The sequence below is a fragment of the Sphingomonas eleionomae genome (assembly GCF_049889035.1).
Classification (GTDB): domain Bacteria; phylum Pseudomonadota; class Alphaproteobacteria; order Sphingomonadales; family Sphingomonadaceae; genus Sphingomonas.
Genome location: NZ_JBLTWP010000002.1, coordinates 1 through 54,498 on the forward strand (window position 1 = coordinate 1; position 54,498 = coordinate 54,498).

Below are 54,498 nucleotides of genomic sequence, written 5' to 3' on the forward strand. Positions count from 1 at the left end.
AACACGCGGCTTCACATTGTAATCAAGCACTCGCTTGACCGGTACCAGCAACTTCATCCGGCGTCCTTTCCTGCGCACCTGTTTTCATTGGCATTCTCTGCCCTCGAAATGGCGCTTGACCGTGTTCTTCGCAAGTCCGGTACGGAATCCTTGGCCCTTGCGAACGATTGCGCCGACCATATCCGCGACTCATCCGGCGCACAATGCACGAAGGGGCCGGGACATCGCTGTCCCGGCCCCCGAATGCCGATCTGCAATGGCTGGATCAGGCGGCGTTCTTGACCTCTGCCACGATCTTCTTGGCGGCATCGCCCAGATCGTTGGCGGGGACGATCGCCAGGCCGGAATTGGCCAGGATGTCCTTGCCCTGCTGCACGTTCGTGCCCTCAAGCCGCACGACCAGCGGGACCGACAGGTTCACTTCCTTGGCGGCCGCCACAATGCCCTCGGCAATGATGTCGCAGCGCATGATGCCGCCAAAGATGTTGACCAGGATGCCCTTCACCGCCGGATCGGACAGGATGATCTTGAACGCGGCGGTCACCTTTTCCTTCGATGCGCCGCCGCCGACGTCCAGGAAGTTGGCGGGGAACATGCCGTTCAGCTTGATGATGTCCATCGTCGCCATGGCCAGGCCAGCGCCATTGACCATGCAGCCGATATCGCCGTCGAGCTTGATATAGGCGAGGTCGTACTTCGACGCCTCCAGCTCCATCGGATCTTCTTCGGTTTCGTCGCGCAGTTCAATCAGATCCGGGTGGCGGAACATCGCGTTGGAATCGAACCCGACCTTGGCGTCCAGCACCAAGAGCTTGTTGTCGTCGGTGACGGCTAGCGGGTTGATTTCGATCTGGCTGGCATCGGTGCCCAGGAATGCGTCATATACCTTCGACGCCAGGCTCTGCGCCTGCTTGGCCAGGTCGCCGGAAAGGCCCAGCGCCTTGGCAACGGCGCGCCCGTGATGCGGCTGGAACCCGGTCGCCGGATCGACGGCAAAGGTGTGGATTTTTTCCGGCGTGTCATGGGCGACGGTTTCGATGTCCATGCCGCCTTCGGTCGACACGACGAACGCCACCCGGCCGGTCGCGCGGTCGACCAGCAGCGCAAGGTAGAATTCCTTAGCAATGTCGACGCCGTCGGTCACGTACAGGCGGTTGACCTGCTTGCCGGCATCGCCGGTCTGGATCGTCACCAGCGTGTTGCCCAGCATTTCGGTGGCGGCGTGGCGCACCTCTTCCTCGGTCTTGGCCAGGCGGACACCGCCCTTTGCCTCGGCCGGCAGTTCCTTGAACTTGCCCTTGCCGCGGCCACCGGCATGGATCTGCGCCTTCACCACATAGAGCGGCCCGGGCAGATTCTTGGACGCCGCGACTGCTTCTTCGACGGTCAGTGCGGCAAAGCCGGCGGGGACGGGCACGCCGAACTTGGCGAGCAATTCCTTGGCCTGATATTCGTGAATGTTCATGCGCTGGCCCTTTCTGCGTTCAAGGGGTCGGATCGGTCGGCGCTCGCTAAAGCACAGGCGTGGCCGCGAATCCACCCCCGGCGTTTGCAGTTGCGATGCAGTTGCAAAGATTATCCCGAAACGGCGCAAATGGCGGCGGATGTACTGGTCACCGTCCAGATTTCCGGATCGCCCAGTGCACGCACGCGGCGCAGGAACCGGTCCAACGTCACGGCATCGCGTGCACGCGGCAGGTCGCCCATGCGGCGCAGCTGCGCCAGGTTCAGCCGGTCCACCATCCGCTCCGCCATGCACGCCGACAGCGGCCGGGACAGGCCGGCATCAATCAGTCCGGCCCGCAACCGCGCCTCCGGCACGGCGCAACCGGTCAGCAGCATGGCCCAAAGACCTAGTGCGGCAAGGCTCGCAAAACGCATGGCGTGCGGCTATATCCGGCTGCATGAACGTCGCAATCGGATTTCTCGCCTTTCTGGCCACGGTCGCCGCGATGGAGGGCTTTGCCTATGTCATGCACCGCTGGGTGATGCATGGGCCGGGCTGGTTCCTGCACAAAAGCCATCACGAACCGCGTGAGGGCAACTGGGAACTGAACGACCTGTATTTCGTGATCTTTGCGACGCCATCCATCCTGCTGATGGTCGGTGGCCTGTATTGGGGCTGGGACAGCATCACGGTGTGGATCGGTGCCGGCATTGCTGCCTATGGCATGATCTATCTCGGCTTTCACGACTTCATCGTCCATCGGCGCATTCCGATCCGGTATATTCCCAAGTCGCGCTACATGAAGAAGATCATCTCTGCCCATCGCCTGCATCATGCGGTGGAAACCAAGCAGGGCACGGTCAGCTTCGGCTTTCTGATCGCGCCTGAGCCAGAGGTGCTGAAAGCGCAGTTGCGCGCGGGCGGCAATGCCGGGGTGCGGCAGGCCACTGCCAAGCGCCGGGCCAAGCTGGACGAAATGAGCGCGTGAGGGGCGCCGCCGACTGGATCGGCCGCACGCTGTTTCTGATCCTGTCGGGACTAGCTACCTATTCGATGCTGCTGTCGATCCTGTCGATCAGCGCCGATATCCGCCAGTCGGCGACGCCTGGCATTCCTGACGGGACGGTGACCAGTGAGCGCCCCGTGCGCCCGGTCACGCCGGAACGGCCGATCGATCCGACGCGGGTTTCCCCCACCCCCGGCGAGCCGCGCGATGCGAGCAATCCCGATCCGGCAGGACGAGCGGTGAGCGATGGCGCCGCTTCCGGAATGGCGGATGACGAGATGCGCCGCTGGGCAGAGGCGCTGACCTGGGCCGTGCTGGCGCTGGCGGGGTTTGCCGCTGCGATCATCGTCGTCCTTCTCAAGATAACGGCACAGCTGGCCCGGATCGCGAACGGTCGCGGGCTTTGATTCAGGATCCGTGGTTCTGGGCGATCGCCATTCCGGCGGTGGTGCTGCTTGGCCTTAGCAAGGGCGGCTTTGCTGGTGCCGGTTCGCTCAGCCTGCCGATGATGGCAACGGCGATCGACCCGGTGCTGGCGGCCGCAATCCTGCTGCCCATCCTGATCGTTCAGGACGCGGTCGGCGTCTGGGCCTTTCGACGGACGGTGGATTGGCGCGTCATCGGCTGGGCGCTGCCCGGTGCGATCATCGGCATCGGCGCGGGCTGGGCGTTTTCGGCCCGCGTGTCGGCGGACGCCGTGCTGGCAATGGTCGGCGGCATATCGATCCTGTTCGGCGGCTGGCGGCTGTGGCTGAACCGGCGCGGCACAGTCCCTGCGCGCCGAACGCCGGGCTGGGTCGGTACGATGCTGGGCATCGCGTCAGGTTTTACCAGCCATGTCGCCCATGCCGGGGCACCGCCCTTTCAGCTGTGGGTGATGCCGATGAAGCTGCCGCGCGACATTTTGGTCGGCACGACGGCAATCTTCTTTGCGCTGGTCAACCTGCTGAAACTGCCCGGCTATTGGGCACTGGGGCAGTTCGACGGGTCGGCGCTGCCAACCGCCGCAATCCTGATTCCGATCGCGGTCACATCGACACTGGCAGGCGTATGGCTCGTGCGACGGGTGCCGCACGAGCCATTTGAAAAGCTGATCTACATCCTGATGATCGTGGTCGGCATCAAGCTGGTCTGGGACGGGCTTGGCTGACCGGACCGGTCAGCGGCAGCGCACGTCGCCCCGGTCGACCTGCTGGCCCAGCACGGCACCCGCCGCCCCGCCCAGGATCGTGCCGATCGTTTTCGACCCGCCCGGCGCGATGATGTTGCCCAGCACGCCGCCAGCGACGCCGCCGATGATCAGGCCGCTGGTGCCATCGTCACGGCGGCAATAATAGCGCCCGTCCCGTCCGCGATAAATCGCGTCGTTGCGGCCCAGCCGCCGTTCGGAATAGCGCGGATCGTCCCGATAATAGCGGGCCGCATCCCAGTCGCCCCGGTCACCGGCATATCCGGGACCATAGCCATAGCCGTCGCCATATTGATTGCAGGCGCCAAGCGACGCCGCCGATACCGCGATTGCCGCGGCCAGCACCTTGTTCATGTCGATGTCTCCTTGGTGGTGGATGCAAAACGGGCAGGAAGCCATTTGGCTCCCCGCCCGTGCATCAGGCCGTTATCGGCCCATTAGCGGCAACGTGAACCGGAACGTTCGATCTCGCGGCCAGCAACCGCACCTGCGGCGGCGCCGAGCAGCGTACCGACCGTGCGGTCGCCGCGGGTGTCGATCGTGCGACCGACCAGCGCGCCTGCCACACCGCCGACGACCAGACCGGTCGTGCCGTCGGGCTTGCGGCAATAGCGGCGACCATCACGACCGCGCCATTCGCGATACTTGTACCGACCATCGCGTGCCTCTGCATGGGCATCGGGGGTCGGGATCACAGCAGCGGTCGGCAGGGCGACGGCAGCGGCGACAGCGGCAAGAATAAGGTTACGCATGGGTCTACTCCCTTCTAAATCTCGTTACGGGCAACAAACGCCCGATCCGGACGAGGGTTGCATGAACGGAATGAAAGAAATGGCGGAATTCAGCCGTTTTTCTTTCCGAACCGTTGAAAAGGACAATGGCGGGGTGCGCTTTTATGGTCGATGAATGGGTTCGTCAGCATTCGTTACAGCCGCATCCAGAGGGCGGATGGTACCGTGAGACGTGGCGAAAGAGCGGCGAACCGAACGAACGGGCCGCTGCAACCGCGATTCTCTATGCCCTGGATGGCGGCGGATCATCGCATTGGCACCGCGTTGACGCCGATGAGCTATGGCTGTGGCACGGCGGATCGCCGCTGCGGCTGGCCATAGCGCCGGACGAAAACGGTCCGGTGCAGCGCATCGTCCTTGGCAACGATCCCGCGCTTGGCTACCAGCCGCAATACATCGTGCCCGCCGGTTGGTGGCAATCGGCAGAGGCAGGACCGCACGGCGCGCTGGTCAGCTGCATCGTCGTACCGGGGTTCGACTTTGCCGGTTTCGACCTGGCCCCGCCCGGATGGCAACCGGCGGGATAGTTATCCCCGTTATCCACAGAACTCACAGCGATACGGGCACGAATCACCCTTGGTGCGACTCGCCTTGAGTGAGACCATCACCAGGTCAGAGCGGCGATGAAGCGGCGAGAAATCGAAGCGAAATCAACGATTTGACGGCTTGATACCGAGTGCTGGTGGCGCAAGCAAACCGCATTGTGGTGGCAAGTCGAACCGGACAGACGGTTCCACAAGGGCAATAGTCGGGTGCAAGCCAGGCTGGCGCCTATGGAACCGAAAGGAAGGTTCAGCCTCAGGCAGCCGAGAGGGTGCATGGGGCGGGTTGATGAAGAGCAGGTGGTTCGCTCGACCGACGATGCGGCAACGCAGGGACGGACGAGGGCACTGGCGGCTCCACTCTCAGCCAGAAGCGGACGGAAAGGCGAAAGCCGGAAGGTCCGCTGGCCATCGGTAAAACCGACACGGGCTCGTCCGATCCCGCGCCGGAACAGCGATGACCGAAACGCCGGTCAGATGCGGACCCCCTTGGGGGTCAGGCGGGACAGGCGATGCCGCCCGGCATCCGACAGGTCCGCCCGGAAGGGTGGGACGGTAGGATCAGGCGACATGGGGGGCTGGCAGCGATGCCGGCCCCCTTTTGATTCGGGGCTGATTCGACCCCTCTGTCGGCCCGTTCAGTCGCGGAACCAGTGACGCCGGGCAAAATAGACCGCGATCGCCACCGCAAGGATGACGCAGATGCCGACGACGCCCCAGAATGCCCAGGGTTCGCGGGCATAGGGTATCCCTTCGACATTCATGCCAAGCAGGCCGGTCAGAAAGGTGAGCGGCAGAAACACCATGGCGACAATCGAAATGACCAGAGCCCGCTGGTCGATCTGTTCGGCGCGAAGGTCGGTCAGCGTTTCATGCAGCAGCGCGGCACGTTCACGGATCGCCTCAAGCTCCTCCGCCATCCGCGCTGCACGGTCGGCCGCCGCTGCCAGATGCAGCCGGTCATCCTCGGCAAGCCAGTCCGCAGGCAACGCCGCCAGCCGCTCAAGCGCATCGCGCTGCGGCGCCAGGAACCGGCGATAGCCAATGGCACGGGCGCGCGCCCGGCCCACCGCGCGGCGCAACGCGAACAGCCGGTGCTGGTCGATCCCCTCCTCGCAATCGTCCAGCTCGTCGCCCAGATCGACAACCACGGGATCCAGCTCCGCGGTGATCGCATCGGCAAAGGCGGCGATCAGGTCGCCCGCATCCTTGATCTCGCCCGCCTGAACCTCGGCGCATACCGCGTCGATCGAGTTCATCGGCAGCCGGGCGACGGAAATCACGCGGCACCCGCGAGCATAGATCCGCACCGAGGCAAAGGGATCGGACATCGATGCCGTATCCGGCGACAGCCCGCGCAGGTTGACCAGCGCGCCGTCCCCCACGGCCTCGCAGCGCGGTCGGGTTTCGGTCGCGGTCAGGGCATCGATCGCGGCGTCGGGCAGGTGCGCCCTGCCCTTCAGCCAGGCCAGGGTATCGGCATGATCGCGGTCCAGATGCACCCAGATCAGCGGCCCCGCTGCCGCCAGCGCGGCATCGCGGTCCATCGCGTGCACAGCACCGTCCGCATCGACGACCATCGCGTGAGTCATGCCCGCATTTCCACATCAATCCATAACCCGTCGGGACGGTCGACGGGCGGCGCGTCAGTCGCCACCCGCACCGCATCGGCCCGCGCCCGGTCAAGGATGGCGGCCGGCACGTCCGGGCGATGCGTCACGCGGTCGGCACTGGCCAGCAGCCGTGCCTGGCGCAGCGTCAGCGCATCGGGATCGGGCGATGCAAGGGACAGCCGCACCAGCTCAGCCGCCGGTCGCGCCGCGCCGCCCGCAGCCCAGTCCGGTGCGCGATCGGCGCTGCCCGTTGCCAGCGGATCGATCGTCCCGCCCGCCGCCAGTGCCGCGGCCAGCGCGCGGCGCCGCTCGCCGCCATCGGGCAGCCGCGCCTTCAGCACCGCGCGCGCTGCATTCAGCGCCTCGGCCAGCCGGCCCAGATCGGCGGGGATCATCGCCTCCAGCCGCTGACGCAGGGCCGCGGCAAGACCCGCCGAAGCGCCGCCCGTCGAAATCGCGATCAGCACGGGCGAGCGGTCGACAATCGCTGGCAGCGTGAAATCGCACTGGTCCGGCCGGTCGACTGCGTTGATCAGCACGCCGCGCGCCCGTAGCGTCGAAATGGCCGCCATCGCCGCTGCCTCATCCTCCATCGCCACGATGGCCAGGCGCGCACAGGGGTGGTCGATGGGCGCAACAATCGCCCCGGCCCGTTCCAGCAGGCGGCGCTTGGCGTCCGCCGCCTCGCCATCGCCAGCCAGAATGACCGGGCGACCTGCCAGCTTCATCAGCATTGGCAGGCCGTTCAGCGTCATGCCTTCAGCCACTCCGGAACGCGTTCGGCGGCCATCACCGTGCCGGCGGGGATGCGATCGGCGACCACGGCATACCGGTCGCCATTGACCAGAACCTCGGGCACCAGGTCGCGGCTGTTATAGGTGCTGGCCATGGTCGCGCCATAGGCACCGGCAGTACGCAGCACGGCCAGATCGCCGCGCGCCACCCGGTCGATGTCCCGGCCCATGGCAAAGGTGTCGCCGCTTTCGCAGACCGGCCCGGCGATGTTCGCCGTCATCCGCTCGCCATCCGGGCGCACGGCCACGAAATCGTGATAGGCATCGTACAGCGCCGGCCGCATCAGGTCATTCATCGCCGCATCGATGATGACATAGGGGTTGGCGACCCCCGGCTTCACCCACAGCACTTCGGTCAGCAGCACGCCGGCATTGCCAGCGATCACGCGCCCCGGTTCGAACATCAGCGTGACGTTCCAGCCGCGGGTCACCTCTGCGACCATCGCGCCATAGTCGGCGGGGCTGGGAAAGCTGTCCGCCGGGCGATAGGGCACGCCCAGCCCGCCGCCCAGATCGACATGGGTGACGACGTGCCCTGCGGCGCGCAGTTCCTGAACCAGCTCGCCAATCTTGACATAGGCGGCGCGCAGCGGCTCCAGCGTGCCCAGCTGGCTGCCGATATGGCACGCCACCCCGCGCAGGGTTAGGCCAGGCAGCGGGGCCAGCCGGTCGAAAATCGCGCGGGCATCGCTGATCGGCAGGCCAAACTTGTTCTCCGCCTTGCCGGTCGAAATCTTGGCATGGGTGCGGGCATCGACATCGGGATTGACGCGGATGACGCAGGGCGCGCGGATGCCACGCTCTGCGGCCAGGCGGGACAGGACGACGCCCTCTTCTTCCAGCTCAAGGTTGAACTGGCCGATGCCGGCATCCAGTGCGGCGATCAGCTCACGCTCGGATTTGCCGACGCCGGAAAACACGATTTCCGACGGGGCGATGCCCGCCGCGATGGCGCGGTGCATTTCGCCCGCCGACACCACGTCAGCGCCGAACCCCTGATTGGCCAGGACGCGCAGCACGCCCAGATTGGGATTGGACTTGATCGCAAAGGCGATGTGGACCGGCGCTTCCACGGCGTTCAGCCCGTCGCGGAACACCTGTGCATGGCGTTCGAACGTCGCCTGCGAATAGACGTAACAGGGCGTACCGACCTCTGCCGCGATACGGGACAGGGGGATATCTTCGGCAAACAGCTCGCCGTCGCGATAGGTGAAATGGTCCATGGTTCTCGGTTCAGCGGGTGGGGGGCAGGTCAAATGGATCGGCGGGGCGATCCTCTGACTGGGTCAGCGTCTGATCCCCGCGTTTGGGCCGGGCATCGATCGGCGGCGTGGTCAGATCCGCCGGCCCCGGCGTTTCCACCGCGCCATAGGGCGCAACGGGCAGCGACCGCCCATCGGCGGGGCGCAGGTCCCGCTTGGCACCGCAGGCGGCCAGCGAAAGCGCCAGCGCACCGGTCAGGATCAGGGCAACACGGCGCATCGTTATTTCTCCTCGACCCTTGCCCGCGCAGCCGCGATCGCCTCACGCACGCGCACCGGAGCGGTGCCGCCATGGCTGGTCCGGCTGGCCACCGATGCGTCAACGCTCAGCACATCGTAAACGCGCGCGTCGATGCGCGGGTCCACGTCGGTCAGCGCGTCCAGCGGCAGCTGGTCCAGCCGGCAACCAGCCGCCTCCGCTGCCGCGACGGCGCGGCCGGTGATGTGATGCGCCTCACGGAACGGCACGCCCGCCTCGCGCACCAGCCAGTCGGCAAGGTCGGTCGCGGTGGCAAAACCGCTTTCGGCCAGTGCGCGCATCCGGTCGGTGCGGAACGTCGCGCTTTCCACCATGCCGGTCATCGCCGCGATCGATAGCGCGAGCAGGTCATGCGCCTCGAACACCGGCGGCTTGTCGTCCTGCATGTCCTTTGAATAGGCGAGCGGCAGGCCCTTCATGGTGATCATCAGGCTGGTCAGGCATCCGATGATCCGGCCGGAATGGCCGCGCACCAGCTCGGCCGCATCGGGGTTGCGCTTTTGCGGCATGATCGAGCTGCCGGTCGACCATTGGTCGGACAGGCGGACAAAGCCGAAGGGCTGGCTGGCCCAGATGATGAACTCTTCCGCCAGCCGCGACAGGTGCAGCGACGCCTGCGCCGCGCTCATCAGGTAATCCAGCGCGAAATCCCGGTCGGAAACCGCATCCAGCGAATTGTCGGTCGGCCCGTCAAAGCCAAGCGCGGCGGCAGTCCGGTGTCGATCGATGGGAAATCCGGTTCCGGCCAGCGCCGCGCTGCCCAGCGGACAGCGGTTCATCCGCACCCGCGCATCGGCAAACCGGCTGCGGTCGCGCGCCACCATCTCGACATACGCCATCAGGTGATGGCCCAGCGTCACCGGCTGCGCGCTCTGCAGATGGGTAAAGCCGGGCATCACGCTGTCGGCATGATCCTCTGCCCGCGCCAGCAGTGCCAGTTGCAGCGCCTTCAGCCCGGCATCCACCGCATCGATGGCATCGCGCACCCACAGGCGGAAATCGGTCGCCACCTGATCATTGCGGCTGCGCGCGGTGTGCAGGCGGCCAGCGACCGGCCCGATCTTCTCGGCCAGCCGCGCCTCGGTCTGCATATGAATGTCTTCCAGCGCCAGGTCCTCTGCCACGCCATTGGCGGCATAGTCGGCGGCAACGGCATCCAGGCCGGCGGCGATCGTCGCGGCATCGTCTGCCGACAGGATACCCGTCGCGCCCAGCATTTCGACATGGGCTTTTGATCCGGCGACATCCTGTTGCCACAGCCGCTTGTCGAACGGGATGGAGGCATTTATCTCCCGCATCACGGCCGAGGGTCCCTCGGCAAACCGCCCGCCCCACATGGTGTTGGCGCCACCGGAAACAGGAGTATGAGCGTTGGTCATTCGGTTGGGCGTCCTGCCTGTTCTGATTGTGGCGGCGGCAATCGGCGGTTGCGATAGGCAATCCGGCGACGCTGGGCAAGGCGCAGACAACAGCACCCCGGCGATCAGCAACGCGGTGGCAGAGGCAAAGGGGACGCAGGACCGTACCCAGGTGGGTACGCCTGCTCCGGATTATGCCTTTACCGATGCCGATGGCAAATCGCTGACGCTGGCAACGTTCAAGGGCAAGCCGGTGCTGGTCAACCTGTGGGCCACGTGGTGCGCGCCCTGTGTCGCGGAAATGCCGACGCTGGACGCACTGGCCAAGCGGGAGACGGGCAAACTGGCCGTACTGGCCATCAGTCAGGACATGGACGGGGCGAAAAAGGTGCTGCCGTACCTGGAAAAGGCAAAGCTGCCGAACCTGGTTCCCTATCTCGATCCGGACCTGCGCTTTTCCGTCGGCCTGAACGCCAGCCTGCCGACCACCATCCTGTATGATTCCGAAGGACGCGAAGTCTGGCGCTATGTCGGCCCGATGGACTGGTCGAGCGAGGCCGCGGCCCAGATGATCAGCGAGGCGAAGTAACCTGCCCTCCGCCCCCTGCCCGTCCCGCATACTGGCGGAGACGGGCAGGGGGATGATCACGCCGTCGTCTTTTTCGCCGCCGCTTTCTTGGCCGGGGCCTTTTTCGCAGGCGCCTTTTTGGCCGCCGCTTTTTTCGCGGGCTTTTTCTTGACCGGTGCCGCCGCTGCCTTGGCATCGATCAGCTGAGCGGCCTCCTCCAGGGTGAGCTGGTCCTTGTCGACCGACTTGGGCAGCGTCGCATTGGTCTCGCCATCGGTCAGATAGGGGCCATAGCGGCCCTCCATCAGCTTGATTTCCGCGTCCGTGCGCGGGTGCTTGCCCAGTATCTTCAACGGCTCGCGCGCCGCACCGCGTGCGGGACGGCCACCCGCCGCTGCCTCGGCCAGCTTGACGACGGCCGCGTTCATGCCCGTTTCGAACACTTCAGCGGTATTGGCCAGCCGCGCATATTTGCCGGCGTGCTTCAGATACGGGCCATAACGCCCGATCGCTGCCTCGATGGGCTCGCCCGTCTCCGGATGGTTGCCGATGACGCGGGGCAGGGACAACAGCTTTACCGCCCAGTCGAGATCAAGCTCGCCCGGCAGGTCTTTGGGGATCGACGCCCGCTTGGCATCCGCCCCTTCGCCCAGCTGGATATAGGGGCCGAACCGGCCCGCCTTTCGTTCGATCGCCAGGCCGGTTTCCGGATCGGTCCCGATGGTTTCCGGCCCGGTATCGGTGCCCGCCTCTGCCCCGCCCGGCTGGGCGAAACGGCGGGTATATTTGCAGTCGGGATAATTGGAGCAGGCAACGAACGCCCCGAACCGGCCGCCACGCAGGGCCAGCCGCCCGACGCCGCAATTCGGGCACAGGCGCGGATCGGTGCCATCGCCCTTGTCGGGAAACAGATAGGGTTCGAGGAACTGGTCCAGTTCCGCCGTGACCTCGGACGGCTTGAACTCCATGACCTGTGTGGTGCGCGGCTTGAAATCGCGCCAGAAGGCATCGAGCACTGCCTGCCATTCGGCGCGCCCGCCGGACACGTCGTCCAGCTCCTCCTCCAGCCCCGCCGTGAAATCATAGCTGACATATTTCTCGAAGAACCGTTCGAGGAACGCCGTCAGCAACCGGCCGCTTTCTTCGGCAAAGAACCGGTTCTTCTCCACGCGGACATAGGCCCGGTCCTTCAGCACCTGAATGATCGAGGCATAGGTGGACGGGCGGCCGATCCCCAGTTCCTCCAGCCGCTTGACCAGCGATGCTTCGGAAAAGCGCGGCGGCGGCTGAGTGAAATGCTGTTCGGCATTCACGCCCAGCTTTGCCGGGGTATCCCCCTGGCGCAGCACGGGCAGGCGACGGGATTCCTCGTCGTCAGCGGCGTCGGCATTTTTGCCGGAGCCGCTGACAACGACGTCGTCCTTGCCCTCTTCATACAGCGCCAGATAGCCGGGAAAGAGCACCACCTGTCCGGTGGCGCGCAGCGCATGGCGGCCGGTGCCTTCTTCCAGCTCGACCGTGGTGCGCTCCATCCGTGCCGACGCCATCTGGCTGGCCATCGCGCGCTTCCAAATGAGGTCATACAGGCGCGCATGATCGCCCGACCCCAGCCGGTCGCGGGCAAAATCGGTTGGGCGGATCGCCTCGTGCGCTTCCTGGGCGTTCTTGGCCTTGGTCTGATACTGGCGCGGCTTGTCGGGGACATAGCCCGCATCGTACCGCTCGACGATCGCCTTGCGCGCGGCATCGATGGCGCTGCCGTCCATCTGCACGCCGTCGGTGCGCATGTACGTGATCGCGCCATCCTCATACAGGCCCTGCGCCACGCGCATCGTGTGGCTGGCGGAAAAGCCCAGCTTGCGCGCAGCCTCCTGTTGCAGGGTCGATGTGGTGAAGGGCGGCGGCGGATTGCGCGTCGCGGGCTTGGTCTCGACGCTCGCAACGCTGAACCGGCCCGCCTCGACCGCCGCCTTGGCCCGCTCGGCTGTCGCGCCGTCCCTAATGGTCAGCCGGTCGATCTTCTGCCCGTCGAACCGGGTCAGCCGCGCCTGGAACCGGGTCGCATCCTGTTCCAGATCGGCAATGACCGACCAATATTCCTGGGGCACGAACCCCTCGATTTCCCGCTCCCGCTCGACGATCAGGCGGAGGGCAACCGACTGGACGCGGCCCGCCGACTTGGCGCCGGGCAGCTTGCGCCACAGCACCGGCGACAGGGTAAAGCCGACCAGGTAATCCAGCGCCCGGCGCGCGCGATAGGCATCGATCAGGTCGGTATCCAGCTCGCGCGGATGCGCCATGGCATGCAGCACGGCGGGTTTGGTGATCGCGTTGAACGTCACGCGCTCCACCGCCTTGGGCAGCGCCTTTTTCTTGGCCAGCACCTCCTGCACGTGCCAGCTGATCGCCTCGCCCTCCCGGTCCGGGTCGGTCGCCAGGATCAGCCGGTCGGCCCCCTTTGCAGCGTCGGTAATCGCCTTCAGCTGCTTGGCCTTGTCGCCATAGGCTTCCCATTCCATCGCAAAGCCCTGATCCGGGTCGACGGAGCCATCGCGGGCAGGAAGGTCGCGGACATGGCCGTAACTGGCCAGCACGCGGTACTCCTTGCCCAGATATTTCTCGATCGTCTTTGCCTTTGCGGGCGATTCGACAATGACCAGCTGCATGATGGTTTGACGGCCTCTTACGTGTGTACGCGCGAGGGTGGGGATCGCATCCCCGCCCCGTCAAGCGTCGCCATCGTGTTTTCCGCAGGCAATTTCTGGAGCGATGTTAACCCTTGCGGTGCATTTTCCGGAGATTGGAGATCGACGATGCTGTCATTTGAACGGCTGATTCGCGAACATCGCTTGATTTCGCAGCTTGGCGGACAGCTTCGCCATGCCCTTTCGATCGGCGCGGATACGGCTGCCGCTCATGGCGCGATGACGACCCTGTCCGATACCCTGATCGCGCATCTTCATGCCGAGGATTCGGAAATCTATCCCCAGCTGATGATCAGCCGCGACGCCGGGGCGGCCCATGCCGCAAGGGTGGCGGTCGAACGGTTCAAGACGCTGGCGTCGGACTGGGTCGCCCATGTCGCATTCTGGACGCCGTCGGCGATCAGTCAGAACCGGCCCGGGTTCGATGCTGCGACGCTGGCCATTCTCGCCCGGCTGGATGCCCGCATCGCCCAGGAAAACGAACTGCTCTACCCGATGGCGCTCAGTACCGCGAACCTGCCGCTGCGGGACCAAGCGGCCTGACGATCCACCGGTTCAGCCCGGCTGGCCCACCATCAGCCGGCGCCTGACCGCCAGCAGATCGTCCCGCGACCGAAGCAGCGTGGACAAATCCCCGCCGCACGCCGCCAGCATGGCCGACGCGATCCGCTGCGCCTCGGCCAGCAGGATGCGGCCGGCATCGGTCAGCGTCACGCGCACCACGCGCTCGTCCCGATCGTCCCGCCGCCGCGCGACCAGGCCGTTCGCTTCCATCCGCTTGATCATCGGCGTCAGCGTGTTGGATTCAAGGAACAGCTGATCGCCCAGCTCCCCCACGCTCTGTCCGTCTTGCGCGCCCAGCAGCAGCAGCGCCAGATATTGGGGATACGTCACCCCCAGGGATTCCAGCAGCGGCTTGTACGCGCGCGTCACGGCCATCGCCGTCGAATGGACGGAAAAGCAGAACAGCTGGTCGAGCGGGTTGGCGGGCGGCGTCTCGGTCATGCAACAGATTTAATCGCAGATGATTTAATCGCAAGCCTTGACGGTTAGGAGCGGGACACACATATATCGTACACGATTTAACCGCAAACGATGGAGATTGATGATGGCGACCAAGATTCTGTATCGCACCACGGCAACCGCAACCGGCGGCCGCGACGGGCGCGCGGTCACGACCGACGGCGCGCTTGACGTCGCGCTGGCCATGCCGGTCGAACTTGGCGGCAATGGCAAAGGAAACAATCCGGAACAGCTGTTTGCGGCGGGCTATGCCGCCTGCTTCCTCAGCGCGCTGAAGTTTTCCGCGTCACAGGCCGGCACAAAGCTGCCCGCCGAAACCAGCATCGCAGCAACCGTCGGCATCGGCCCGCGCGAAGATGTCGGCTTTGGCCTGACCGTCGATCTGGTCGCGACCATCCCCGGCCTGGATGCGGCCGAGGCAAAGGCGCTGCTGGATACCGCGCACACGGTCTGCCCCTATTCGCACGCGACGCGGGGCAACATCCCGGTGAACATCACCCTCGCCTGACCCACGGCCCGGCAACGGTCAGGCAAAGATATCCGCCTCCGTTGCCGGATCTTCCGGTTCCAGCAACCGATAGGCGGCGACCCCCACCTGGGTCGTCGCCATCATGCTGATCGCCAGCATCCCGTTGGTCAGGATGGAAAGCCAGAACGGCACCGCGTCCAGCGCGACGTCCAGAAACCAGATTTCGGCCGCCAGCGCCACGCCCAGCGGCACGACGGCCAGGATCAGCAGCGCCGAAATCGGCACAACCGACGCCCGCGTCCTGCGCCAGCTTTCACCCAACGCATCCCCGATTGTCCTGCCCTCCGCAATCAGGATCGCGCCCGCAACTGCCCAGCGGCTGGCGACATAGATGCCCGGCAGGACCAGCAGCAGCACTCCAAGCGCGATGCCCAGCGTTGCCACCAGGTTGAGCAGATACAGTGCGACAATCCGGCCATTGCCCGGTGCGATTGACGATCCGGCAGCGGTCAACGCCGCCCGAAACTGCCACTGGACCAGGGCAATCGTGACGACTGAAATGACCAGATTGACCCCGACGGCCACCGATGGATTGGCCGTCAACATCGCGTCGACCGACATCCCGGCCGCCCAGTGCAGGGCCAGGATCATGGCATAGGTCAGCGGTATCGCGGGCAACGGATCGATCGCCGCGCTGACCAGCGCATCGAACCGCACGGTACTCGCCCGCTCATCCATTGGCGCTGACCCGTCCGCCTGCATGCCGTTCCAGCCGACCGGCCAGTTCCAGTTCCAGCAGCACCATCGCCACCATGGCCGGGCTGACGCCGGACTGACGGATCAGTTCGTCCACGGCGACCGGAACCGGACCCAGCAGGTCAGTGACCGCCCGGCGCTCCGCCTCGCCCGGGTCAGCGTCCGGCCCTGCATCGAATCGGCTGGCCGGCGCACGGACGCTGCGCGCGTCGATCGGCCGGATCATCTCCAGCACATCGGCGGCATTCTGGACCAGCGTCGCGCCTTCGCGGATCAAGAGGTTGCAGCCCTGCGCCCGCGGATCGATCGGGCTGCCCGGCACGGCCATCACCTCTCGCCCGGCCTCGCCCGCCAGCCGTGCGGTGATCAGCGATCCCGAACGCGGCGCAGCCTCCACGACCACGGTGCCAAGCGCCAGCCCGGCGATGATCCGGTTGCGCGCCGGAAAGAACCGGGCCAGCGGCTCCGTGCCCGGCGGCTGTTCCGCAATCAGCAGCCCCTGGCTCGCCACCTGCTCCTGAAGCTCGCGATTTTCCGGCGGAAAGGCGATGTCGATGCCGCTGGCGATCACACCGATGGTGCCGGTGCCGATCGATCCGTGATGCGCGGCGGTATCAATGCCCCGCGCCAGGCCCGACACGACCGTCACCCCGGCCTCGCCAAGCCCATGGGCGAGCTGGCGGGCAAAGCGGCATGCCGCGGCAGAGGCGTTGCGCGCGCCCACCATCGCCACCACCGGCCGCGACACCAGCCCCCGGTCTCCGCGCGTCACCATGACCGCAGGCGCACTGTCCAGTTCGCCCAGCAGCGCCGGATAGTCCCCCTGGTCCCGGAACCAGTATTGCCCGCCCAGCCGCTCCACCGCCGCACGCTCGCGCTCGACGCTGCGCAGATCGGCGATCATCGGCGGCCTCCCCCCGCCCCGCATTGCCAGATCGGGCAGCGCGGCCAATGCCGCCGCCGGGGTTCCGAACCGGGCGATCAACTGAACATAGCTGACCGGGCCGATGCCCGGCGTGCGGATCAGCCGCAGTCGGTCAAGGACGGGATCGCTCATCCGGCAGCGCGCTTCGATCCGCCGATGCGCGGTTCCTGCCCCCGCATCAGCCGCGCGATATTCTCCCGATGCTTCCACAGCACGATCAGCGCCAGCGCCAGCAGCACGGGCAACAGATCGGCCCGACCCAGCGCAACTGCGGCCACCGGCGCGCTCACCGCCGCGCTCATCCCAGCAACGGACGAGATGCGCAGCACCGCCAGCAGGCCCAGCCAGACCAGCGCATAGACCAGCCCGATCGGCCAGTTGAATGCCAGCACCACGCCCATCAGCGTCGCAACCCCCTTGCCCCCGCGAAACCGCAGCCAGACGGGATAGCAATGGCCGATGAACGCCGCGGCCCCGGCAAGGATCTGCTCGCCGGGGAACAGCGCCCCGGCAATCGCCACCGCGACCAGTCCCTTTGCCATGTCCAGCAGCAGCGTGGCCGCCGCCAGCCCCTTGCGCCCTGTGCGCAGGACGTTGGTGGCACCGATATTGCCCGATCCGATGCTGCGCAGATCGCCCGCCCCCGCAGCGCGCGTCAGCAGCACACCGAACGGGATCGACCCCAGCAGATAACCGGTCAGCAGCGCCAGCGCCGGTGCCTGCCACAGGATTTGCGTTTCCATTGCCCTCGTCTCCGCCGTGGGGGCACCGGTGTTCGGGCCATCAGTCGGCTGTCTCCAATCGGTTAGTGGGTTGATTCTTGCCATGCAACCGCCGCACAGGATGGATGCGATGCCCGCCGACCGACGCCCCGTCCTGTTCTTTGATTCCGGGATCGGCGGGCTGTCCGTGCTTGGCCCGGCGCGCGCGGTGCTGCCACAGATGCCGCTGGTCTATGTCGCCGATTCGGCGGGCTATCCCTATGGCACCCGTAGCGAGGCGGAAATTGCGGCGCGGGTGCCCGCCCTTCTGGGCAGGCTGGCGGAACGGTTCGATCCCCGACTGATCGTGATTGCGTGCAACACCGCATCCACCATTGCGCTGTCGGCGGTGCGATCGGCGCTTGATCTGCCGATCGTCGGGACGGTCCCCGCGATCAAGCCCGCCGCCGAACTCAGCCGGACGCGCGTCATCGGCGTGCTGGGCACAGAAGCAACGGTGCGCCAGCCCTATGTCGACGATCTTGCGGCGCGCTTTGCCCCCGACTGTACCGTCATCCGGCACGGATCGGCGGCACTCGTTGATCTTGCCGAACGCCATCTGGCCGGCGAGCCGACCGAACCGGCGGAATATCGCGCTGTCCTCGACGGCCTGTTCACACAGCCCGATGGCGACCGCATCGACGTGATCGTCAACGCCTGCACGCATTTCCCGCTGGTCGAGGCGCAACTGGCCGCCGCCACGGCGCATCCCGTCCGCTTCGTCGATGGCGGACCCGGGATCGCCCGGCGCATCGCGCATCTGACCGAAGGTCAGACATGGCCGGATACCCCGCCACCAGGGCAGGCAGTCTTTACCCGCATGGACGATCATTCCCGCCGATTGTCTCCGGCGCTCAATCGGTTCGGCATTACGGAAATCGGGCCGCTCTGACGTCCCGGCCGGCGGATCTGCGCCGGTCAGCCGTTCGTCAGTTCAGGGGTCACCCCGCCGATCAGCGATCGATAGCGTCGCTCCATCGCCCGATGCGCCATGCGGACGGACGTGTCGTTGGACTGTTCGGCAAGCTGGCGGCACTGCGCGGCGCGCCGTTGATAATAGGCCCGATCATCAGCGATCATCGGATTGTCCTTTCGGCCCGCAATAAAGGCATGGCCACAGGAGATACGACTCGATTGGTCGTAATGAATAAACCCTATCACATTGATCGCCGGACCGGGGCGAATTGCGACAAAGCGTTGTAAAAAGCTGAATTGTTTCAGTTTCTTGGTGGACGCGGCACGGTTGATGGCAGCGGATGCCCGCCCCAAGATGCTGGAAATGCTGTTCGATTGCCGCTAATGGCCCCGTGATGAGCATCGACGCCCAGCATGCGCCCATGGTCGATTACGGCCGCGCCTTTTCGGCCGCAATTGATCGGCTTCATGCCGAAGGGCGCTATCGCGTCTTTATCGACATCCTGCGGAACAAGGGGATGTTTCCCAATGCCCGCTGTTTTGCCGGACATAACGGGCCGAAACCGATCACCGTCTGGTGTTCCAACGATTATCTGACGATGGGCCAGCATCCGGACGTCATCGCCGCGATGGAAGCCGCGTTGCACGATGTCGGCGCGGGATCGGGCGGCACGCGCAACATTGGCGGCAACACGCATTACCATGTCGATCTGGAGGCCGAACTGGCCGATCTGCACGACAAGGAATCGGCGCTACTGTTTACCTCCGGCTATGTGTCGAACGAAGCGACGCTTTCCACCCTGGCCCGGATCCTGCCCGGCTGCATCATCTATTCGGACGAGCTGAACCACGCATCGATGATCGCGGGCATCCGCAATTCGGGCTGTGAAAAGCGCGTGTTCCGCCACAATGACCTGGCGCATCTGGAAGAACTGCTGGCTGCAGACGACCCGTCGGCGCCAAAGCTGATCGCGTTCGAAAGCGTCTATTCGATGGACGGCGACATTGCCCCCATCCACGCCATTTGCGACCTGGCCGACAAGTACAACGCCCTCACCTATCTGGACGAAGTGCACGCCGTCGGCATGTACGGCGCCCGCGGCGGGGGGATTTCCGAACGGGACGATGCGGCATCGCGGCTGACCATCATCGAAGGGACGCTGGGCAAGGCGTTCGGCGTGATGGGCGGCTATATTGCGGCCGATCGCAACATCATCGACGTGATCCGCAGCTATGCGCCCGGGTTCATCTTCACCACCTCGCTGTCCCCGGTGCTGGTCGCCGGTGCACTGGCCAGCGTTCGCCATCTGAAGGCGTCGAGTGTCGAGCGCGACGGGCAACAGGCCGCAGCGGCGATGCTCAAGACGATGTTCGCCGATGCCGGTCTGCCGGTGATGGCATCGACCACGCATATCGTGCCGCTGATGGTCGGCGATCCTGTCAAGGCAAAGCGGATCAGCGACATCCTGCTCGCCGAATACGGCGTCTACGTTCAGCCGATCAATTATCCCACCGTGCCCCGCGGCACCGAACGGCTGCGCTTCACGCCCGGCCCGTCGCATGACGAAGGGATGATGCGCGATCTGACCGAGGCGCTGGTCGAAATCTGGGGCCGGATGGAGCTGAAGCGCGCGGCCTGATCCGCAGCGGGCCTGCACCGGCCCGCCGCTGCATCCCCCGGTTTTTGCTTCCCCTTGGGGCCTGCCATGCCTATATGCTCGGCATGGCAACGACACCCGAAAACGCACCCAATTCCAGTGACTATGGCGCCGATTCAATCAAGGTCCTGAAGGGACTGGACGCCGTCCGCAAACGCCCTGGCATGTATATCGGCGACACTGATGACGGCTCCGGCCTGCATCACATGGTGTTCGAGGTGTCGGACAATGCAATCGACGAGGCGCTGGCCGGGCATTGCGACCTCATCCTGATCACGCTCAACGCCGACGGATCGGTCAGCGTCGAGGATAATGGCCGCGGCATCCCCACCGGCATCCATGCCGAAGAAGGCGTGTCGGCTGCCGAAGTCATCATGACCCAGCTCCACGCCGGCGGAAAGTTCGAGAACACGTCGGAAGGCAACGCCTACAAGGTGTCCGGCGGCCTGCACGGCGTGGGCGTTTCGGTGGTCAACGCGCTGTCGGAATGGCTCGACCTCAACATCTGGCGCGATGGCCAGGAACATTACATGCGCTTTCGCCACGGCGATGCAGAGGCGCCGCTCAAGGTGGTCGGCCCGTCCGACGGCAAGAAGGGGACGCGCGTCACCTTCCTGGCCAGCCCGGCGACGTTCAAGATCACCGAATATGATTTCGACAAGCTGGAACACCGTTATCGCGAGCTTGCCTTCCTCAATTCCGGCGTCCGGCTGAAGCTGCGCGACCATCGGCACGAAGAGCCGAAGGAAGTGGAATTGTTCTACGAAGGCGGCATTGCCGCGTTCGTCAAATGGCTCGACCGCAACAAGCAGGCGCTGATCCCCGAACCGATCGCGATTGTCGGCAACCGTGACGATGTCGGCATCGACGTCGCGCTGGAATGGAACGACAGCTATTATGAAAACGTGCTGTGTTTCACCAACAACATCCCGCAACGGGATGGCGGCACGCACCTGGCGGCGTTCCGCGCCGCGCTGACGCGCACCATCAACAGCTATGCCGACAAGTCGGGGATGCTGAAAAAGGAAAAGGTGACGCTGACCGGCGACGACATGCGCGAAGGGCTGACCGCCATCGTGTCGGTCAAGCTGCCCGATCCCAAATTCTCGTCGCAGACCAAGGACAAGCTGGTCTCCTCCGAAGTGCGCCAGCCGCTGGAAAGCCTGATGGCCGACAAGCTGGCCGAATGGCTTGAGGAAAATCCCCAGTCCGCACGGCAGGTGATCCAGAAGGTGATCGACGCCGCCGCCGCGCGCGAGGCGGCCAAGCGCGCCCGCGAGCTGACCCGGCGCAAGGGCGTGATGGACATCGCGTCCCTGCCCGGCAAGCTGGCCGATTGTCAGGAACGCGATCCCGCCAAGTCCGAACTGTTCCTGGTCGAGGGCGATTCGGCCGGCGGATCGGCCAAGCAGGGCCGCGACCGGCATTTCCAGGCGATCCTGCCCCTGCGCGGCAAGATCCTGAACGTGGAACGCGCCCGGTTCGACCGGATGCTGTCCAGCCGCGAGATTGGCACGCTCATCCAGGCGATGGGCACCGGCATCGGCCGCGACGATTTCAACATCGAAAAGCTGCGCTATCACAAGATCGTGATCATGACCGACGCCGATGTCGACGGCGCGCACATCCGCACGCTGCTGCTCACCTTCTTCTATCGCCAGATGCCCGAAATCATTGAAAAGGGGCACCTCTTCATCGCCCAGCCGCCGCTGTACAAGGCAGCGCGCAGCCGGTCCGAAGTGTATCTGAAGGACGATGCCGCACTCGACCAGTATCTGATCGAACATGGCGTCGGACAGGCGGTGCTGGAGGGGCCGGGCGGCGCACGGACCGGGGCCGATCTGGCGCTGCTGGTCGATCATGCCCGGCGGATGCGGGTCCTGATGCGCTATGTGCCGCGTCGCTACGATCCCTCGCTGATCGAGGCACTGGCCCTGGGCGGGGCGCTCGACCCCAATGCCAGCCGCGAAGATCGCGAATCGCGGCTGTCCGCGGTGGCCGACCGGCTGCAGCGCACCGATGACGAGGCGCGGTGGAGCGTCTCGCTCACCGGCGAGGGCGGCTATCATTTCCAGCGCGCGTGGCGCGGCGTTACCGATCACCACATTGTCGAGGCCGCGTTCCTTGGCTCGGCGGAGGCGCGCAAGCTGCACGGCCTGGCGAACGAACAGGCCGAAGCCTATGCCGGGCTGTCGCGGCTGACCTCCGCCCGCAGTGCGGCACAGGCGACCGACGACGCCCCGGCGGAAGAGGGCGCCGAGGAAGCCGTCACCCCGGCCACGGCTGCCAAGGGCGAAACGCTGATCGCACGGCCAAGCCAGCTGCTCGACGCGGTGCTTGCCGCCGGGCGCAAGGGGCTGTCGATCCAGCGATACAAGGGGCTGGGCGAAATGAACGCCGAACAGCTGTGGGAAACCACGCTCGATCCTACCCACCGTTCGATGCTGCGCGTCACGATCGAACAGGCGGACGTGGCGGACGAGGTGTTCACCAAGCTGATGGGCGATGTGGTCGAGCCGCGCCGCGAGTTCATTCAGGAAAACGCCCTGAACGTCGCCAATCTCGACGTCTGATCGATCCCGAGTCGTCCCTGCTGGTCGCCCGCGTGGCAGCCGGCGGTGGGCGGCCGGTTCCATGGAATCGTGGTAATCCGTCGCCGGAGTCCCACTGTTCGCCGCAACCTGCTGGTCAGGTGAGCGGAGTCTCCGCATGGCACTTCCATGCGAAGGGGGCTTCGATATCTTGCGGCATTGCTGGCGGTGGCAGCACCAGCCTGTGCATCCCATGGCGGTGAGGCTGATGTCATCACCGCGCCAGTGGTGTTTCAGACCGGCATGGCCAGCTTTTTCGCCGCCGAAATGGCCGGTCGTCGTACCGCCAGCGGCGAACGCTGCGATCCCGGCAGCCTGACCGCGGCGCACCGCACCCTTCCCTTCGGCACCCGCGTCCGGGTGACCAATCCCGACACCGGCAAATCGGTCATCGTGCGCATCAACGATCGCGGCCCCTTTGCCCGTGGGCGCGTGATCGACCTGTCGCACGCCGCCGCCAATGAAATCGGCCTGGTCGCGCGCGGCCATGGCGAGGTGCATCTGGCGCTGGCCGAACAGGAATAAGGCGGCCTACCATCGGGTTTATCCGATGGTTGGCGCATTCCCGGAAACGCGCTAGCGCATGACGGCATGAGCAGCCGCCATTCCATCTCGATCACCGCCATGCCGGACGACATCGACCAGCTGGGTCATGTCAACAATGCCGTCTGGGTGCGCTGGATCCAGGATGTAGCCGCCGCGCACTGGCACGCCGTCGCCCGGCCTGAGCATCAGGAAACCTATGTCTGGGTCGTCATCCGGCACGAAATCGACTATCGCGGCAATGTGACCGTCGGTCAGACGGTACGTGCCGACACCTGGGTCGGCGACCATGGCGGCGCCCGGTTCGACCGCTTCGTCCGCTTCACAGGCCCCGATGGCCGGGTGAAGGTGGAGGCAAAGACCACTTGGGCGCTGGTCGACATCGCCACCGGCCGGATCAGCCGTCTGACCCCGGAAATTGCAGCGCCGTTTCTGGTCGACGACGGCACGGGCCAGGACTGACCGGTCCGCCGCTAACCGCTGTTGCGCAGCGCCGTGGCGATGGCGTTGATCGTCAACAGGATCCCCTCCTCGATCCGCGGATCGGCCTCGCCCGCCCGGTGCCGCTTCAGCAGTTCGACCTGCAACAGGTTCAGCGGCTCGATATAGGGCAGGCGCAGGCGCACGGACGTCTCGGTCACCGGCTGATGTTCCAGCAGGCGCGACTGACCCGTCACCGTCAGCAGCCCTTCGCAGGTCAGCGACCAGCCATCGCGGATCTGCCCGAAAATCGCATCGGCGGCGTCCCGATCCTCGACCAGCGCTGCATATCGCGCAGCCAGGCCCATGTCCGATTTGGCCAGCACCATTTCCATGTTGGACAGGGTGGCAGCGAACAGCGGCCATTGCTGGTGCATCGCGCTCAGCAGCCCCTTGTCCGGGAATGCGGCGATCGCCTGTCCCACGCCGAACCATCCGGGCAACATCACCCGCGCCTGTGCCCAGCTGAACACCCAGGGAATCGCGCGCAAATCCTCGATCGCGTCGGATTTCTTGCGGCTGGCCGGGCGCGATCCGATCTTCAGGCCGGCAATCTCGTTGATCGGCGTCATCTGCCGGAAAAACTGCCGGAACCCCGGCGTTTCGTACACCAGCCCGCGATAGGTGGAAAAGGCGGTCGCCGACAGGGCGTCCATCGCCGCCTCGAACCGCGCCTGATCGGCATGGGGCAGCCGCGCCGGCTCCATGCTGGCCAGCAGGGTCGCGGACACCATGGTTTCCAGATTGACCGCCGCCTGTTCGACCGAACCATATTTGGCGGCGATCACCTCGCCCTGTTCGGTAATACGGATGCGGCCGCCCACCGTTCCGGCGGGCTGGGCGCGGATCGCGGCAAAGGCGGAACCGCCGCCCCGGCCAACCGCCCCGCCGCGGCCGTGGAACAGCTGCAACCGCACGCCCGCGGCATCGAACACCGGCTTCAGCGCCGTCGATCCCTTGGACAGCTGCCAGGTGGAGGTCAGATAGCCGCCATCCTTGTTGCTGTCCGAATATCCGATCATCACCTCCTGATAGCCGCGCGCACGGGCGATGCTGGCCACTGCGGGCTGGGCCAGAAACCGCTCCATGATCGCCGCGCCCGCCTCCAGATCGGCGACCGTCTCGAACAGCGGAACGGCCATGATCGCGGCCTGGGGCGGCTCGCCGGGGCGATACAGGCCCACCTCGCGCAGCAGCAGATTGACCTCCATCAGGTCGGAAACCGACTGAGTCATCGACACGATATATTGCCGGATTGCGGCGGCACCGAACCGTTCATGCACGCTGGCTGCGGTATGCAGGATGGCCAGCTCGCCCGCCGTTTCCTCGGAATAATCGCCATGCGGCACCGACAGCGGACGCGGGCTGGCCAGTTCGCGCGACAGCAGCGCGATCCGCGCCTCCTCATCCAGCGCGGCATAGTCCGCCTCGACCCCCGCCACCTTGAGCAGTTCGGCCACCACCCGCTCATGCACGGCACTGTTCTGGCGCATGTCCAGCGTGGCCAGGTGAAATCCGAACACCTCGACTGCCCGGATCAGCCGGCCCAGCGCGCCGCCCGTGGCCAGCGTGCCGCCTCCGCTGGAGGCCAGGCCGTGCGCGATCGCCACCAGGTCGCGGCGAAACTCGCCCGGCCCGGCATAGGCTTCCCCGTTCAGGAACCCCGGCCGGGGCGGTTCGCTGCCCGCCAGCTGGCGATGGGTTTCGGCCAGCCGCGCATAAATGCCCGACAGCGCCCGGCGATAGGGCTCGTCCGCCCGACTGGTTGCGCCATCGCCGCTCGCCTCGGCCAGCGCCAGCACCGCATCGGTCACCGCGACATGGCGGGTGGAAATGGACAGTTCGGCACCCAGCTTGTGGATCGCATCCAGATAATGGCCGATGACCGCTTCTGCCGCCCGACGGAACGCATGGGCCATCGCATCGGCGGTGACGAACGGATTGCCATCGCGGTCGCCGCCGATCCAGCTGCCCGGCCGCAGAAACGCGGGCACCCGTTCGCCCAGCAGCCGGTCCCACCGAGCATAAAGCAGCGGCAGCGCGGGCAGGAATACCTCACGCAGATAGGACAGGGCGGTTTCCACCTCGTCCGCCACCTTCAGCTTGTCGGGGCGCAGCACGCGCGTCTGCCAAAGCAGCGCGATCTGGCGCAGCAGCGCCTCGTCCACTGCATCGCCATCGGGCGTGGTCCCCTCGCCCCGGTCACGCATCGCCATCAATTCGGCAATCCGGTTGCGATGGTCGATCAGGCTCTTGCGCCGCACTTCCGTGGGGTGCGCGGTCAGCACCGGCGCGATCAGTCCCTCGGTCAACAGGTCGCGGACCGCGGCGGCATCGATACCATGCTCCTTCAGCCGGGCCAGCGCATCGTCGACGCCGGTGCCGGGATCGACCGAAACGCCCTGCCGATCCTCGGCCAGATTGGCCAGCATCGAAAACAGCATGAACCCGCGCGCAAACTCCAGTGCCTCGTCCAGGTCGAGGCCGGACAATTCGGCATCGCTCGCCTCGCCGCCGGGCGTTTCGATATGGCGCCGCACCGAAGCGGAGCGAATCGCCTCGATCCGGTTGAACAGCGCCTCTCCGCCATAGGCGCGGATGACGTCGCCCAGCATGCCGCCTAGCAGTTTCAGATCGGGGTGATTTGCGATGGTGGGAAGCGTGGCCATGCAATTATGCTGCACCGCAACCGCATTTTGCGCAACGCATTGTTATCGGTATCGCCTCTTTGCGCATAGCTATTCGCCCGCTAACCGCTACCGTGAAGTACCATCGTGGAGCACCCCAATGAAAACCCGTGCCGCCGTCGCCTTTGCCGCGAAACAGCCGCTCGAAATCGTCGAGCTTGATCTGGAAGGGCCAAAGGCCGGCGAGGTGCTGGTCGAAATCATGGCGACCGGCATCTGCCACACCGATGCCTATACGCTGGACGGCTTCGACAGCGAGGGGATTTTCCCCAGCGTGCTGGGCCATGAGGGCGCGGGCATCGTGCGAGAGGTCGGCCCCGGCGTCACGTCGGTCAAGCCGGGCGATCACGTCATCCCGCTCTACACCCCCGAATGTCGCCAGTGTAAGTCGTGCCTCAGCGGCAAGACCAACCTGTGCACCGCGATCCGCGCGACCCAGGGCAAGGGACTGATGCCCGACGGGACGACCCGGTTCAGCTACAAGGGGCAGCCGGTCTTTCATTACATGGGCTGTTCGACCTTTTCGAACTTCACCGTCCTCCCCGAAATCGCGGTGGCGAAAATCCGCGAGGACGCGCCGTTCCAGTCGAGCTGTTATATCGGCTGCGGTGTGACGACGGGCGTGGGCGCAGTCATCAATACTGCCAGGGTGCAGGTGGGCGACAACGTCGTCGTCTTCGGGCTGGGCGGCATCGGCCTCAACGTCATTCAGGGCGCCCGGCTGGCGGATGCGGACCGGATCATCGGCGTGGACATCAATCCGGAACGCGAGGAATGGGGCCGCCGCTTCGGCATGACCGCGTTCCTGAACAGCAAGGGGATGAGCCGCGAGGACATCGTCGCAAAAATCGTCGAGATGACGGACGGCGGCGCGGACTACACCTTTGACGCCACCGGCAACACCGACGTGATGCGCACCGCGCTTGAGGCGTGCCATCGCGGCTGGGGCACCAGCATCATCATTGGCGTGGCAGAGGCGGGCAAGGAAATCGCCACTCGCCCGTTCCAGCTGGTCACGGGCCGCAACTGGCGCGGCACCGCCTTCGGCGGAGCAAAGGGGCGCACCGACGTTCCCAAGATCGTGGACATGTACATGCAGGGCAAGATCGAGATCGATCCGATGATCACCCATGTCATGGGGCTTGAGGACATCAACACCGCGTTCGACCTGATGCACGCGGGTCAGAGCATCCGCAGCGTCGTCGTCTATTAAGCGAACGACAGCACTGGGCGCACAATTCGCGCCCTCCCCCCGAGTGACGGAGTAACGGCAATGTTGAATCACGTGATGGTCGGATCAAGCGACCTCGACCGGTCAAAGGCATTTTATGACAAGGTGCTGGCGGTGCTGGGTGCGGGCGAGCCGCAAAGCAACATTGCGCCAAGCGGGCACACCCGCCTCATCTACATGAACGACGGCACGATGTTCATCGTGACACAGCCGATCAACGGCGAACCGGCGACGGTCGCCAATGGCGGGACGATCGCGTTCAAGTGCCACTCGGCCGAACAGGTCAAGACGTTCCACGATGTCGCCGTCGCGGCCGGGGGCACGTCGTGCGAAGATCCGCCGGGCCTGCGCAACGGCAGCCTGGGGCCGATGCACCTGTCCTATGTGCGCGATCCCGATGGTCACAAGCTGTGCGCGATCTGGCGGCCCTGAACATGGAAACGGTTTCGACCGCGCGGGCATTTGGCGGGACGCAGGGCGTGTATCGCCATGCGTCCTCGGCGACGGGGACGCCGATGACCTTTTCGGTCTATCTGCCGCCGCACCGGTCCGGCGACCGGATGCCGATACTGTGGTATCTGTCCGGCCTGACCTGTACCCACGCCAATGTCACGGAAAAGGGCGATTATCGCCGGGCCTGCGCCGATCATGGCATCATCTTTGTCGCGCCGGATACCAGTCCGCGCGGCGACGATGTGCCCGACGACGATGCTTATGATTTCGGCAAGGGCGCGGGCTTTTACGTCGATGCGACCGAAGCGCCCTGGGCGACGCATTTCCGGATGCGCAGCTATATCGAGGATGAGCTGCCCGCGCTGATCGCGCGCGAATTTCCGATGGCCGATCTGACGCGGCAGGGCATTACCGGCCATTCGATGGGCGGGCATGGCGCATTGACCATTGCGCTGCGCAATGTGGGCCGGTTCCGATCGGTATCGGCCTTTGCCCCCATCAGTTCGCCGCTTGCCTGTCCCTGGGGGGAAAAGGCGCTGACCGGCTATCTGTGCGGGGATCGCGCAGCCTGGCGGCCCTATGATGCCTGCGCACTGATCGATGACGGAGCGGTTTTGCCCGATTTGCTGGTGGATCAGGGGGCGGCCGATCCATTCCTGGCCGAACAGCTCAAACCGGAATTGCTGGAACAGGCCTGTTCACGCGCCGGCATCGACCTGACGATGCGGCTTCAGCCGGGCTATGACCACAGCTACTACTTCATCTCGACCTTCATGGCCGATCATGTGGCTTGGCACGCGGAGCGGCTGGCCGCCCCGCGTGGCTGAACGCACTTACCGGTCGTCGTCGTTGTCGCTGTCGAAGTCCTGTTCATCGCGCTCGCCATCCAGCGGCACGATGTCGCCCAGTTCGTCCTCGTCCTCGTCGTCCTCGTCTTCATCCTCGTCCTCGCCAAGGATGGAGAGGTCATCCTCCTCCTCGTCCTGAACCGCATCCGGGTCCTGACCCAGATCGGGATTCATGTCGTTCTGGATCACGCCGTCGCCGGGGCCGCCGCCTTCCACTTCCAGGATTTCGGCGCGCTGGCTTTCGTCATAGCCGTCCTCGTCATAACCGTCGTCATTCGGTCCAAGGTCGATCATCATTGCATCACCCTCCGTTTACGCCGACCGTCGGTGTGGCGGTCTTGCATGAACTGCGAACGAAGGCGTGTGTGGCGCGTTCCGGGGCGGTGAAAATTAAGCCTGTTGGGGGCGAAACAATCGTCCGCGCTCGGTCACCAGCACGATGCCCAGGCCAACCCCGCCGCACAGGACAAAGCCCAGCGTCAGCGGCACGGTGGTCCCGTCGAACGATTGGCCGATCACCGCGCCCAGCACCGCGCCGCCCAGGCTGGATACAAAGCCCTGCATGCTGGACGCCACGCCCGCAACCTGCCCCATGCGGTCCATCGCCATGGCCGAGAAATTGGTGTTGGCCAGCCCGAAACAGCCCATGGTCAGCGCCTGCATCACGATAAAGCTGCCCAGGGTTTCCCATCCCATCGCCTCGATGCCCAGATGGATCAGGGCAAAGCCGATCATGGCCAGCAATGCACCATGACTGATCACGCGCATCCCGAACCGCATGACGATGCGGCTGTTCAGAAACGATGAAGCCGCCATCAACCCGGCGACGCTGGCGAACACGATCACCAGCAATTCCGGCCGGCCGAACGTGTCGAACACGATCTGCTGCACCGATCCGACGAAACCGAACAGCGCACCTGAGACGCACGCCGCGGTCAGCGTATAGCCGACGGAGCAGCGATCCGACAGGACGATGCGCGCGCTGCCCGCCAGCCGGCCGATGGACAGCGGGATCCGGTCGGCCGGTGCCAGCGTCTCCGGCATCCGCAACACGAACCAGGTCAGGACCAGCGATGCGACGATGGCAATGCCGCCGAAAATCCAGCGCCACGGCGCGAACAGCAGTACGAACTGGCCAAATGCCGGTGCAATGACCGGCGCCGCCATGAACACGATGAACGCCATGCTCATCACCCGCGCCATGGCCCGTCCCGAAAAACAGTCGCGGACCAGCGCGATGGTCACCACCCGCCCCGCAGCCACCGCCATGCCGGACACGAACCGCGCGATCAGCAACAGCGTGAAACTGGCCGAAAAGGCAGCAACGATGTTGGTCACGACATACAGCGCGATGGCGATGACCAGCACCGGCTTGCGCCCGAACCGGTCAGCGAGCGGCCCATGGACCAGCTGCGCCAGCGAAAAGCCGAGCAGAAAGGCGGTGATGACGAACTGCCGGCGATTGTCCTCCGTCACGCCCAGCGCCTCGCCGATGGCAGGCAGGGCGGGCAGCATCGAATCGATGCCCAGCGCCGTCAGCGCCATGATCGCCGCCACCAGCGCGACGAATTCGGCAAAGGGCAAGGGCGACCGGTCGAGCGATGCTCGCGCTGGGCTGTCCACTGTGCTGGCTCCATGACGGGAGACCGCGAAGGCGGCCTGCTGGCGGAAATCGGGGCGGTGGCGCGATGCAACCGCCAATGGCGATGTCTCTGCACCTGCCCGACCCGCGTTTCAACCCTGTTCGGGGCGGATGGTTCATCCTATCTTGGCGCCATCAACAGCCATCACCCGGTCGGAACGAATGACGATGCTCGATACCCCCCTTGCCGAAATCCCCCTGCTGTCCTTGGCCAGCGCCGATGCCGATCCCGATGGTTTCGCCGCCGCGCTCGGCGGATCCTTCGCGCGGTTCGGCTTTGCGATGGTCAGCGATCACGGCGTCGATGCCGCGCTGGTCGCCCGCGCCTGGGCCGCGACAGAGGCGTTCTTCGCCCTGCCGGAGGATGAAAAGCGGCGCTATCACATCCCCGGCGGCGGCGGCGCGCGCGGCTATACGCCGTTCAAGACGGAAATCGCCAAGGGCGCGTCGCACGTCGATCTCAAGGAATTCTGGCACATCGGCCGCGAACTGCCCGCCGATCATCCCTATCAGCGGTTCATGTCCCCCAATGTCTGGCCCGATCAGCCGGACGGGTTCAAGGACACGTTCCTGACGCTGTTCTCGGCGCTCGACCGGGCAGGCGACCGCCTGCTTTCCGCCATCGCACGCTATCTGGATCTGGCGCCCGACTGGTTCGACCCGGCGGTAAAGGACGGCAATTCGGTGCTGCGCCTGCTCCATTACCCCCCCGTGCCCGCCGATGCCCCCGAAGTACGGGCCGGCGCGCATGAGGATATCAATCTGATCACCCTGCTGCTCGGTGCAGAGGAAGCCGGGCTTGAGCTGCTCGACCGCGATGGCCGCTGGCTGCCGGTCAAGCCGCCGGAAGGCGCGATGGTCGTCAATGTCGGCGACATGCTGCAACGGCTGACCAACCATGTCCTGCCGTCGACCACGCACCGCGTCGTCAACCCGGCCCCGGAACGCCGCGGCTATTCGCGCTATTCCATGCCGTTCTTCCTGCATCCGGCGCCGGATTTCATGATCAGGACGCTGCCCGGCTGCATCAGTGCGGATCGGCCGAACCGCTATCCCGAACCGATCACCGCCCATGACTATCTGCTGGAACGGCTTGTCGAGATCGGGCTGATCAAGAAATAAGCTTGCGTGCAGCGCCGGCATTGTGTGCAAAAAATGCGCACCAATGCTGGACGCCGCCGGAAAGCGCAGCTAGTCGCCGGTCGTTCGGGAACAAGAGGACGACATGGGCGACAATTTGCGGGTGGCAATTGCGGGACTTGGCACGGTGGGCGCGGGTGTCGTCCGCCTGATCGATACCAATGCCGGCCTGATTGCGCGCCGCGCCGGCCGCCCGATCGAGGTGGTGGCCGTGTCCGCCCGCGACCGCAGCAAGGATCGCGGCATCGACATGGGCCGGTTCGACTGGGTCGACGATCCCGTCGATCTGGCGCGCCATGGCAATGCCGATGTGGTGGTGGAACTGGTCGGCGGATCGGATGGCCCCGCCCTTGCCCTTGCCCGCGCGACATTGGCCAGCGGCAAGGGGCTGGTCACCGCCAACAAGGCGATGATCGCGCATCACGGTCTGGAACTCGCCTCGGCGGCGGAGGCGGCTGCCGTCCCGCTCAAGTTCGAGGCCGCAGTGGCCGGCGGCGTGCCCGTCATCAAGGGGCTGCGCGAAGGCGCTGCCGCCAACGAACTGACCCGCGTGGCTGGGATCCTCAACGGCACCTGCAACTTCATCCTGTCCAAGATGGAGGCGGAAGGCCGCGATTTCGCCGATGTGCTGGCCGAAGCGCAGCGGCTGGGCTTTGCAGAGGCTGACCCCAGCTTCGACATTGACGGCGTGGATGCCGCGCACAAGCTGTCGATCCTGGCCGCGCTGGCATTCGGCACCCGGCCCGCATTCGGCAACGTCGCGATCAGCGGCATCCGCCACGTCATCGCCGCCGATATCGCAGAGGCGGCGGCGCTGGGCTATCGCATCCGCCTGGTCGGCATTGCCGAGGCGGGGTCGAACGGCCTGTTTCAGCGGGTGCACCCGCATCTTGTGCCGATGGATCACCCGCTGGCCCATGTCACCGGATCGCTGAACGCCGTGATGGCAGAGGGCAATTTCGTCGGTCCGCTGCTGTTCCAGGGCCGCGGCGCGGGCGAAGGCCCGACGGCCAGCGCCGTCGTCGCCGACCTGATCGACATTGCGCGGGGCGAATATGGCCCGCCCTATGCCATGCCCGCCGATGCGCTGGCGGCAGCAGAGCCGGAGGCAGCGGGCGAACGCCGGGGCCGCGCCTATCTGCGCCTGACCGTGGCGGACAAGGTGGGCGTGCTGGCCGAAATCGCCGCCGCGATGCGCGATGCCGGGGTTTCCATCGAAAGCCTGATCCAGCGCGGGGCGGCCAGCGACGGCAGCGTTCTGGTCGTCATCGTCACGCATGAGGGGCCCGAGCGTGCGGTTGCCCATGCGCTGGACAAGCTGAGCGGTAGCCCCAGCATCATCGGCCAGCCGATGTGGATGCACATTCTGGGTTGACGCAATCGGGGATGAGTCAGGGCGCCAGGGGCCGTTGCCGGCTTCCCGACAGTCCCGTCCGGCTGCTGAGGGTCACGCCGATATGGCCGCATCCGACCAGATAGGGGCCCATTTCCTGACACGGAGACCGCTGCGCGATCAACCTTTCCCGTTCGCCCAGCGCATCCGGCCGTCGCGGGTCGTTCATGTCGTAAACAACCAGGGGCACCCGGTCGCGATCCGCACCCCGGCGGGCGCACACGACCGTCTCGTCGGCATCGGCGGTGGTTGTGCAAGCGACGCGCGCGCTCGTCCGCTGCTGATGCAGCGCCATAATGGCCTCAGCATCGGCATGTGGGACGGATGGCGCCGGGGTCTGAAACCAGATTGCGATCAGCATCAGTGCCACTGCGCCGCCCCCCCATATTCCTGCAAGCATCAGGCTCCACACACTTATGGGCATAAATATGGCGATCCATCAGCGCATGGCTCGACAATCCGGGGCCGCTCGCTTATCGCCCGGCTCGCATAGGTATTCAGGGAGATACGCCGATCATGACAGCCGCCAGCTCGATCCTTGACCGCGTTCTCGTCCTGGAAATGGTCCGCGTGACCGAAGCGGCCGCCATCTCATCAGCCAAGCTGATCGGCCGGGGCGATGAAAAGGCCGCCGATGCCGCCGCGGTAGAGGCGATGCGCGAGGCGCTGAACGAGCTGTACATGGACGGCACCGTGGTGATCGGAGAGGGCGAGCGCGACGAAGCGCCGATGCTGTATATCGGCGAAAAGGTCGGATCGGCGCCGGGCAAGGGGCCGCGCATCGACATTGCCCTCGACCCGCTTGAAGGAACGACGATCACAGCCAAGGCAGGGCCGAACGCGCTGGCCGTGCTGGCCATTGCGGAGGAGGGCGGCCTGCTCAACGCGCCCGACGTCTATATGGACAAGCTCGCCTGCGGCCCCGGCCTGCCGGACGACATCATCGACCTGAGCAAGAGCCCCACCGAAAATGTCAACGCGGTCGCCGCCGCGCGCGGGGTTCAGCCCAGCGACCTCAACATCTGCGTGCTGGATCGCCCGCGCCATGAAAAGCTGATCGCGGAACTGCGCGCCTGTGGCTGCGGCATCATGCTGATCCCCGATGGCGATGTTGCCGGCGTGATCGCGGTGGCCGATCCGGAAACCAATATCGACCTGTACATGGGTCAGGGCGGCGCACCGGAAGGCGTGCTGGCGGCGGCTGCGCTCCGCTGCGTCGGCGGTCAGTTCAAGGGCCGGCTGGTGTTCCGGAATGACGACGAGCGGGCCCGCGCCCGCAAATGGGGGATCGAGGATCTGGACAAGATCTATGACCTCAAGGAACTGGCCAAGGGCGACTGCATCTTTGCCGCGACCGGCGTCACCGACGGTTCGCTGCTCGACGGGGTCAAGCGCCTCAATGGCAAGCTGGTCACCGAAAGCGTGGTGATGCGCGCCAGCAGCGGCACCGTCCGCTGGGTCAAGGGCGAACACCGCATCGCCTGACCCGTCGCCCTGCCGTGTACGCGGCGGGGCGGCTCAGTTTTTCAGCCGGTATCCCGTGCGGAACATCCAGGCGATGATGCCCAGGCACAGTGCCAGGAAGGCCGCGGTAAAGCCGAGGCTTGCCGCGATCGGCACATCGCCCTGCCCGAAAAAGCTCCAGCGAAAGCCGCTGACCAGATAGACGACCGGATTGAACAGGCTGACCGTCCGCCAGGGCTGGGGCAGCATGTCGATCGAATAGAATGCGCCGCCCAGAAAGGTCAGCGGCGTCACCAGCAGCGCGGGCACGAAGTTCAGCTGTTCGAAGTTTTTGGCCCAGATGCCGATGATGAACCCGAACATCGAAAAGCTGATGGCGGTCAGCAGCAGAAACGCGATCATCGCCGCCGGATGGTCGATGCGCAGATCGACGAACAGGGTCGAGGTGATCAGGATGATCAGGCCGATCGCCACCGATTTGGTCGCCGCCGCACCGACATAGCCGATCACCAGCTCCACCGCCGAAACCGGCGCGGACAGCAGTTCATAGATCGTGCCGGTGAATTTCGGGAAATAGATGCCGAACGATGCATTGAGGATGCTCTGCGTCAACAGTGTCAGCATGATCAGGCCGGGCACGATGAACGCGCCATATTCCACGCCGCCCACGCCGTTCATCCGGCTGCCGATGGCCCCGCCGAACACGATGAAATACAGCGATGTCGTCAGCACCGGCGTCACCAGGCTCTGCCACAAGGTGCGCAACGCCCGGTTCATCTCGAAGCGATAGATGGCGAGCACGCCGCGCGGATTGGCGATCGCCATGTCAGTGTTTCCCCTGCTCGACCAGATCGACAAAGATGTCTTCAAGCGACGACTTGCTGGTTTCCAAGTCGGCAAAGCCGATGCCCAGGTCCGCCAACCGGCGCAGCAGCGACGGCACGCCGGTCCGCTCCGCCTGCCCGTCGAAACGATAGCGCAGCACGCTGCCCTCCTCGTGCAGCTCCAGCTGCCATTCGGCCAGTTCCGGCGGGATCGCGGCCAGCGGTTCGGCCAGCGTCACCGTCAGTTCGCGCTTGCCCAGCTTCTGCATCAGCGCGGCCTTGTCTTCGACCAGCAGCAATTCGCCCTTGTTGATGACGCCGACCCGGTCGGCCATCTCCTCGGCCTCTTCGATGTAATGCGTGGTCAGGATGATCGTCGTCCCGCGTTCGCGCAGCCGCCCGATCAGGCGCCACATATCCTTGCGCAGCGACACGTCGACGCCCGCCGTGGGTTCGTCCAGAAACAGGATGTCGGGTTCATGCGCCAGTGCCTTGGCGATCAGCACGCGGCGCTTCATGCCGCCGGACAATTCCATGATCTTCGACTTGCGCTTGTCCGCCAGCGACAGATCGGACAGGATGCCGGTGATATAGGCCTCGTCCGCCTGCTTGCCGAACAGGCCGCGACTGAACCGGACGGTCGCCTCGACCTTTTCGAACATGTCGACCGACAATTCCTGCGGCACCAGGCCGATCCGCTCGCGCGCGCCGCGCCAATCGCGCACCGCATCCTTGCCATCGACCATGATGGTCCCGCTGCTGGGCGTCACGATACCGCAGATCATCGAAATCAGGGTCGTCTTGCCCGCGCCATTGGGGCCGAGCAGGGCAAAGATTTCCCCCCGCCGGATATCCAGGTCGACCGATTTCAGCGCGGTAAAGCCGCCGGCATAGGTTTTGCCGACCCCCCGCAATGACAGGATGGAATCCATTGAACCGTTGTCGCCCCTTGTTCCTTGTCCAGCAACATGGGGCACCGTCCGGATGCCCGCAATGGCGATGGGTCAGCTTTTCTGACGTGCCTTGTCCACCGCCGCCTTCATCGCTTCATAGGGGACGGCGCCGTTGATCACCTGATCCCCGATCACCCAGGTCGGCGTTCCGCTGGCCCCCAGGTCCCGCACGATATTGAGGTTGGCGGCAATTTCCTGTTCCACGCGGGGCGATGCGATCACCCGCTCGGCCCGCGCCCTGTCCAGCCCGACAGCCGCAACGGTCGCCTGGATCGTCGCCGGGGACAGCTGGCCCGCGGCATAGAGCCGGTCGTGGAACGGCTTGAACTTGCCCTGTTCCGCCGCCGCCAGCGCCCAGTTGGCGGCATCGCGGCTCGCCTCGGACAGGATGGGCAACTCGCGATAGACGATGCGCACGCCCTTGTCCTCGGCCAGCAGCCGCTCGACGGACGGCAGGCTGGCCCGGCAATAGCCGCAGGCATAATCCATGAACGCAACCACCGTGACATCGCCGTCCGGATTGCCGGCCCATGCGCTGTCGAACGGCTTCAGCAGCTTTGCCTCGTTGCTGTCCACGATCTTGGCCGTTTCGCGGGCGCGCAGCCGGTCCATCGCCTCGGGCAGCACTTCGGGATGTTCGTACAGGTAATCGCGAACGGCATCGCCGCCCGCCGCCCCGCCGCCGCGCAGCCGGTCCGCGCCCGCCACGATGCCGCCGCCGATCGCCGCCGAACCCAGTGCGACCAGCGCCACCACCCATAGCGGCGCGCCGCCCCGTTCTCCTGCCATGTCCTGCCTCAATTCCGCCTGCGACCGCGCTGTTCCGACAACGCGTTCTGGGCCACCATCACGATATCCTGCGCACGCAGCCATTCGCCCGACCCCTGCGGCAACAGGCCGAGCGCGGTCTGGCCGCTGGCCATGGCAAGGCCCGGCTCACCCATCATCAACGCGCGCTCGGCAGTGGCCAGCGCGGTGCGGGCACGGTCGCCCTTGCGCTCGTAAACGGTGCCAAGCTGAAACCAGGCAAACGGATTTTCCCGGTCGCGGTTGACGGCGGCGCGCAACACCCGCTCCGCCTCGTCCAGTTGTTCCGTGTCCTCGGTCGCGATCAGCGCATGGCCCAGCGTTGTTGCGATCAGCGGCTGGCCATTGGTCAACTGGACCGCGCGGCGCAGCGGGGCGATCGCATCCTTCGGCTTGCCGGACTCCAGCAGGATCTGCCCCTCCAGCTCCAGGAAATAGGGATTGTTCGGCTCCGCCTTGACCAGCGCCATGGTCGCAACGCGCGCCTGATCGGGATAACCCGATTTGTGCCAGGCATAGGCGCGGGCATAATCCGCGATTTCCGACGTGTTGCTGGTCGGATAGGCGCGCAGCGTATCCTGAGGATCGTTCACATATCCGCGCAGCTTGGCCTGAACCAGCTTGAACCGGCGTTCCAGATCGGTGCTCAGCGGCCGGGAAAAGGCGGGCGAAGCCTCCACATCCGCGGTCAGATTGGCAATGCGCTCGCCCGACAGCGGGTGGGTACGGTTATAGCTGTTTTCCTGCGGAATCGCGAGCCGGTACTCGGTGTTCTGCAGCTTTTTGAAAAAGGACAGAAAGCCCTTTCCGGTAATGTTGGAATCGCGCAGCAGCCGCGCGCCGGCGGCGTCGGCCGAACTTTCCTGGGTGCGGCTGAACGCCAGATAGCTGCCCATCGCGGCCTGTTGCCCGGCGGCCAGGATGCCCGCTCCGGCCTCGCCGGCCCCCGCCGCCATCGCGGCGATGCCCAGTACCAGGCTCAGGATCGAAATGCCGGTCGCCGGACCGGACCCGCGATCGCGCAACGGCACGTGACCGCCGATGATATGGCCGATTTCATGGGCGATGACGCCCTGCACCTCGTTGGCGCTCTCCGCCTTGTCCAGCAGACCGGTGTGGATATAGACCGCCTGACCGCCCGCGACAAAGGCGTTGATCGACGGGTCGTTGATCAGCACGACCTGAAAATTGCGCGGGTCCAGGCCGGCCTTTTCCACCAGCGGGCGCGACATGTCATTGAGCAGCGCCTCGGTTTCCGCATCGCGCAGGATCGACTGCGCGCGAGCGGGAAGCGCCAGGAACAGACAGGCCATGGCGAACAAGGTGACAAGGCGCTTCATCGCCGTCATTGGACCGCTTTCTCTCCCCCGCCGCAAGTCGGGCGCGGCGGTTTCCTTGTCCTTCCGGGCTGAACCGGCGGTGAAGGGCGGCGCGATGCCGCCCCTCACCGGTCCGGGATGTCAGGCGCCGAACGTGCGCTGCCACCATCCGCGACGGGGCGGCAATGCCTCGCCCGATTCGGTTTCCTCGGCTGCCGCGGCCGGTTCGGCAGGCGCTGCTGCAGCTTCGGTCTTTTTCCGGCGCGTCCGCTTGGGCTTTTCAGGGGCAGCCTCAACCACCTCGGCGACCTCGGTCGGTTCGGGCGCTGCCGCAACCGGCTCGGCTTCAGCGGCCGGAACGGCCACCTCTGCCTCGGCGTCCTCGCTCAGCTTGGGCTTGCGCGACCGGCTGCGCTTCGGCTTGGGCGCAGGCTCTTCCGCGGCAGGTTCGGCTGCAGCTTCGGCAGTAACCGGCTCGGCAACTGCTTCGGCCACCGGTTCGGCAGCAGCAGCAGCGGCAACGGCAGCCTCCGCCTTGGGCCGGCGACGAGTCCGCTTGGGCTTTTCCGGCTCGGCTTCAGCCACTGTCTCGGCGGCTGCGGGTGCTTCGTCGGCGACCACAGGCTCGGCCTCGGCCTCAGCGTCGGATTCGGCATCAGCACCCGTTTCCGGCAGCTGCTCGCCGCCCTCGCGGTTGCGGCGACCGCTGCGGCGACCCCGGCGGCGGCGCTTGCGCGGCGCGCCATCGTCGCCCGTGGCGGCGTCGTTGCCCGCATCGGCTTCGCTGGCTTCGCTGGCCTCGCTTGCCTCGCCCGCTTCGTCGATATCGCCGTCACCCTCGGCTTCGGCTCCGGCTTCACCCTCGGCGAACGTGCCGCCTTCCTCGTCCGACGGACGGCCACGGCGGCCGCGACGGCGACGGCGACGCTTGCGACCGCCCTCTCCCTCGCCCTCACCGTCGCCACGCGGACGACGGGGGGCATCGGCCTCCTCGTCAGCCGCTTCTTCCTCGAACGCCTCGTCCTCGTCCTCGAACGGCAGGTCGTCGTCGGCATCCTCGATCAGCACCGGCAGGCGCGGCGTGAATACCGGCGGCGGGCCGGACGCTTCGACCGACATCCGCGCGCCTTCGCGCTCGCCGTCGGACGCGACCTCGATGGTCACGCCATAGCGTTCCTCGATCTCCGCCAGTTCGGCGCGCTTCTTGTTCAGCACGTACAGCGCCGCTTCCTGGCTGGCGCGCAGCAACAGGTTCGATCCGCGGCCGCGACCGGCCTCATCCTCGATCAGGCGCAGGGCCGACAGGCCGGCGGACGATGCGGTGCGGACCAGACCCGTGCCCTCGCAATGCGGGCACGGCCGGGTGGACGCTTCCAGCACGCCGGTGCGCAGCCGCTGGCGGCTCATTTCCATCAGGCCGAACGGGCTGATCCGGCCGACCTGGATGCGGGCGCGATCGTTCTTCAGCGCCTCCTTCATCGCCTTTTCGACCTTACGGACGTTGGACGAATGATCCATGTCGATGAAATCGATGACGACCAGACCCGCCATGTCGCGCAGGCGCAGCTGGCGGGCGATTTCCTGAGCCGCCTCCAGATTGGTGGCCGTCGCCGTCTGTTCGATATTGTGTTCGCGGGTCGATCGGCCGGAATTGATGTCGATAGACACCAGTGCCTCGGTCGGATTGATGACCAGATAGCCGCCGGATTTCAGCTGGACGACCGGATGATACATAGCCGCCAGCTGATCCTCGACGCCGAACCGCTGAAACAACGGCACGCTGTCCGCATAATGCCGCACGCGCCGGGCGTGGCTGGGCATCAGCAGCTTCATGAAATCCTTGGCCTGGCGATACCCGTCCTCGCCCTCGACGATCACCTCGTCGATGTCGCGATTATAGATGTCGCGGATCGCCCGCTTGATCAGGTCGCTGTCGCCATAGACCAGGGCAGGCGCGGTGGATTTCAGCGTCGTTTCGCGGATGCCGTCCCACAGCCGTGCCAGATAGTCGAAATCGCGCTTGATCTCGACCTTGGTCCGCTGAAGCCCGGCGGTGCGCACGATGCAGCCCATGCTGGGCGGCAGGGCCAGGTCGGCCATGATCTGCTTCAGCCGCTTGCGGTCGGCCGCGGACGAAATCTTGCGCGAAATGCCGCCGCCATGCGCGGTGTTGGGCATCAGCACGCAATAACGGCCGGCCAGCGACAGATAGGTGGTCAGTGCCGCGCCTTTGTTGCCGCGCTCTTCCTTGACGACCTGAACCAGCATCACCTGACGCCGCTTGATCACGTCCTGGATCTTGTAGCGGCGGCGCAGGTTCATGCGGCGCTGGCGCAGCGCCTCGACCGCATCATCGCCATTGCCGCGGCCCTTGCGGCGCGGGCGGCTGTCGTCGCCACCGCCGGTTTCGGACGGCTCGGCGCCCTCTTCCTCGTCGGCGGGACGTTCCAGCACCTCGACATCGCCGTCATGGTCGGCGCCATCGTCATGGTCGTGATCGTCGTCGTCCCCGTCGTCGCGCAGCGCCGCTTCTTCGGCCGCGTGCTCCGCTTCCTCGCGCAGCAATGCTTCGCGATCCTCCTTGGGGATCTGATAATAATCCGGGTGGATTTCGCTGAACGCCAGGAACCCGTGGCGATTGCCGCCATATTCGACGAACGCGGCCTGCAGCGACGGTTCGACCCGTGTCACCTTGGCCAGATAGATATTGCCCTTGAGCTGCTTGCGCTCGGCCGATTCGAAATCAAACTCCTCGATTCGGTTTCCCTTGACGACGGCGACGCGGGTTTCCTCCCGGTGCCGTGCGTCGATCAACATACGCATGGTCATTTATGATTCTCCGGGCGCGCCCGCCGCGTGGGGGGCATGGCGCGCTGATGTCAGAAAAGGCCGGGGCAGCACTGGCCGCCCCGGGATTGGAAATTACGCTGTGTATTTCGCTGCCGGCCGCACGGCCGGTCCGGTGGACCGGCGCCCCATTCGCCGCACCGCCCGTCGCCGCCAGGGCGATTTCGGGCAATGGGCAAGGATAGTGCAGCATGGCGAACGTCAACCTGAAGACCTGCGTCGGCGGGGTCGCGCGAAACGCGTCGCCCACGCAGTAAAAATGCGAACCAGAGTGGTTCCGTATAATTCCCTAGCACCGCGCGCCCGGCGCGGCAACACCATGGGAACATGCGTCTGCTATCGCGCAAAATGCCTAGCGAGGCGTTAACCGTACCGATTCACCGCGTCTTGAGTGACGGCGCGTAAACCATCCGCATCGACCGATCTGGGGGAAGGCAGACGATCATGCGTTTGGGCTGGACCGGCCCGGCCCTTGTGCCCAATATCGCACGGGTGGGGTTCATCATCGCCTTTTTCGCGGCCTGGTTTGGCGGCCCGGCCGCCTGGGCCGGGTCGGTTCAGTCCGTGCGCGTGGACCCGGGCCGGATTGTCATCCGGCTGGATTCCCGCGTCGCATCGGCCAGCAGCTTCGTCGTCAACGATCCCCGCCGCATCGCCGTCGACATTGCGGGGGCCAGCCCGGGCGGCACGGTCGCCGCATCCGGGCCGGTCGCCCGGATCCGACAGGGCCGGCCGGACGGCGATACCGCACGCATCGTGTTCGACCTTGATCGCCCCGCCGTCATTACCGGCGGCCGGCTGGATCCCGCCGGCCAGTCGCTGACCCTGACGTTCGAAACGGTGGACGATCGCCGCTTTGCCGCTGCGGCGGCGCGCGGCCGCACCCTGATCGCCGGGGCGACAACCCGCGTCGCCGCCGCCGTTCCCGCCGCGCGCCCCGCCCCGCCCCTGCCCCGTATTCTGGGCGATGACCCCAGCCGTCCGCTGGTGGTGATCGATGCCGGCCATGGCGGGCGCGATCCCGGCACCATCTCGCCCTTTGACGGGACCGCGGAAAAGGCGATGACGCTGGCCCTGGCGCGGGCCATGCGCGACCGGCTGCTCGCCACCGGCAAGGTGCGCGTCGCCCTGACGCGTGACGATGACCGGTATCTGTTGCTGCAGGACCGTTTCGGCATTGCCCGGCGGCTGGGCGCAGACCTGTTCATCTCGGTCCATTGCGACAGCGCGCCCCATGCCGAAGCGTCGGGGGCCACCGCCTATACCCTGTCCGAAATCGCGTCGGACAAGGAAGCCGCCCGTCTCGCCGCGCGCGAGAACAAGGCGGATATCATCGCCGGCATCGACCTGGGCGGCGCCGAATCGGACGTTCGCTCGATCCTGATCGACCTGACCCAGCGCGAAACGATGAACCTGTCTGCCGCCTTTGCCCGGCTGCTGGGGCGAGAGGCAGAGGGCCTGATCCCGGTCAAACCGAACTTTCATCGCATGGCCTCGCTGGTGGTGTTGAAAGCGCCCGACATGCCGTCGATCCTGTTCGAGGCAGGGTATCTGACGAACGAGGCGGATGCCCGGTTTCTTGCCTCTGCCGACGGGCGCAAGCGGATGGCCGAAACGGTCGCACGCGCGGTGGAGGTGCATTTCGCCCGCCGCCTCGCGTCACGCGAAGCTGCACCCGCCAGCTAGGGCGGGCGACCGATTGCGACGAACGCGGCCCGCTCGGCACTGGCAAAGCGGCCCGGTTTTGCTAAACCCCCGGCGATATGGATCAATCCGAAACGCCGCCCGTCACGGTTCGCATCCAGCGCAATGCCGCCGGGCTGCGGACCCGGCTGTCCGGGATCCGCCGGCGCTGGTGGTTCCGCCTGATCGCGTGGATCGCGCTGCTGGCCGGGGTCGGCACGACGGTGCTGTGGGGGATGGTCGCCCGCGACCTGCCCTCGGTTGAGGCGCTCAAGACCTATGAACCGCCGCTGCCCAGCTATGTCCGGTCCAATGACGGCGCGCCGGTCCACATCTATGCCCGCGAACGGCGCATCCAGCTTGATTATTCGGAATATCCGCCGCTCCTGGTCAGTGCGTTTCTGGCGGCGGAGGATCGCACCTTTTTCGAACATGGCGGGCTTGATTATCCCGGCCTGGTTCGCGCGGCGTTTCAGGGTGTGGTGCGCGGGGAAACGCCGCGCGGCACATCCACCATCACGCAACAGGTTGCCAAGAACCTGTTGCTGAACAACGAAGTCAGCTATGTCCGCAAGGCGCGCGAGGCACTGCTTGCCTGGCGGATCGAGGATACGCTGTCCAAGCAGAAGATCCTCGAGCTGTATCTGAACCAGATCGCGCTCGGCCGGAACGCGTTCGGGGTCGAGGCGGCGGCCAATGCCTATTTCGACAAGCCGCTGGCCCAGCTTACCCTGCCGGAAATGGCCTATCTTGCGGTGCTGCCCAAGGGGCCGGCCAATTACGATCCCGATCGCCATGCCGACCGTGCGATCGAACGACGCAACTGGGTGCTGGGCGAAATGCTGCGCAACGGCTTCATCACCCCGGCGCAGCATTCCGCCGCGGTTGCCGCCCCGCTGGGCGCCGCGCCGCGCCGCACGCCCCGGTTCGAGCGCGGGGGCGGCTATTTCGTCGAAGAGGTGCGCCGCCAGCTGCTCGACAAGTTCGGCGAGTATCAGGAGGACGGACCCTACAGCGTCTATGCCGGCGGCCTGTGGGTCCGCACCTCGTTCGATCCCAAGATTCAGGAATATGCGGCAAAGGCGCTGCGCGAAGGGCTGATCCGGTATGAATCCGGTCGCGGCTGGTCTGGCCCGATCCGCACCGAGGAAATCCGCGACGGCAACTGGTTCGCCGCGCTGATCCGCACCAATGTGGAACTCGACTATGCCGACTGGCGCGCCGCGATCGTCATTTCCCGCGACGGTGAAAGCGCGCAGATCGGACTGACCGACGGGCGCACCGCCACGCTGCCCCGGTCGGGCGCGCTGATGCCAGTGCGGGGCACGGGCGGCACCGCCTTTGCCGCGCTGAAGCCGGGCGACATCATCGCGGTTGCACCGCAGGGCGCGGCCTATGCGTTGAAATCCATCCCGCGCGTGTCGGGCGGCATGGTGGTCGAAGAACCCCGCACCGGCCGCGTGCTGGCCATGCAGGGCGGGTTCGATTCGCGGGTTCAGGCGTTCAACCGCGCAACCCAGGCCAATCGCCAGCCGGGATCGACGATCAAGCCGATCGTGTACACCGCCGCGCTTGAAGCGGGGATGAGCCCGGCCAGCATCATCGTCGATGGCCCGCTCTGCGTGAATCAGGGCCCGCGCCTCGGCCAGAAATGCTTCCGCAATTTCGGCGGCGGCTCGGCCGGGCCGCGCACCATGCGCTGGGGCATCGAACAATCGCGCAACCTGATGACGGTGCGCACCGCCACCCAGACCGGCATGGACAAGGTGGTGAAGCTGATTCAAGACGTGGGCGTCAGCGAAGGGCGCTTCCCGCCCTATCTGTCCTATGCGCTGGGCGCGGGCGAAACGACCGTGCTGCGGATGGTCAATGCCTATTCCATCCTGGTCAACCACGGCCGCGCGCTCACGCCGTCGCTGATCGATTATGTGCAGGACCGCCGCGGCCAGGTGATCTGGCCAGAGGCATGGCGACCCTGCGATCGCTGCAACGCGCCCGACTGGGACGGAAAGCCGATGCCGCGGCCCAACATCCGCTCGCGCCAGATCGTCGATCCGCTCAGCGCCTATCAGATGGTGCACATTACCGAAGGGGTGATCCAACGGGGCACCGCCACGACGCTGCGCGATCTGAAGCGCCCGATCATGGGCAAGACGGGAACGTCCACCGGCCCCAACGACGTGTGGTTCGTCGGTGGCACGCCCCAGATGATTGCCGGCCTGTACATCGGCTATGATTCCCCGCGCAGCCTTGGCGGCTATGCACAGGGCGGCACGCTGGCCGCGCCGATCTACAAGACCTTTGCTCAGGCCGCGTACAAGGATGTGCCGGTGCTGCCCTTTGCCGCGCCGGCGGGCATCCGCATGGTCCGCATCGACCGGATGAGCGGCCGCCCCGTCTTTGGCACCTGGCCGACCGACGAGCCCAAGGCCGCCGTGATCTGGGAGGCGTTCAAGCCGGAGATGGAGCCGCGCCGCGCCGCCCGCGCCCGGGCAGAGGCGGAGCGGGCCGTCATCACCGATCCTGCAAAACAGGATGCCGCGCCCCGGCGCGCCACCCAGTCCGACAGCGACTTCTTGCAAAGGGAGGGGGGAATCTACTAGCGCGCTCGCTCGTTGATCACCGGGCGCCGCTGCGCCCCTGACCCTGATTTCAAGGACTGGAGAGTTTCCATGCGCGCCGAAGCGCAAGCCCATATCGACCAGATCAACGATGCGCTCGCGCTGCTGCGCCGCTCGCTGGACTGGGATCGCGCGCTGCGCCGCCTCGACGAGCTGAATGCCCGGGTCGAGGATCAGGCGCTGTGGAACAATCCCAAGCTGGCGCAGGACGTGATGCGCGAACGCCGCCGGCTGGACGAGGCGATCAGCGCGACCCGTGCGATCGAATCCGAACTGGCCGACACCGCCGAACTCATCGAAATGGCCGAAGCCGAAGGCGACACCGCCATGGCGGACGAGGGCGTTGCCGCCCTGGCCGAACTGGCCGGCCGGGCAGAGACGGACAAGGTCAAGGCGCTGCTGTCGGGTGAGGCGGATGCCAATGACACCTATATCGAAATCAATTCGGGCGCGGGCGGCACGGAATCGAACGACTGGGCCGAAATGCTGCAGCGGATGTATACCCGCTGGGCGGAAAAGCATGGCTACAAGGTCGAGCTGGTCGATTACCACGCCGGCGAACAGGCGGGGATCAAATCGGCGACCCTGCTGGTCAAGGGCGAGAACGCCTATGGCTATGCCAAGACCGAAAGCGGCGTCCACCGCCTCGTCCGCATCAGCCCGTATGACAGCTCGGCGCGCCGCCACACCAGCTTCTCCTCGATCTGGGTCTATCCGGTGATCGACGACAATATCGAGGTGGAGATCAACGAAAGCGAGCTGCGCATCGACACCTATCGCGCGTCGGGTGCGGGCGGACAGCACATCAACACCACCGATTCCGCCGTTCGCATCACGCACCTGCCCACCGGGATCGTGGTGCAGTGCCAGAACCAGCGCAGCCAGCACAAGAACAAGGCAGAGGCGTATAACCAGCTGCGCGCCCGCCTGTACGAACGCGAACTGGCCGAGCGCGAGGCAGCGGCAAACGCGCAGAACGCGACCAAGACCGATATCGGCTGGGGCCACCAGATCCGGTCCTATGTGCTTCAGCCCTATCAGCTGGTGAAGGATCTGCGCACCGGCGTCACCTCGACCTCGCCGTCCGACGTGCTCGACGGCGATCTCGATGCGTTCATGGCCGCCGCGCTCGCCCAGCGTGTGACGGGTGAGGCGGTTCAGGTGGAGGACGTCGACTGACCATGACCGCGCCGCGCGCTGCCTTTCGGCTCCTGTCCGCCGCGTGCGGCGCGCTGGCCCTGTCGCTGATGCTTGCCGGCTGCGGCACTGCCCCGGGCAGCCCCGGCAACCGGACGGACGACGATACCGACGATTTTCCGGCCGCCGACCGTCCCGTCGCGGCCATCGTGTCCAGCCGCTGGTCGACCGAGGAGACGCGCGACCGGCTGCGTGAGGCAGACACGGTGATGGACAAGGCGGAAATCACGCCCGGCATGACCGTCGCGGATATCGGCGCGGGCGAGGGCTATTACACCACGCGCCTTGCCGACCGGGTCGGTGCCCGCGGCCGCGTGCTGGCCGAAGACATCATCCCGTCCATTCATTCCGCGCTGGCCGAGCGCGTGACGCGCGAGCGGCTGTCCAACGTCTCGGTCCGGCTGGGCGAGGCATCCGATCCCAAGCTGCCGGAAAACAGCTTCGACCGCATTTTCATGGTGCACATGTACCACGAGATCGAGCAGCCCTATGCCTTTCTGTGGCGGATGCGACCATCGCTGAAACCCGACGGGCTGGTCGTGGTGGTCGATGCCAACCGGCCGACCGAACAGCATGGCACGCCGCCCGATCTGCTGCGCTGCGAGTTCGCGGCGGTCGGCTATTCGCTGGTTGAAATCGAACCGATGCCGCGCGCTGGCGGCTATTTCGCAACCTTCCGCGTCGCCGGGCCGCGCCCGGAACCCCGCGACATCGTGCCCTGCCGCCTCCGGAAACGTGCGGCGAAGAACTAGCCCGCCGGGCTATCCGCCATGCTCATAGCCCAGCCGCCCCGTCTGCGGCACGCCGTCCAGCATCACCGCCGCCGCACCGCGCTCTGCCAGCCATCCGATGCGATGCGCCGTCAGGCCGGGCGGCACCGCCCCCTCTGCAGCGGCGAACAGCAGCGCATAATCGTCGCCCCAGCGCAGCGCCTCGCCCTGCAGCAGCGGGTCGGCATCGCGCAGCGCGTGGGCATAGGGAATGGCGGCACTGTCGATCAATGCGGTCACCCCGCTGGCATCGGCCATCCGTGCAGCATCGATCAGCACCCCGTCGGAAACGTCCATCATCGCACTGACGCACGGGGCCAGCATCCGCCCTTCGGCCAATAGCGGCACGGGGCGCAGATAGGCCTGGGCCAGATCGTCGGGGCATGGCCGCCCCCCGCTTAACAGGGCGTGGCCCAGCATCGCCGCGCCGATCGTGCCGGTGACGTACAGCTGATCGCCCGCCTGCGCGCCCGCCCGGTCGGGGACGGGGCAGTGCGTCGCCCGCCCGATCGCGGTCAGTCCATGAACCGCCGCCGATCGCCCCGGCACCGAAATCGTATCCCCGCCCATCAGCGGTACGGAAAAGGCGCGCAGCGCCTCGCCCAGCCCCTCGACAAACCGCTCCGCCCCCGGCCCCAGGGTCGCGCCGATCAGCACGCCCAGCGGCTCTGCACCCTTGGCCGCCAGGTCGGACAGGTTGGTCGCCACCAGCTTCCATGCGATGTCGGCAGGGTCGGCATCCGCCAGGAAATGCACGCCCACCGCCATGGCATCATGCGTCAGGATCAGCGTCTCGCCGCCCAGTTCCAGCAGCGCCGCATCGTCGCGCAGGCCGCGTGCGCCCGGGTGCAGGGGCAGGCCGCGCAGCGCATCGATGAAATCGGATTCGGTCATGCCGCGCCGCTATGCCGCATTGCCCGGCCCATCAATAGGGCGGATCCGCACGCTCGCGCTGGGCCTTGGCCGCTTCCATCCACCATTCGAAATCGGCCGCGAACCGTGGAAATGCGCGCTCAAGCGCATGGCCGCCATCGCCCTGCGGCCTTGCGTCCTCATCCAGCGCCTGACCGATCTGGCCTACGGTCAGCGTGGATGGCACCACCGCCATGCCCATTTCGCTCAGCGTGGGATGCCAGGCGGAATTGGCTCGCGCTCCGCCCAGCCGCCCGGCGGAATAGCTGGCGATGGCGGCCGGCCGCCAGAACCATTCTTCCAGGAAATGGTCGGTCAGGTTCTTCAGACCCGGCTGCACCCCCCAATTATATTCGCCCGTGACGAACAGGAACCCGTCCGCCGATTTCAGCATTCCGGCCAGCGTCTCCATCGCCTCCGGCGCCGTGCCGGCCGGATATTCCTTGTACATCCGGTCCAGCATCGGCAGCCCGACGGCTTGTGCATCGACCAGTTCGACCGAATGCGACCGGTCGGTCATCGCCCTGACCAGCCATTCGGCCAGCCGGATGCCCTGACGATCGCGGCGATAGGAACCGTAAAAGACGAGAACGCGCATGACCCTGCTCCGCAATGATGTGGACGGGACGCTAGCGGGCGGCGGCCATTCCGGCTAGGCAGCAGCGATGATCCATCTGTTTCTCGCCATGGCGGGCGGCGCGATCGGGGCAGGGCTGCGGTACCTGACCGGACGGGCTGCCACCGCGCTGTTCGGCACTGACCTGCCCTGGGGCACCTTGTTCGTGAACCTGTCGGGCGGCCTGTTGATGGGGATGCTCGCCGCTGCCGTGCTGCGCCTTGAGGCGGGCGAGACGTGGCGGGTGTTCCTTGGCGTCGGCGTTCTGGGCGGCTTCACCACCTTTTCCGCCTTTTCGCTTGAGGTCATGACGATGCTTCAGCGCGGCGACTGGTCGCTGGCGGTCGGCTATGCCGTTGTTTCCGTGATTGGATCGGTCGCCGCGCTCGGCCTTGGCCTCGGGCTGGTCAGGGGGATGGCATGACGGACGAGCATCAGGTGCGGCAGTTCACCGTGGCGACCGATGACGACGGCATTCGCCTCGATCGCTGGTTCAAGCGGCATCTGCCCGATGCCAACTTCAACATCGTGTCGCGCTGGGCGCGGACCGGCCAGCTACGCCTCGACGGCGCGCGCGCGACGCCGGGCGACCGCATCGCCGCCGGACAGGTGATCCGGGTGCCCCCGGCCGAACCCGTCAAATCGGAAAAGCCCGCACGGCCCGTGCTTCAGCGCCCGCCGCTTTCGCCGGAACAGGTGGAATTTGCCCAGTCGCTGGTCATCCACCGCGATGCCGCCGCGCTGGTGCTGAACAAGCCCCCCGGCCTTGCCACCCAGGGCGGGACCAAGACGTTCGACCATGTCGACGGCCTGCTCGACGCGCTCCAGTTCGAACAGGAAGGGCGGCCGAAACTGGTCCACCGGCTGGACAAGGATACGTCGGGCGCGCTGCTGATCGCCCGTTCGGCGCGGGCAGCGGGCTATTTCGCCAAAAGCTTTTCCAGCCGCACCGCGCGCAAGGTCTATTGGGCGCTGGTCGTCGGCGTGCCCAGCATCGAGGACGGGTTCATCGACCTGCCGATCGGCAAACAGCCGGGCACCGGCGGCGAAAAGATGCATGTGGACGAGGAAAACGGCCAGCCCGCCCGCACCCGTTATCGCATGATCGAACGGGCGGGCAACCGCGCCGCCTGGGTCGAACTGCAGCCGATGACCGGGCGGACGCATCAGCTCCGCGTGCACATGGCCGCAATCGGCCATCCCATCGTCGGCGACGGCAAATATGGGGGACCGGAGGCGTTTCTTTCCGGCGGGATCAGCCGCAAGATGCACCTGCACGCACGGCGGCTGCGCATCGATCATCCCGATGGCGGCGCGCTCGACGTGACGGCGGAACTGCCGGTGCATATCGCGGAAAGCATGAAGCTGCTCGCGTTCGATCTCAGCCTTGGCGAGCGCACGATGATCGACGATGGCCCGCCCCCGCCCAGCCGCGCCGTGCTGAAGCAGCAGGCAAAGGCCCATGCCAAGCAGGTCCGCAAGGAGCGCCGCGGCGAACGGCGCAGCCGGGGCAGCCGGGGATGAACCGCCTCGCTTTGTTCGATTGCGACGGCACGCTGGTCGACAGCCAGGCGAACATCTGCCTGGCCATGGAGGCCGCGTTCGACGGCGCCGGGCTGGCCCCGCCGCCGCGCACGCAAATCCGCCGGATCGTGGGGCTCAGCCTGCCCCAAGCGATGGCCGCGCTGTTGCCGGATGCCGATGACGGTTTTCACACGGCGCTGGCCGATGCGTACAAAGCCGCCTTTTTCCGCCTGCGGTCCAGCGGCACCATGCTGGCCGAACCGCTCTATGACGGGATAGCCGATCTGCTGGTTTCGCTCGCGGACACAGGCTGGGTGATGGGGGTCGCCACCGGCAAGTCCGATCGCGGCCTGGGCCTGATCCTTGCCCATCACGGCATCGACCATCATTTCATAACCCTGCAGACGGCGGACCGGCATCCGTCCAAACCGCATCCGTCGATGGTGGAACAGGCGATGGCGGAATCCGGCGCATCGCCGGAAACCACGGTGATGATCGGCGACACCCATTACGACATGGCAATGGCCAAGGCGGCCGGTACGCACGCGGTCGGCGTGTCCTGGGGCTATCACGCGCCGGACGAACTGATCGCGGCGGGCGCGGCATGGGTGGCCGATGACGCGCATCAGCTTCGCGCGCTGAAGGAGGCGCTGGCATGAATGGCATCGACGATGCGGAACGCACCGCACGCAACCGCTATTTCCTGATCGTGCTGGCCAACATGGCCTGTGTCGCGGGCGCGGTGCTCGGCCTGTTGCTGATCGGGCGGTCGGTGGACACCCTGCCCCGCATCCTGGGCGCCGCGATCCTCCTGACCGGGCTGTACTGCATGGCCGTGGTGCCAAAGGCGCTGGCCCGCCGCTGGCGGAGCCCGGTCGAATGAAGCGGTTCTGGACGCGGGCCGATGCCGTTCGCGGCCCCGGCGGCTGGGGCGTGACGCTGGATCGCAGGCCAGTGAACACGCCCGGCCGCGCACCGCTGAAACTGCCCGGCCAGGCACTTGCCCATGCGGTGGCGGACGAATGGAACGGCGTGGGCGACACCATCGATCCGCGCGCCATGCCGCTGACTGGCCTTGCCAATGCCGCCATCGACCGGATCGCGCCCAATGCGGAACAGTTTGCCGCCGGCCTTGCCGCCTATGCCGCCAGCGACCTTGTCTGTTACCGCGCAACCGATCCCGCCGCGCTGATCGACCGGCAGGAAGAGGCATGGGATCCCCCGCTGGCCTGGGCACAGGCGCAGTATGACGTGCGGTTTCAGGTGACACAGGGCGTGATGCACGTCGATCAGCCGCCGGTCACGGTCATCCGGCTGGGCGCTGCGGTCGTCGCTATGGACGCCTTTCACCTGGCCGCGCTGTCGCCGCTCGTCACAACGACGGGTTCGCTCGTCCTGGCGCTATGGCTGGTCGAAGGCGGGGCTGATCCCCAAACCGTGTGGTCCGCCGCCATGGTGGACGAGGATTGGCAGGAGGAACGCTGGGGCAAGGATAACGAGGCCGAACAGGCGCGCGCCGCACGCCGCGCCGATTTCGATGCCGGCGTCCGCTTCCTTCAGCTCATCCGTTCGCAATAACAGGGGTCAGCCGCGACCCAGTTCGCGGATAAATCCGATCAGGCCCGGCTGGCGCGACCGCTTCAGCCGCTCGGCGTGCAGGATCGTGCGCACCTGCTGGAAACAGGCATCGACATCGTCATTGACCAGCACATAGTCATAGCTGTCCCAATGGCTCGCCTCGCGGTCCGCCCGGTCCATGCGCCGGTCGATCACCTCCTGCGTGTCCGTGCCGCGCGATTCCAGCCGGCGGCGCAGTTCCTTCATCGACGGGGGCAGGATGAACACGCGTACCACGTCGCCACCCTTCAGCTGGAACAGCTGCTGCGCGCCCTGCCAGTCGATGTCGAACAGCACATCCTTGCCCGCATCCAGCATCTGATCGATCAGCGCGCGCGGCGTGCCGTACCGATGGTCGAACACATGCGCCCATTCCAGGAACTCGTGCCGCGCGACCATCGCCTTGAACGTGTCGGTATCGATGAAATGATAATCGCGGCCGTCCACCTCGCCCTTGCGGATCGGGCGCGTGGTCGCGGACACCGACATGCGCAGGTGTTCGCCCTCTTCGGCCAGCAGCCGCCGGGCGATCGTCGATTTCCCCGCGCCCGAAGGCGAGGAGAGCACGAAAAGGACCCCGCGCCGTTGAAAGCCATGGGGATCGGGTTCGGTTCGCTCTGCCATGCCCGCTACTGGCGCGGGCATGGGGCGATGGTCAAGCGGCTAGTGCCCCGACGGGGTCGGGAAAACGGCGTTCAGCGTTTGCGCGCCTTGTGCCGGTCATACATCTTCTTGGCGACATATCCGCCGCCCAGCACCAGGCCGGCGGGTCCCATGCCGCGCAGCGCCGTGGCCGCAACCCATCCGATTGCGGCACCCTTTGCGCCGCCGGTGCCGTCGCGGCGGTCGATTTCGCGGCCGACCAGCGCGCCGATGACGCGCCCGATCACGCCGTCACCTCCGTCGCCGGCGCGGTGCGGCGCGTGGTCAGGCCGGCATAGGCCGACTTTGCCTTGCGCCACGCCAGCCAGCCGACCGTGCCGACAATCGCGACCGGAACGACAATGCGCAGCGTATGGGCGACGACAACGCCGATGATCATGCCGTCGACGGCGCTGTCTTCGCCTTCGGATCCGTCAATGGCACCGCCGATCGCGGCACCCAATATGGTGGTGAGGCTCATGGAAAATTCCCCTCGCAATGGTTCGGGGAAGAAACCGACGACCGCGGCACAGGTTCCCGACGATCGAACCGGCGATCACACCATCGTTTCGGGGCACACCACCCGGTCGAACGTCGCCTCGTCCACCAGCCCCAGCGCCAGCCCGGCCTCTTTCAGCGTCAAACCCTGTTCGTGCGCATGCTTGGCGATCTTTGCGGCATGATCATATCCGATTTCGGGGGCCAGTGCCGTTACCAGCATCAGCGAGCGGTCCCGCAGTTCGGCGATCCGCGCCTCGTTCGCCTGCAACCCCTCGACACACCGCTCGGCGAAACTTTCCATGCCGGTGGCCAGCAGGTCGATGGAACGCAGCACCGCCGCACCGATCATCGGCTTGAACACATTCAGCTCCAGATGCCCCTGCATCCCGCCGACGGTGATCGCGACATGATTGCCCATCACCTGCGCGGCCACCATCGTCAGCATCTCGCACTGGGTCGGGTTGACCTTGCCCGGCATGATCGAACTGCCCGGCTCATTGGCAGGCAGGTCCAGCTCGCCCAGCCCCGATCGCGGGCCGGAACCCAGCAGGCGGATGTCATTGGCGATCTTGGTCAGCGCCGTCGCCAGCGTGTTCAGCGTGCCGGACAGGTGGACCAGCGGATCGTTGGACGCCAGCGCCTCGAACGCATTTTCGGCGGTGGTAAAGGGATAGCCGGTAATATCGGCAATCGCCCGGCAGACCTCGGTCGCAAAGCCTCGCGGTGCGTTGATCCCGGTGCCGACCGCCGTCCCGCCCTGCGCCAGCCGCCCGGTCCCGTGCTGGATGCCCGGTTCGATCCGGCGGCGCGCGCGATACACCTGATTGGCATAGCCGGAAAATTCCTGGCCCAGCGTCACCGGCGTCGCATCCTGCAAATGCGTGCGCCCAATCTTGACGATGCCCGCCCATGCCCGCGCCTTGGCATCCAGCGCGGCGAACAGTCGGTCGGCAGCGGGCATCAGGCGGCGCTCCGCCATCAGCGTGGCGGCGATGTGCAGCGCGGTCGGAAAGCTGTCGTTCGACGACTGGCTCATGTTGACATGATCGTTCGGGTGTACCGGCGTCTTGCCGCCGCGCTTGCCGGCCAGCATCTCGTTCGCCCGGCCGGCGATCACCTCGTTCACGTTCATGTTGGTCTGGGTGCCGCTGC

General features: G+C 66.1%; 57 protein-coding genes (1 of these 57 only partly in view). 27 read left to right on the plus strand and 30 right to left on the minus strand.

The window, feature by feature from the left end:
* Window positions 1-265 precede the first annotated feature (265 nt).
* Both sucC and ACNI3Q_RS04145 read right to left on the minus strand, forming a co-directional pair.
* A complete protein-coding gene (sucC, locus tag ACNI3Q_RS04140; protein WP_426274218.1) occupies window positions 266-1,465 on the minus strand; it encodes an ADP-forming succinate--CoA ligase subunit beta in 1,200 nt (399 codons plus the stop codon).
* Window positions 1,466-1,575: 110 nt separating this feature from the next.
* Entirely contained in the window at window positions 1,576-1,881 is a 306-nt protein-coding gene (locus ACNI3Q_RS04145; RefSeq protein ID WP_426274220.1) for a hypothetical protein, read from the minus strand.
* Between the two features lie 23 nt (window positions 1,882-1,904).
* Here ACNI3Q_RS04145 and ACNI3Q_RS04150 point away from each other — a divergent pair, with 23 nt between their 5' ends.
* Genes ACNI3Q_RS04150 through ACNI3Q_RS04160 form a run of 3 tightly spaced genes read left to right on the plus strand, consistent with a single transcriptional unit; the run spans window position 1,905 to window position 3,603 of the window.
* Complete coding sequence (locus tag ACNI3Q_RS04150; protein ID WP_260020441.1) at window positions 1,905-2,435, plus strand: sterol desaturase family protein; 531 nt, start codon at window positions 1,905-1,907, stop codon at window positions 2,433-2,435.
* On the plus strand, window positions 2,432-2,860 hold the full coding sequence (locus ACNI3Q_RS04155; protein WP_426274223.1) for a hypothetical protein: 429 nt from the start codon (window positions 2,432-2,434) through the stop codon (window positions 2,858-2,860). Before ACNI3Q_RS04150 ends, ACNI3Q_RS04155 begins: the two co-directional genes overlap by 4 nt.
* The gene (locus ACNI3Q_RS04160) at window positions 2,857-3,603 is read left to right on the plus strand and encodes a sulfite exporter TauE/SafE family protein (protein ID WP_426274225.1); all 747 of its coding nucleotides are present in this window, start codon (window positions 2,857-2,859) and stop codon (window positions 3,601-3,603) included. Before ACNI3Q_RS04155 ends, ACNI3Q_RS04160 begins: the two co-directional genes overlap by 4 nt.
* Before the next feature lie 9 nt (window positions 3,604-3,612).
* Here the strand turns inward: ACNI3Q_RS04160 and ACNI3Q_RS04165 are convergent, their stop codons facing one another.
* Both ACNI3Q_RS04165 and ACNI3Q_RS04170 read right to left on the minus strand, forming a co-directional pair.
* Complete coding sequence (locus ACNI3Q_RS04165; RefSeq protein ID WP_260020444.1) at window positions 3,613-3,996, minus strand: glycine zipper 2TM domain-containing protein; 384 nt, start codon at window positions 3,994-3,996, stop codon at window positions 3,613-3,615.
* Window positions 3,997-4,079: 83 nt separating this feature from the next.
* Window positions 4,080-4,394, minus strand: coding sequence for a glycine zipper 2TM domain-containing protein (locus ACNI3Q_RS04170; protein ID WP_260020445.1), 315 nt, complete (start codon window positions 4,392-4,394; stop codon window positions 4,080-4,082).
* A 143-nt stretch (window positions 4,395-4,537) separates the two neighbouring features.
* Here ACNI3Q_RS04170 and ACNI3Q_RS04175 point away from each other — a divergent pair, with 143 nt between their 5' ends.
* Window positions 4,538-4,960, plus strand: coding sequence for a cupin domain-containing protein (locus ACNI3Q_RS04175; protein ID WP_426274227.1), 423 nt, complete (start codon window positions 4,538-4,540; stop codon window positions 4,958-4,960).
* Between the two features lie 653 nt (window positions 4,961-5,613).
* Here the strand turns inward: ACNI3Q_RS04175 and ACNI3Q_RS04180 are convergent.
* The 5 genes from ACNI3Q_RS04180 to argH are packed head-to-tail and all read right to left on the minus strand — an operon-like array spanning window position 5,614 to window position 10,240.
* Window positions 5,614-6,567, minus strand: a complete 954-nt coding sequence (locus tag ACNI3Q_RS04180) for a zinc transporter ZntB (RefSeq protein WP_426274229.1) — start codon at window positions 6,565-6,567, stop codon at window positions 5,614-5,616.
* Window positions 6,564-7,343 carry a precorrin-2 dehydrogenase/sirohydrochlorin ferrochelatase family protein gene (locus ACNI3Q_RS04185; protein WP_426275599.1) on the minus strand — a complete coding sequence of 260 codons (780 nt, stop codon included), beginning with the start codon at window positions 7,341-7,343 and terminating at the stop codon, window positions 6,564-6,566. The genes ACNI3Q_RS04180 and ACNI3Q_RS04185 overlap by 4 nt, the downstream gene beginning before the upstream one ends.
* Window positions 7,340-8,605, minus strand: coding sequence for a diaminopimelate decarboxylase (gene lysA, locus ACNI3Q_RS04190; protein ID WP_426274231.1), 1,266 nt, complete (start codon window positions 8,603-8,605; stop codon window positions 7,340-7,342). Before lysA ends, ACNI3Q_RS04185 begins: the two co-directional genes overlap by 4 nt.
* A 10-nt stretch (window positions 8,606-8,615) precedes the next feature.
* Entirely contained in the window at window positions 8,616-8,864 is a 249-nt protein-coding gene (locus tag ACNI3Q_RS04195; RefSeq protein ID WP_426274233.1) for a hypothetical protein, read from the minus strand.
* A 2-nt stretch (window positions 8,865-8,866) separates the two neighbouring features.
* Window positions 8,867-10,240, minus strand: a complete 1,374-nt coding sequence (gene argH, locus ACNI3Q_RS04200) for an argininosuccinate lyase (protein ID WP_426275601.1) — start codon at window positions 10,238-10,240, stop codon at window positions 8,867-8,869.
* A 34-nt stretch (window positions 10,241-10,274) separates the two neighbouring features.
* On the opposite strand from argH, the gene ACNI3Q_RS04205 reads away from it, so the two are divergent.
* Window positions 10,275-10,850 carry a TlpA family protein disulfide reductase gene (locus ACNI3Q_RS04205; RefSeq protein WP_426274235.1) on the plus strand — a complete coding sequence of 192 codons (576 nt, stop codon included), beginning with the start codon at window positions 10,275-10,277 and terminating at the stop codon, window positions 10,848-10,850.
* Between the two features lie 56 nt (window positions 10,851-10,906).
* Here ACNI3Q_RS04205 and topA read toward each other — a convergent pair whose 3' ends face one another.
* Window positions 10,907-13,495, minus strand: coding sequence for a type I DNA topoisomerase (gene topA, locus ACNI3Q_RS04210; protein ID WP_426274237.1), 2,589 nt, complete (start codon window positions 13,493-13,495; stop codon window positions 10,907-10,909).
* A gap of 147 nt (window positions 13,496-13,642) precedes the next feature.
* Between topA and ACNI3Q_RS04215 the strand changes: the two genes are divergently transcribed.
* Window positions 13,643-14,077, plus strand: a complete 435-nt coding sequence (locus ACNI3Q_RS04215) for a hemerythrin domain-containing protein (RefSeq protein ID WP_426274239.1) — start codon at window positions 13,643-13,645, stop codon at window positions 14,075-14,077.
* 12 nt (window positions 14,078-14,089) lie between these two features.
* Here ACNI3Q_RS04215 and ACNI3Q_RS04220 read toward each other — a convergent pair whose 3' ends face one another.
* Window positions 14,090-14,539, minus strand: a complete 450-nt coding sequence (locus ACNI3Q_RS04220; RefSeq protein WP_426274241.1) for a MarR family winged helix-turn-helix transcriptional regulator — start codon at window positions 14,537-14,539, stop codon at window positions 14,090-14,092.
* A 103-nt stretch (window positions 14,540-14,642) separates the two neighbouring features.
* Here ACNI3Q_RS04220 and ACNI3Q_RS04225 point away from each other — a divergent pair, with 103 nt between their 5' ends.
* Window positions 14,643-15,065, plus strand: coding sequence for an organic hydroperoxide resistance protein (locus ACNI3Q_RS04225; RefSeq protein WP_426274243.1), 423 nt, complete (start codon window positions 14,643-14,645; stop codon window positions 15,063-15,065).
* An 18-nt stretch (window positions 15,066-15,083) separates the two neighbouring features.
* Here ACNI3Q_RS04225 and ACNI3Q_RS04230 read toward each other — a convergent pair whose 3' ends face one another.
* From ACNI3Q_RS04230 to plsY, 3 genes are read right to left on the minus strand one after another with little or no spacing between them, the layout of a single operon-like run.
* Window positions 15,084-15,764: a hypothetical protein gene (locus ACNI3Q_RS04230; protein WP_426274245.1), complete on the minus strand. Its 681-nt coding sequence runs from the start codon at window positions 15,762-15,764 to the stop codon at window positions 15,084-15,086.
* Window positions 15,757-16,839: a DNA-processing protein DprA gene (gene dprA, locus ACNI3Q_RS04235; protein WP_426274247.1), complete on the minus strand. Its 1,083-nt coding sequence runs from the start codon at window positions 16,837-16,839 to the stop codon at window positions 15,757-15,759. The genes ACNI3Q_RS04230 and dprA overlap by 8 nt, the downstream gene beginning before the upstream one ends.
* Window positions 16,836-17,450, minus strand: a complete 615-nt coding sequence (gene plsY, locus ACNI3Q_RS04240) for a glycerol-3-phosphate 1-O-acyltransferase PlsY (protein ID WP_426274249.1) — start codon at window positions 17,448-17,450, stop codon at window positions 16,836-16,838. The genes dprA and plsY overlap by 4 nt, the downstream gene beginning before the upstream one ends.
* 109 nt (window positions 17,451-17,559) lie before the next feature.
* Here plsY and murI point away from each other — a divergent pair, with 109 nt between their 5' ends.
* Window positions 17,560-18,360 carry a glutamate racemase gene (gene murI, locus ACNI3Q_RS04245; RefSeq protein WP_426274251.1) on the plus strand — a complete coding sequence of 267 codons (801 nt, stop codon included), beginning with the start codon at window positions 17,560-17,562 and terminating at the stop codon, window positions 18,358-18,360.
* A gap of 26 nt (window positions 18,361-18,386) precedes the next feature.
* Here murI and ACNI3Q_RS04250 read toward each other — a convergent pair whose 3' ends face one another.
* Entirely contained in the window at window positions 18,387-18,548 is a 162-nt protein-coding gene (locus ACNI3Q_RS04250) for a hypothetical protein (RefSeq protein WP_426274253.1), read from the minus strand.
* A gap of 230 nt (window positions 18,549-18,778) precedes the next feature.
* Here ACNI3Q_RS04250 and hemA point away from each other — a divergent pair, with 230 nt between their 5' ends.
* The 4 genes from hemA to ACNI3Q_RS04270 all read left to right on the plus strand — a co-directional run bounded on the left by hemA (window position 18,779) and on the right by ACNI3Q_RS04270 (window position 23,637).
* Window positions 18,779-20,023 (plus strand): 5-aminolevulinate synthase, encoded by a 1,245-nt coding sequence (hemA, locus tag ACNI3Q_RS04255; RefSeq protein WP_426274255.1) that lies wholly within the window; start codon window positions 18,779-18,781, stop codon window positions 20,021-20,023.
* Window positions 20,024-20,097: 74 nt separating this feature from the next.
* Window positions 20,098-22,614: a DNA topoisomerase (ATP-hydrolyzing) subunit B gene (gene gyrB, locus ACNI3Q_RS04260; protein ID WP_426275604.1), complete on the plus strand. Its 2,517-nt coding sequence runs from the start codon at window positions 20,098-20,100 to the stop codon at window positions 22,612-22,614.
* 147 nt (window positions 22,615-22,761) lie between these two features.
* Entirely contained in the window at window positions 22,762-23,157 is a 396-nt protein-coding gene (locus ACNI3Q_RS04265; RefSeq protein WP_426274257.1) for a septal ring lytic transglycosylase RlpA family protein, read from the plus strand.
* A 66-nt stretch (window positions 23,158-23,223) separates the two neighbouring features.
* The gene (locus ACNI3Q_RS04270) at window positions 23,224-23,637 is read left to right on the plus strand and encodes an acyl-CoA thioesterase (protein ID WP_426274259.1); all 414 of its coding nucleotides are present in this window, start codon (window positions 23,224-23,226) and stop codon (window positions 23,635-23,637) included.
* 11 nt (window positions 23,638-23,648) lie between these two features.
* Here ACNI3Q_RS04270 and ppc read toward each other — a convergent pair whose 3' ends face one another.
* Window positions 23,649-26,324 carry a phosphoenolpyruvate carboxylase gene (gene ppc / locus ACNI3Q_RS04275; protein WP_426274260.1) on the minus strand — a complete coding sequence of 892 codons (2,676 nt, stop codon included), beginning with the start codon at window positions 26,322-26,324 and terminating at the stop codon, window positions 23,649-23,651.
* 118 nt (window positions 26,325-26,442) lie between these two features.
* Here ppc and ACNI3Q_RS04280 point away from each other — a divergent pair, with 118 nt between their 5' ends.
* From ACNI3Q_RS04280 to fghA, 3 genes are read left to right on the plus strand one after another with little or no spacing between them, the layout of a single operon-like run.
* Window positions 26,443-27,555, plus strand: a complete 1,113-nt coding sequence (locus tag ACNI3Q_RS04280; RefSeq protein ID WP_426274262.1) for an S-(hydroxymethyl)glutathione dehydrogenase/class III alcohol dehydrogenase — start codon at window positions 26,443-26,445, stop codon at window positions 27,553-27,555.
* Window positions 27,556-27,615: 60 nt separating this feature from the next.
* On the plus strand, window positions 27,616-28,005 hold the full coding sequence (locus ACNI3Q_RS04285) for a VOC family protein (RefSeq protein ID WP_426274264.1): 390 nt from the start codon (window positions 27,616-27,618) through the stop codon (window positions 28,003-28,005).
* A 2-nt stretch (window positions 28,006-28,007) separates the two neighbouring features.
* On the plus strand, window positions 28,008-28,853 hold the full coding sequence (fghA, locus tag ACNI3Q_RS04290; RefSeq protein ID WP_426275606.1) for an S-formylglutathione hydrolase: 846 nt from the start codon (window positions 28,008-28,010) through the stop codon (window positions 28,851-28,853).
* A gap of 6 nt (window positions 28,854-28,859) precedes the next feature.
* Here the strand turns inward: fghA and ACNI3Q_RS04295 are convergent, their stop codons facing one another.
* Together ACNI3Q_RS04295 and ACNI3Q_RS04300 are read right to left on the minus strand one after the other, a co-directional pair.
* On the minus strand, window positions 28,860-29,171 hold the full coding sequence (locus ACNI3Q_RS04295; protein ID WP_426274266.1) for a DNA primase: 312 nt from the start codon (window positions 29,169-29,171) through the stop codon (window positions 28,860-28,862).
* A gap of 93 nt (window positions 29,172-29,264) precedes the next feature.
* Entirely contained in the window at window positions 29,265-30,497 is a 1,233-nt protein-coding gene (locus tag ACNI3Q_RS04300) for a multidrug effflux MFS transporter (protein ID WP_426274268.1), read from the minus strand.
* Between the two features lie 187 nt (window positions 30,498-30,684).
* Here ACNI3Q_RS04300 and ACNI3Q_RS04305 point away from each other — a divergent pair, with 187 nt between their 5' ends.
* Together ACNI3Q_RS04305 and ACNI3Q_RS04310 are read left to right on the plus strand one after the other, a co-directional pair.
* On the plus strand, window positions 30,685-31,638 hold the full coding sequence (locus ACNI3Q_RS04305) for an isopenicillin N synthase family dioxygenase (protein WP_426274270.1): 954 nt from the start codon (window positions 30,685-30,687) through the stop codon (window positions 31,636-31,638).
* A gap of 103 nt (window positions 31,639-31,741) precedes the next feature.
* Window positions 31,742-33,031, plus strand: a complete 1,290-nt coding sequence (locus ACNI3Q_RS04310; RefSeq protein ID WP_426274272.1) for a homoserine dehydrogenase — start codon at window positions 31,742-31,744, stop codon at window positions 33,029-33,031.
* A gap of 16 nt (window positions 33,032-33,047) precedes the next feature.
* Here the strand turns inward: ACNI3Q_RS04310 and ACNI3Q_RS04315 are convergent, their stop codons facing one another.
* Window positions 33,048-33,419: a hypothetical protein gene (locus ACNI3Q_RS04315; protein ID WP_426274274.1), complete on the minus strand. Its 372-nt coding sequence runs from the start codon at window positions 33,417-33,419 to the stop codon at window positions 33,048-33,050.
* Window positions 33,420-33,565: 146 nt separating this feature from the next.
* Here ACNI3Q_RS04315 and glpX point away from each other — a divergent pair, with 146 nt between their 5' ends.
* The gene (gene glpX / locus ACNI3Q_RS04320) at window positions 33,566-34,534 is read left to right on the plus strand and encodes a class II fructose-bisphosphatase (RefSeq protein ID WP_260020472.1); all 969 of its coding nucleotides are present in this window, start codon (window positions 33,566-33,568) and stop codon (window positions 34,532-34,534) included.
* 33 nt (window positions 34,535-34,567) lie between these two features.
* On the opposite strand, the gene ACNI3Q_RS04325 is transcribed toward glpX, so the two are convergent.
* The 5 genes from ACNI3Q_RS04325 to ACNI3Q_RS04345 form a co-directional block, all read right to left on the minus strand.
* Window positions 34,568-35,338: an ABC transporter permease gene (locus ACNI3Q_RS04325; protein ID WP_426274276.1), complete on the minus strand. Its 771-nt coding sequence runs from the start codon at window positions 35,336-35,338 to the stop codon at window positions 34,568-34,570.
* 1 nt (window position 35,339) lies between these two features.
* Window positions 35,340-36,269, minus strand: coding sequence for an ABC transporter ATP-binding protein (locus ACNI3Q_RS04330; RefSeq protein WP_426274278.1), 930 nt, complete (start codon window positions 36,267-36,269; stop codon window positions 35,340-35,342).
* 72 nt (window positions 36,270-36,341) lie between these two features.
* Entirely contained in the window at window positions 36,342-37,079 is a 738-nt protein-coding gene (locus ACNI3Q_RS04335) for a DsbA family protein (protein WP_260020475.1), read from the minus strand.
* Between the two features lie 8 nt (window positions 37,080-37,087).
* Window positions 37,088-38,446, minus strand: a complete 1,359-nt coding sequence (locus ACNI3Q_RS04340) for a M48 family metalloprotease (RefSeq protein ID WP_426274280.1) — start codon at window positions 38,444-38,446, stop codon at window positions 37,088-37,090.
* A 111-nt stretch (window positions 38,447-38,557) separates the two neighbouring features.
* Window positions 38,558-41,233: an Rne/Rng family ribonuclease gene (locus ACNI3Q_RS04345; protein WP_426275608.1), complete on the minus strand. Its 2,676-nt coding sequence runs from the start codon at window positions 41,231-41,233 to the stop codon at window positions 38,558-38,560.
* Window positions 41,234-41,707: 474 nt separating this feature from the next.
* Between ACNI3Q_RS04345 and ACNI3Q_RS04350 the strand changes: the two genes are divergently transcribed.
* From ACNI3Q_RS04350 to ACNI3Q_RS04365, 4 genes are all read left to right on the plus strand, one after another.
* Window positions 41,708-42,949 carry an N-acetylmuramoyl-L-alanine amidase gene (locus ACNI3Q_RS04350; protein WP_426274282.1) on the plus strand — a complete coding sequence of 414 codons (1,242 nt, stop codon included), beginning with the start codon at window positions 41,708-41,710 and terminating at the stop codon, window positions 42,947-42,949.
* Window positions 42,950-43,026: 77 nt separating this feature from the next.
* A complete protein-coding gene (locus ACNI3Q_RS04355) occupies window positions 43,027-45,549 on the plus strand; it encodes a penicillin-binding protein 1A (RefSeq protein ID WP_426274284.1) in 2,523 nt (840 codons plus the stop codon).
* A 69-nt stretch (window positions 45,550-45,618) separates the two neighbouring features.
* The gene (prfB, locus tag ACNI3Q_RS04360; protein ID WP_426274286.1) at window positions 45,619-46,746 is read left to right on the plus strand and encodes a peptide chain release factor 2; all 1,128 of its coding nucleotides are present in this window, start codon (window positions 45,619-45,621) and stop codon (window positions 46,744-46,746) included.
* Between the two features lie 2 nt (window positions 46,747-46,748).
* A complete protein-coding gene (locus ACNI3Q_RS04365; protein ID WP_426274288.1) occupies window positions 46,749-47,516 on the plus strand; it encodes a class I SAM-dependent methyltransferase in 768 nt (255 codons plus the stop codon).
* Between the two features lie 9 nt (window positions 47,517-47,525).
* Here the strand turns inward: ACNI3Q_RS04365 and thiL are convergent, their stop codons facing one another.
* A complete protein-coding gene (gene thiL / locus ACNI3Q_RS04370) occupies window positions 47,526-48,428 on the minus strand; it encodes a thiamine-phosphate kinase (RefSeq protein ID WP_426274290.1) in 903 nt (300 codons plus the stop codon).
* 31 nt (window positions 48,429-48,459) lie between these two features.
* Window positions 48,460-49,044, minus strand: a complete 585-nt coding sequence (locus ACNI3Q_RS04375) for an NADPH-dependent FMN reductase (RefSeq protein WP_426274292.1) — start codon at window positions 49,042-49,044, stop codon at window positions 48,460-48,462.
* Between the two features lie 67 nt (window positions 49,045-49,111).
* Between ACNI3Q_RS04375 and crcB the strand changes: the two genes are divergently transcribed.
* From crcB to ACNI3Q_RS04400, 5 genes are read left to right on the plus strand one after another with little or no spacing between them, the layout of a single operon-like run.
* Entirely contained in the window at window positions 49,112-49,486 is a 375-nt protein-coding gene (crcB, locus tag ACNI3Q_RS04380; RefSeq protein ID WP_426274294.1) for a fluoride efflux transporter CrcB, read from the plus strand.
* Window positions 49,483-50,586 carry an RluA family pseudouridine synthase gene (locus ACNI3Q_RS04385; protein ID WP_426274296.1) on the plus strand — a complete coding sequence of 368 codons (1,104 nt, stop codon included), beginning with the start codon at window positions 49,483-49,485 and terminating at the stop codon, window positions 50,584-50,586. Before crcB ends, ACNI3Q_RS04385 begins: the two co-directional genes overlap by 4 nt.
* Window positions 50,583-51,245 (plus strand): HAD-IA family hydrolase, encoded by a 663-nt coding sequence (locus ACNI3Q_RS04390; RefSeq protein ID WP_426274298.1) that lies wholly within the window; start codon window positions 50,583-50,585, stop codon window positions 51,243-51,245. Before ACNI3Q_RS04385 ends, ACNI3Q_RS04390 begins: the two co-directional genes overlap by 4 nt.
* Window positions 51,242-51,469 (plus strand): hypothetical protein, encoded by a 228-nt coding sequence (locus tag ACNI3Q_RS04395; RefSeq protein WP_426274300.1) that lies wholly within the window; start codon window positions 51,242-51,244, stop codon window positions 51,467-51,469. Before ACNI3Q_RS04390 ends, ACNI3Q_RS04395 begins: the two co-directional genes overlap by 4 nt.
* Window positions 51,466-52,164: an ATP12 family chaperone protein gene (locus ACNI3Q_RS04400; protein ID WP_426274302.1), complete on the plus strand. Its 699-nt coding sequence runs from the start codon at window positions 51,466-51,468 to the stop codon at window positions 52,162-52,164. The genes ACNI3Q_RS04395 and ACNI3Q_RS04400 overlap by 4 nt, the downstream gene beginning before the upstream one ends.
* A 6-nt stretch (window positions 52,165-52,170) precedes the next feature.
* On the opposite strand, the gene gmk is transcribed toward ACNI3Q_RS04400, so the two are convergent.
* From gmk to fumC, 4 genes are all read right to left on the minus strand, one after another.
* Complete coding sequence (gene gmk, locus ACNI3Q_RS04405) at window positions 52,171-52,827, minus strand: guanylate kinase (protein WP_426274304.1); 657 nt, start codon at window positions 52,825-52,827, stop codon at window positions 52,171-52,173.
* Window positions 52,828-52,898: 71 nt separating this feature from the next.
* Complete coding sequence (locus tag ACNI3Q_RS04410; RefSeq protein ID WP_426274306.1) at window positions 52,899-53,093, minus strand: hypothetical protein; 195 nt, start codon at window positions 53,091-53,093, stop codon at window positions 52,899-52,901.
* Window positions 53,090-53,326, minus strand: a complete 237-nt coding sequence (locus ACNI3Q_RS04415; RefSeq protein ID WP_426274308.1) for a hypothetical protein — start codon at window positions 53,324-53,326, stop codon at window positions 53,090-53,092. The genes ACNI3Q_RS04410 and ACNI3Q_RS04415 overlap by 4 nt, the downstream gene beginning before the upstream one ends.
* A 75-nt stretch (window positions 53,327-53,401) precedes the next feature.
* Window positions 53,402-54,498 carry the 3' portion of a class II fumarate hydratase gene (gene fumC / locus ACNI3Q_RS04420; protein WP_426274310.1) on the minus strand. The gene runs 289 nt beyond the window's last position, so the window shows 1,097 of its 1,386 coding nt (coding positions 290-1,386); its start codon lies off the right edge, out of view; its stop codon occupies window positions 53,402-53,404.

Coding starts and splice junctions, on each gene's coding strand:
- sucC (WP_426274218.1), bottom strand. CDS start 1,465: ATGAACATTCACGAATATCAGGCCAAGGAATTGCTCGCCAAGTTCGGC.
- ACNI3Q_RS04145 (WP_426274220.1), bottom strand. CDS start 1,881: ATGCGTTTTGCGAGCCTTGCCGCACTAGGTCTTTGGGCCATGCTGCTG.
- ACNI3Q_RS04150 (WP_260020441.1), top strand. CDS start 1,905: ATGAACGTCGCAATCGGATTTCTCGCCTTTCTGGCCACGGTCGCCGCG.
- ACNI3Q_RS04165 (WP_260020444.1), bottom strand. CDS start 3,996: ATGAACAAGGTGCTGGCCGCGGCAATCGCGGTATCGGCGGCGTCGCTT.
- ACNI3Q_RS04170 (WP_260020445.1), bottom strand. CDS start 4,394: ATGCGTAACCTTATTCTTGCCGCTGTCGCCGCTGCCGTCGCCCTGCCG.
- ACNI3Q_RS04175 (WP_426274227.1), top strand. CDS start 4,538: ATGGTCGATGAATGGGTTCGTCAGCATTCGTTACAGCCGCATCCAGAG.
- ACNI3Q_RS04180 (WP_426274229.1), bottom strand. CDS start 6,567: ATGACTCACGCGATGGTCGTCGATGCGGACGGTGCTGTGCACGCGATG.
- ACNI3Q_RS04185 (WP_426275599.1), bottom strand. CDS start 7,343: ATGACGCTGAACGGCCTGCCAATGCTGATGAAGCTGGCAGGTCGCCCG.
- lysA (WP_426274231.1), bottom strand. CDS start 8,605: ATGGACCATTTCACCTATCGCGACGGCGAGCTGTTTGCCGAAGATATC.
- ACNI3Q_RS04195 (WP_426274233.1), bottom strand. CDS start 8,864: ATGCGCCGTGTTGCCCTGATCCTGACCGGTGCGCTGGCGCTTTCGCTG.
- argH (WP_426275601.1), bottom strand. CDS start 10,240: ATGTGGGGCGGGCGGTTTGCCGAGGGACCCTCGGCCGTGATGCGGGAG.
- topA (WP_426274237.1), bottom strand. CDS start 13,495: ATGCAGCTGGTCATTGTCGAATCGCCCGCAAAGGCAAAGACGATCGAG.
- ACNI3Q_RS04215 (WP_426274239.1), top strand. CDS start 13,643: ATGCTGTCATTTGAACGGCTGATTCGCGAACATCGCTTGATTTCGCAG.
- ACNI3Q_RS04220 (WP_426274241.1), bottom strand. CDS start 14,539: ATGACCGAGACGCCGCCCGCCAACCCGCTCGACCAGCTGTTCTGCTTT.
- ACNI3Q_RS04225 (WP_426274243.1), top strand. CDS start 14,643: ATGGCGACCAAGATTCTGTATCGCACCACGGCAACCGCAACCGGCGGC.
- ACNI3Q_RS04230 (WP_426274245.1), bottom strand. CDS start 15,764: ATGGATGAGCGGGCGAGTACCGTGCGGTTCGATGCGCTGGTCAGCGCG.
- dprA (WP_426274247.1), bottom strand. CDS start 16,839: ATGAGCGATCCCGTCCTTGACCGACTGCGGCTGATCCGCACGCCGGGC.
- plsY (WP_426274249.1), bottom strand. CDS start 17,450: ATGGAAACGCAAATCCTGTGGCAGGCACCGGCGCTGGCGCTGCTGACC.
- murI (WP_426274251.1), top strand. CDS start 17,560: ATGCCCGCCGACCGACGCCCCGTCCTGTTCTTTGATTCCGGGATCGGC.
- ACNI3Q_RS04250 (WP_426274253.1), bottom strand. CDS start 18,548: ATGATCGCTGATGATCGGGCCTATTATCAACGGCGCGCCGCGCAGTGC.
- hemA (WP_426274255.1), top strand. CDS start 18,779: ATGAGCATCGACGCCCAGCATGCGCCCATGGTCGATTACGGCCGCGCC.
- gyrB (WP_426275604.1), top strand. CDS start 20,098: ATGCTCGGCATGGCAACGACACCCGAAAACGCACCCAATTCCAGTGAC.
- ACNI3Q_RS04265 (WP_426274257.1), top strand. CDS start 22,762: ATGCGAAGGGGGCTTCGATATCTTGCGGCATTGCTGGCGGTGGCAGCA.
- ACNI3Q_RS04270 (WP_426274259.1), top strand. CDS start 23,224: ATGAGCAGCCGCCATTCCATCTCGATCACCGCCATGCCGGACGACATC.
- ppc (WP_426274260.1), bottom strand. CDS start 26,324: ATGGCCACGCTTCCCACCATCGCAAATCACCCCGATCTGAAACTGCTA.
- ACNI3Q_RS04280 (WP_426274262.1), top strand. CDS start 26,443: ATGAAAACCCGTGCCGCCGTCGCCTTTGCCGCGAAACAGCCGCTCGAA.
- ACNI3Q_RS04285 (WP_426274264.1), top strand. CDS start 27,616: ATGTTGAATCACGTGATGGTCGGATCAAGCGACCTCGACCGGTCAAAG.
- fghA (WP_426275606.1), top strand. CDS start 28,008: ATGGAAACGGTTTCGACCGCGCGGGCATTTGGCGGGACGCAGGGCGTG.
- ACNI3Q_RS04295 (WP_426274266.1), bottom strand. CDS start 29,171: ATGATGATCGACCTTGGACCGAATGACGACGGTTATGACGAGGACGGC.
- ACNI3Q_RS04305 (WP_426274270.1), top strand. CDS start 30,685: ATGCTCGATACCCCCCTTGCCGAAATCCCCCTGCTGTCCTTGGCCAGC.
- ACNI3Q_RS04310 (WP_426274272.1), top strand. CDS start 31,742: ATGGGCGACAATTTGCGGGTGGCAATTGCGGGACTTGGCACGGTGGGC.
- glpX (WP_260020472.1), top strand. CDS start 33,566: ATGACAGCCGCCAGCTCGATCCTTGACCGCGTTCTCGTCCTGGAAATG.
- ACNI3Q_RS04325 (WP_426274276.1), bottom strand. CDS start 35,338: ATGGCGATCGCCAATCCGCGCGGCGTGCTCGCCATCTATCGCTTCGAG.
- ACNI3Q_RS04330 (WP_426274278.1), bottom strand. CDS start 36,269: ATGGATTCCATCCTGTCATTGCGGGGGGTCGGCAAAACCTATGCCGGC.
- ACNI3Q_RS04335 (WP_260020475.1), bottom strand. CDS start 37,079: ATGGCAGGAGAACGGGGCGGCGCGCCGCTATGGGTGGTGGCGCTGGTC.
- ACNI3Q_RS04340 (WP_426274280.1), bottom strand. CDS start 38,446: ATGACGGCGATGAAGCGCCTTGTCACCTTGTTCGCCATGGCCTGTCTG.
- ACNI3Q_RS04345 (WP_426275608.1), bottom strand. CDS start 41,233: ATGTTGATCGACGCACGGCACCGGGAGGAAACCCGCGTCGCCGTCGTC.
- ACNI3Q_RS04350 (WP_426274282.1), top strand. CDS start 41,708: ATGCGTTTGGGCTGGACCGGCCCGGCCCTTGTGCCCAATATCGCACGG.
- ACNI3Q_RS04355 (WP_426274284.1), top strand. CDS start 43,027: ATGGATCAATCCGAAACGCCGCCCGTCACGGTTCGCATCCAGCGCAAT.
- prfB (WP_426274286.1), top strand. CDS start 45,619: ATGCGCGCCGAAGCGCAAGCCCATATCGACCAGATCAACGATGCGCTC.
- ACNI3Q_RS04365 (WP_426274288.1), top strand. CDS start 46,749: ATGACCGCGCCGCGCGCTGCCTTTCGGCTCCTGTCCGCCGCGTGCGGC.
- thiL (WP_426274290.1), bottom strand. CDS start 48,428: ATGACCGAATCCGATTTCATCGATGCGCTGCGCGGCCTGCCCCTGCAC.
- ACNI3Q_RS04375 (WP_426274292.1), bottom strand. CDS start 49,044: ATGCGCGTTCTCGTCTTTTACGGTTCCTATCGCCGCGATCGTCAGGGC.
- crcB (WP_426274294.1), top strand. CDS start 49,112: ATGATCCATCTGTTTCTCGCCATGGCGGGCGGCGCGATCGGGGCAGGG.
- ACNI3Q_RS04385 (WP_426274296.1), top strand. CDS start 49,483: ATGACGGACGAGCATCAGGTGCGGCAGTTCACCGTGGCGACCGATGAC.
- ACNI3Q_RS04390 (WP_426274298.1), top strand. CDS start 50,583: ATGAACCGCCTCGCTTTGTTCGATTGCGACGGCACGCTGGTCGACAGC.
- ACNI3Q_RS04395 (WP_426274300.1), top strand. CDS start 51,242: ATGAATGGCATCGACGATGCGGAACGCACCGCACGCAACCGCTATTTC.
- ACNI3Q_RS04400 (WP_426274302.1), top strand. CDS start 51,466: ATGAAGCGGTTCTGGACGCGGGCCGATGCCGTTCGCGGCCCCGGCGGC.
- gmk (WP_426274304.1), bottom strand. CDS start 52,827: ATGGCAGAGCGAACCGAACCCGATCCCCATGGCTTTCAACGGCGCGGG.
- ACNI3Q_RS04415 (WP_426274308.1), bottom strand. CDS start 53,326: ATGAGCCTCACCACCATATTGGGTGCCGCGATCGGCGGTGCCATTGAC.